Source organism: Frondihabitans australicus (genome assembly GCF_003634555.1).
Lineage (GTDB): Bacteria > Actinomycetota > Actinomycetes > Actinomycetales > Microbacteriaceae > Frondihabitans > Frondihabitans australicus.
In genome coordinates, this window is the sequence record NZ_RBKS01000001.1 from 2,209,319 (window position 1) to 2,266,733 (window position 57,415).

At 70.7% G+C, this 57,415-nt stretch carries 51 protein-coding genes and 1 tRNA gene (2 of these 52 cut by a window edge); 15 read left to right on the top strand and 37 right to left on the bottom strand.

The window, feature by feature from the left end; translation table 11 throughout:
- The 6 genes from C8E83_RS10355 to iolC form a co-directional block, all read right to left on the bottom strand.
- Positions 1-871 carry the 5' portion of a sugar phosphate isomerase/epimerase family protein gene (locus C8E83_RS10355; RefSeq protein ID WP_121369822.1) on the bottom strand. Its footprint begins 59 nt before the window's first position, so the window shows 871 of its 930 coding nt (coding positions 1-871); its start codon is at positions 869-871; its stop codon lies beyond the left edge, outside the window.
- A gap of 68 nt (positions 872-939) precedes the next feature.
- Entirely contained in the window at positions 940-2,844 is a 1,905-nt protein-coding gene (gene iolD, locus C8E83_RS10360) for a 3D-(3,5/4)-trihydroxycyclohexane-1,2-dione acylhydrolase (decyclizing) (RefSeq protein WP_121371853.1), read from the bottom strand.
- A 5-nt stretch (positions 2,845-2,849) separates the two neighbouring features.
- On the bottom strand, positions 2,850-3,770 hold the full coding sequence (gene iolB, locus C8E83_RS10365) for a 5-deoxy-glucuronate isomerase (protein WP_121369823.1): 921 nt from the start codon (positions 3,768-3,770) through the stop codon (positions 2,850-2,852).
- A complete protein-coding gene (locus C8E83_RS10370; RefSeq protein WP_121369824.1) occupies positions 3,767-5,296 on the bottom strand; it encodes a CoA-acylating methylmalonate-semialdehyde dehydrogenase in 1,530 nt (509 codons plus the stop codon). Before C8E83_RS10370 ends, iolB begins: the two co-directional genes overlap by 4 nt.
- Before the next feature lie 31 nt (positions 5,297-5,327).
- On the bottom strand, positions 5,328-6,245 hold the full coding sequence (locus C8E83_RS10375) for a class I fructose-bisphosphate aldolase (RefSeq protein WP_121369825.1): 918 nt from the start codon (positions 6,243-6,245) through the stop codon (positions 5,328-5,330).
- Positions 6,238-7,230: a 5-dehydro-2-deoxygluconokinase gene (iolC, locus tag C8E83_RS10380; RefSeq protein ID WP_121369826.1), complete on the bottom strand. Its 993-nt coding sequence runs from the start codon at positions 7,228-7,230 to the stop codon at positions 6,238-6,240. Before iolC ends, C8E83_RS10375 begins: the two co-directional genes overlap by 8 nt.
- Before the next feature lie 200 nt (positions 7,231-7,430).
- Here iolC and C8E83_RS10385 point away from each other — a divergent pair, with 200 nt between their 5' ends.
- The gene (locus C8E83_RS10385; protein WP_121369827.1) at positions 7,431-8,651 is read left to right on the top strand and encodes a DNA recombination protein RmuC; all 1,221 of its coding nucleotides are present in this window, start codon (positions 7,431-7,433) and stop codon (positions 8,649-8,651) included.
- A 75-nt stretch (positions 8,652-8,726) separates the two neighbouring features.
- Here C8E83_RS10385 and glpX read toward each other — a convergent pair whose 3' ends face one another.
- The gene (gene glpX, locus C8E83_RS10390) at positions 8,727-9,722 is read right to left on the bottom strand and encodes a class II fructose-bisphosphatase (protein ID WP_121369828.1); all 996 of its coding nucleotides are present in this window, start codon (positions 9,720-9,722) and stop codon (positions 8,727-8,729) included.
- A 176-nt stretch (positions 9,723-9,898) separates the two neighbouring features.
- On the opposite strand from glpX, the gene fbaA reads away from it, so the two are divergent.
- On the top strand, positions 9,899-10,927 hold the full coding sequence (gene fbaA, locus C8E83_RS10395) for a class II fructose-bisphosphate aldolase (protein ID WP_121369829.1): 1,029 nt from the start codon (positions 9,899-9,901) through the stop codon (positions 10,925-10,927).
- A gap of 105 nt (positions 10,928-11,032) precedes the next feature.
- Here fbaA and C8E83_RS10400 read toward each other — a convergent pair whose 3' ends face one another.
- Positions 11,033-11,728 carry a DUF6264 family protein gene (locus C8E83_RS10400; protein ID WP_121369830.1) on the bottom strand — a complete coding sequence of 232 codons (696 nt, stop codon included), beginning with the start codon at positions 11,726-11,728 and terminating at the stop codon, positions 11,033-11,035.
- A complete protein-coding gene (locus C8E83_RS10405; RefSeq protein ID WP_211331685.1) occupies positions 11,725-12,738 on the bottom strand; it encodes a 4-hydroxy-3-methylbut-2-enyl diphosphate reductase in 1,014 nt (337 codons plus the stop codon). The genes C8E83_RS10400 and C8E83_RS10405 overlap by 4 nt, the downstream gene beginning before the upstream one ends.
- 108 nt (positions 12,739-12,846) lie before the next feature.
- Here C8E83_RS10405 and xseA point away from each other — a divergent pair, with 108 nt between their 5' ends.
- The 5 genes from xseA (at position 12,847) to C8E83_RS10430 (ending at position 17,188) form a co-directional block, all read left to right on the top strand.
- Positions 12,847-14,178 (top strand): exodeoxyribonuclease VII large subunit, encoded by a 1,332-nt coding sequence (gene xseA, locus C8E83_RS10410; RefSeq protein WP_121369831.1) that lies wholly within the window; start codon positions 12,847-12,849, stop codon positions 14,176-14,178.
- Between the two features lie 9 nt (positions 14,179-14,187).
- A complete protein-coding gene (locus C8E83_RS10415) occupies positions 14,188-14,418 on the top strand; it encodes an exodeoxyribonuclease VII small subunit (protein ID WP_121369832.1) in 231 nt (76 codons plus the stop codon).
- Positions 14,415-15,074: a DUF4245 domain-containing protein gene (locus tag C8E83_RS10420; protein WP_121369833.1), complete on the top strand. Its 660-nt coding sequence runs from the start codon at positions 14,415-14,417 to the stop codon at positions 15,072-15,074. The genes C8E83_RS10415 and C8E83_RS10420 overlap by 4 nt, the downstream gene beginning before the upstream one ends.
- Positions 15,071-15,712 (top strand): carbonic anhydrase, encoded by a 642-nt coding sequence (locus C8E83_RS10425; protein WP_121369834.1) that lies wholly within the window; start codon positions 15,071-15,073, stop codon positions 15,710-15,712. Before C8E83_RS10420 ends, C8E83_RS10425 begins: the two co-directional genes overlap by 4 nt.
- Before the next feature lie 69 nt (positions 15,713-15,781).
- Positions 15,782-17,188: a class II fumarate hydratase gene (locus C8E83_RS10430; RefSeq protein ID WP_281270805.1), complete on the top strand. Its 1,407-nt coding sequence runs from the start codon at positions 15,782-15,784 to the stop codon at positions 17,186-17,188.
- Positions 17,189-17,301: 113 nt separating this feature from the next.
- Here C8E83_RS10430 and C8E83_RS10435 read toward each other — a convergent pair whose 3' ends face one another.
- The 10 genes from C8E83_RS10435 to C8E83_RS10480 all read right to left on the bottom strand — a co-directional run bounded on the left by C8E83_RS10435 (position 17,302) and on the right by C8E83_RS10480 (position 28,429).
- Positions 17,302-17,877, bottom strand: coding sequence for a prepilin peptidase (locus tag C8E83_RS10435; protein WP_121369835.1), 576 nt, complete (start codon positions 17,875-17,877; stop codon positions 17,302-17,304).
- Between the two features lie 88 nt (positions 17,878-17,965).
- Positions 17,966-19,336 (bottom strand): RNA 5'-3' helicase PhoH2, encoded by a 1,371-nt coding sequence (phoH2, locus tag C8E83_RS10440; RefSeq protein WP_121369836.1) that lies wholly within the window; start codon positions 19,334-19,336, stop codon positions 17,966-17,968.
- A 219-nt stretch (positions 19,337-19,555) separates the two neighbouring features.
- Positions 19,556-20,683, bottom strand: a complete 1,128-nt coding sequence (locus tag C8E83_RS10445) for an aminotransferase class V-fold PLP-dependent enzyme (protein ID WP_121369837.1) — start codon at positions 20,681-20,683, stop codon at positions 19,556-19,558.
- A 72-nt stretch (positions 20,684-20,755) separates the two neighbouring features.
- A complete protein-coding gene (locus C8E83_RS10450) occupies positions 20,756-21,598 on the bottom strand; it encodes an isoprenyl transferase (RefSeq protein WP_121371856.1) in 843 nt (280 codons plus the stop codon).
- Positions 21,599-21,686: 88 nt separating this feature from the next.
- Complete coding sequence (locus tag C8E83_RS10455) at positions 21,687-22,415, bottom strand: ThuA domain-containing protein (protein ID WP_121371857.1); 729 nt, start codon at positions 22,413-22,415, stop codon at positions 21,687-21,689.
- 2 nt (positions 22,416-22,417) lie between these two features.
- Positions 22,418-23,590: a Gfo/Idh/MocA family protein gene (locus tag C8E83_RS10460; RefSeq protein WP_121369838.1), complete on the bottom strand. Its 1,173-nt coding sequence runs from the start codon at positions 23,588-23,590 to the stop codon at positions 22,418-22,420.
- Between the two features lie 37 nt (positions 23,591-23,627).
- The gene (locus tag C8E83_RS10465; protein WP_245981588.1) at positions 23,628-25,310 is read right to left on the bottom strand and encodes a glycoside hydrolase family 13 protein; all 1,683 of its coding nucleotides are present in this window, start codon (positions 25,308-25,310) and stop codon (positions 23,628-23,630) included.
- Positions 25,307-26,236, bottom strand: coding sequence for a carbohydrate ABC transporter permease (locus C8E83_RS10470; RefSeq protein ID WP_121369840.1), 930 nt, complete (start codon positions 26,234-26,236; stop codon positions 25,307-25,309). The genes C8E83_RS10465 and C8E83_RS10470 overlap by 4 nt, the downstream gene beginning before the upstream one ends.
- Entirely contained in the window at positions 26,236-27,123 is an 888-nt protein-coding gene (locus C8E83_RS10475; RefSeq protein ID WP_121369841.1) for a carbohydrate ABC transporter permease, read from the bottom strand. The genes C8E83_RS10470 and C8E83_RS10475 overlap by 1 nt, the downstream gene beginning before the upstream one ends.
- Before the next feature lie 13 nt (positions 27,124-27,136).
- Positions 27,137-28,429: an ABC transporter substrate-binding protein gene (locus C8E83_RS10480; protein ID WP_121369842.1), complete on the bottom strand. Its 1,293-nt coding sequence runs from the start codon at positions 28,427-28,429 to the stop codon at positions 27,137-27,139.
- A gap of 134 nt (positions 28,430-28,563) precedes the next feature.
- On the opposite strand from C8E83_RS10480, the gene C8E83_RS10485 reads away from it, so the two are divergent.
- Complete coding sequence (locus C8E83_RS10485) at positions 28,564-29,769, top strand: ROK family protein (protein WP_245981589.1); 1,206 nt, start codon at positions 28,564-28,566, stop codon at positions 29,767-29,769.
- Here C8E83_RS10485 and C8E83_RS10490 read toward each other — a convergent pair.
- Together C8E83_RS10490 and mca are read right to left on the bottom strand one after the other, a co-directional pair.
- Entirely contained in the window at positions 29,756-30,067 is a 312-nt protein-coding gene (locus tag C8E83_RS10490; RefSeq protein ID WP_121369843.1) for a hypothetical protein, read from the bottom strand. The two genes, C8E83_RS10485 and C8E83_RS10490, sit on opposite strands and share 14 nt — an antisense overlap.
- On the bottom strand, positions 30,064-30,939 hold the full coding sequence (gene mca / locus C8E83_RS10495) for a mycothiol conjugate amidase Mca (protein WP_211331686.1): 876 nt from the start codon (positions 30,937-30,939) through the stop codon (positions 30,064-30,066). Before mca ends, C8E83_RS10490 begins: the two co-directional genes overlap by 4 nt.
- A 72-nt stretch (positions 30,940-31,011) precedes the next feature.
- On the opposite strand from mca, the gene C8E83_RS10500 reads away from it, so the two are divergent.
- Both C8E83_RS10500 and greA read left to right on the top strand, forming a co-directional pair.
- The gene (locus C8E83_RS10500) at positions 31,012-31,467 is read left to right on the top strand and encodes a DUF4307 domain-containing protein (protein ID WP_121369844.1); all 456 of its coding nucleotides are present in this window, start codon (positions 31,012-31,014) and stop codon (positions 31,465-31,467) included.
- A 67-nt stretch (positions 31,468-31,534) separates the two neighbouring features.
- A complete protein-coding gene (gene greA / locus C8E83_RS10505; protein WP_121369845.1) occupies positions 31,535-32,026 on the top strand; it encodes a transcription elongation factor GreA in 492 nt (163 codons plus the stop codon).
- Between the two features lie 3 nt (positions 32,027-32,029).
- Here greA and ilvA read toward each other — a convergent pair whose 3' ends face one another.
- Positions 32,030-33,268, bottom strand: a complete 1,239-nt coding sequence (ilvA, locus tag C8E83_RS10510; protein ID WP_121369846.1) for a threonine ammonia-lyase — start codon at positions 33,266-33,268, stop codon at positions 32,030-32,032.
- Positions 33,261-34,406 (bottom strand): AI-2E family transporter, encoded by a 1,146-nt coding sequence (locus tag C8E83_RS10515; protein WP_245981591.1) that lies wholly within the window; start codon positions 34,404-34,406, stop codon positions 33,261-33,263. Before C8E83_RS10515 ends, ilvA begins: the two co-directional genes overlap by 8 nt.
- A gap of 85 nt (positions 34,407-34,491) precedes the next feature.
- Between C8E83_RS10515 and C8E83_RS10520 the strand changes: the two genes are divergently transcribed.
- Positions 34,492-35,691 carry a winged helix-turn-helix domain-containing protein gene (locus C8E83_RS10520; RefSeq protein WP_425454763.1) on the top strand — a complete coding sequence of 400 codons (1,200 nt, stop codon included), beginning with the start codon at positions 34,492-34,494 and terminating at the stop codon, positions 35,689-35,691.
- A 21-nt stretch (positions 35,692-35,712) separates the two neighbouring features.
- Here the strand turns inward: C8E83_RS10520 and C8E83_RS10525 are convergent, their stop codons facing one another.
- Together C8E83_RS10525 and C8E83_RS10530 are read right to left on the bottom strand one after the other, a co-directional pair.
- Entirely contained in the window at positions 35,713-36,621 is a 909-nt protein-coding gene (locus tag C8E83_RS10525; protein WP_121369848.1) for a M48 family metalloprotease, read from the bottom strand.
- A 45-nt stretch (positions 36,622-36,666) separates the two neighbouring features.
- Positions 36,667-37,248: a LemA family protein gene (locus C8E83_RS10530; RefSeq protein ID WP_121369849.1), complete on the bottom strand. Its 582-nt coding sequence runs from the start codon at positions 37,246-37,248 to the stop codon at positions 36,667-36,669.
- Positions 37,249-37,425: 177 nt separating this feature from the next.
- Between C8E83_RS10530 and C8E83_RS19515 the strand changes: the two genes are divergently transcribed.
- Positions 37,426-39,765: a hypothetical protein gene (locus C8E83_RS19515; protein WP_170159910.1), complete on the top strand. Its 2,340-nt coding sequence runs from the start codon at positions 37,426-37,428 to the stop codon at positions 39,763-39,765.
- 34 nt (positions 39,766-39,799) lie between these two features.
- Here the strand turns inward: C8E83_RS19515 and C8E83_RS10540 are convergent, their stop codons facing one another.
- Positions 39,800-40,387, bottom strand: a complete 588-nt coding sequence (locus C8E83_RS10540) for a hypothetical protein (RefSeq protein WP_147430147.1) — start codon at positions 40,385-40,387, stop codon at positions 39,800-39,802.
- A 136-nt stretch (positions 40,388-40,523) separates the two neighbouring features.
- Here C8E83_RS10540 and C8E83_RS10545 point away from each other — a divergent pair, with 136 nt between their 5' ends.
- A complete protein-coding gene (locus tag C8E83_RS10545; protein WP_121369852.1) occupies positions 40,524-41,246 on the top strand; it encodes a response regulator transcription factor in 723 nt (240 codons plus the stop codon).
- Positions 41,243-42,676: a sensor histidine kinase gene (locus tag C8E83_RS10550; protein WP_121369853.1), complete on the top strand. Its 1,434-nt coding sequence runs from the start codon at positions 41,243-41,245 to the stop codon at positions 42,674-42,676. Before C8E83_RS10545 ends, C8E83_RS10550 begins: the two co-directional genes overlap by 4 nt.
- Before the next feature lie 22 nt (positions 42,677-42,698).
- Here C8E83_RS10550 and C8E83_RS10555 read toward each other — a convergent pair whose 3' ends face one another.
- From C8E83_RS10555 to C8E83_RS10595, 9 genes are all read right to left on the bottom strand, one after another.
- A complete protein-coding gene (locus tag C8E83_RS10555) occupies positions 42,699-43,712 on the bottom strand; it encodes an SMI1/KNR4 family protein (RefSeq protein WP_121369854.1) in 1,014 nt (337 codons plus the stop codon).
- A gap of 60 nt (positions 43,713-43,772) precedes the next feature.
- Positions 43,773-43,846 (bottom strand) — tRNA-Leu (locus C8E83_RS10560).
- Between the two features lie 119 nt (positions 43,847-43,965).
- Entirely contained in the window at positions 43,966-45,510 is a 1,545-nt protein-coding gene (locus tag C8E83_RS10565; RefSeq protein ID WP_121369855.1) for an NAD(P)/FAD-dependent oxidoreductase, read from the bottom strand.
- 39 nt (positions 45,511-45,549) lie between these two features.
- Positions 45,550-46,815: a S8 family peptidase gene (locus tag C8E83_RS10570; RefSeq protein ID WP_121369856.1), complete on the bottom strand. Its 1,266-nt coding sequence runs from the start codon at positions 46,813-46,815 to the stop codon at positions 45,550-45,552.
- Positions 46,816-46,819: 4 nt separating this feature from the next.
- Complete coding sequence (locus C8E83_RS10575; RefSeq protein ID WP_121369857.1) at positions 46,820-47,341, bottom strand: DUF501 domain-containing protein; 522 nt, start codon at positions 47,339-47,341, stop codon at positions 46,820-46,822.
- A gap of 31 nt (positions 47,342-47,372) precedes the next feature.
- On the bottom strand, positions 47,373-47,951 hold the full coding sequence (locus C8E83_RS10580; protein ID WP_121369858.1) for an FtsB family cell division protein: 579 nt from the start codon (positions 47,949-47,951) through the stop codon (positions 47,373-47,375).
- 85 nt (positions 47,952-48,036) lie between these two features.
- Positions 48,037-49,317, bottom strand: coding sequence for a phosphopyruvate hydratase (gene eno / locus C8E83_RS10585; protein ID WP_121369859.1), 1,281 nt, complete (start codon positions 49,315-49,317; stop codon positions 48,037-48,039).
- 124 nt (positions 49,318-49,441) lie between these two features.
- Positions 49,442-50,677, bottom strand: a complete 1,236-nt coding sequence (gene hisS / locus C8E83_RS10590; protein ID WP_121369860.1) for a histidine--tRNA ligase — start codon at positions 50,675-50,677, stop codon at positions 49,442-49,444.
- Positions 50,678-51,184: 507 nt separating this feature from the next.
- Positions 51,185-51,907, bottom strand: coding sequence for a MazG nucleotide pyrophosphohydrolase domain-containing protein (locus tag C8E83_RS10595; protein ID WP_121369861.1), 723 nt, complete (start codon positions 51,905-51,907; stop codon positions 51,185-51,187).
- A 110-nt stretch (positions 51,908-52,017) separates the two neighbouring features.
- Here C8E83_RS10595 and nhaA point away from each other — a divergent pair, with 110 nt between their 5' ends.
- Complete coding sequence (gene nhaA, locus C8E83_RS10600) at positions 52,018-53,199, top strand: Na+/H+ antiporter NhaA (protein WP_121369862.1); 1,182 nt, start codon at positions 52,018-52,020, stop codon at positions 53,197-53,199.
- An 18-nt stretch (positions 53,200-53,217) separates the two neighbouring features.
- Here the strand turns inward: nhaA and mfd are convergent, their stop codons facing one another.
- Positions 53,218-56,865, bottom strand: coding sequence for a transcription-repair coupling factor (gene mfd / locus C8E83_RS10605; protein WP_121369863.1), 3,648 nt, complete (start codon positions 56,863-56,865; stop codon positions 53,218-53,220).
- Positions 56,866-56,908: 43 nt separating this feature from the next.
- A protein-coding gene (gene pth, locus C8E83_RS10610; protein ID WP_121369864.1) for an aminoacyl-tRNA hydrolase crosses the window boundary here: on the bottom strand, positions 56,909-57,415 show its 3' portion. The gene runs 78 nt beyond the window's last position; the window shows 507 of its 585 coding nt (coding positions 79-585); the start codon falls outside the window, past its right edge; the stop codon is at positions 56,909-56,911.

Sequence of the window (57,415 nt, forward strand, 5' to 3'; positions counted from 1 at the left end):
TGCCGAGCGGGAGGTCGATCGAGGCGACCGGGAACATGTCCTGCTCGACGATGCCGAAGATCTCGGGGTCGATCTTCGCGACCGCCTCGATGATCGGGGCGAGCTCGGGCACGCCCTGGGGCGGCTCGACCATGACGCCCATGGCGACGGCCTCGCCGAAGGGGATGTCGTTCTTCAGCACGGTGAAGCGGAGGTCGGAGTCGACCTGCTTGAGGTGCAGGTAGCCGATGCGCTCGGGGTACGCCTCGACGAGGCGCACGTTGTCGCCGCCGTAGTAGGCGAAGTGGCCGGTGTCGAGGCAGAGGTTCGTGAACTGCGGGTCGGTGACCTCCAGGAACCGCTCGGTCTCCTGGTAGGTGCCGACGTGGCTGTCCGCGTGGGTGTGGAACTCCTGCTTCACGCCGAACTCCTCGAGCAGCGCCTTCCCGAGCTTGTCGTGGCCTTTGCCGAGCTTGTCCCAGAGTTCGGGCGTGAGGGTGCGCGCCTCGAGGACCTCGTTGGTCGCGTCGCTGCGCCACAGGTCGGGGATCACGACGAGGTGCTCGGCGCCGAGCTTCGAGGCGAGGCCGGCGACGTCGAGCGCTTGGTCCCACGCCCGCTTCCACTGGTCGTCTCCCTTGTGCAGGCCGGTGAAGACGGTGCCCGCCGAGAGCTTGAGGTTCCGCTTGCCGAGCTCGTCCTCCAGCTGGTGCGGGTCGGTCGGCAGGTAGCCGAACGGCCCGAGCTCGAGCCACTCGTACCCGGCCTTCTCGACCTCGTCGAGGAAGCGGTCCCACGGGATCTGGCTGGGGTGCTCCGGGAACCAGACGCCCCAGGAGTCGGGGGCGGTGCCGATGCGGAGCTTGGTCTGGACGTCGGTCGTCGTGGTCATGACTTCGGTGGCTTCTTTCGAACGAGAGGAACGAGAGGTGGGGGGTGATGGGCGCAGGATCGGGAGGTCTACCCGAGGAGGGGCCTCTGCTTCGCACGCTCGCCGACGTACTGCTCGTACGCCGCCTGCGTGCTCGGCAGCGTCGAGACCTCGGCCACGGGGACGTCCCACCAGCCGGCGCCGTCGGGCGCGTAGAGCAGGGGGTCGGAGTGGATGTGGATCAGGGTCGCCGCATCCGACGCCTTGGCCGTGGCGATCGCCGTCGACAGGTCGTCGATCGCGCTGGGCGACTCGGCGATCTCGATGACGTCGATTCCGTAGCTGCGGGCGTTCGCCGCGAGGTCGACGGGGAGGATCTCGGTGCCCTGGAAGTCGAGTCGCTCGGGATCCTGCTTCCGGTAGAGGGTGCCGAAGCGCTCGGATCCGACGGTCTCGGACAGGTGGCCGATCGACGCGTACCCCTGGTTCTGGATGAGGATCACGATGATCTTGATGCCCTCGGCCACCGCGGTGACGAGCTCGGTGTGGAGCATGAGGTACGAGCCGTCGCCGACCATGACGATGACGTCGCGGTCGGGGGCGCCGCGCTTCACGCCGAGGCCGCCGGCGATCTCGTAGCCCATCGTCGAGAAGGCGTACTCGACGTGGTAGCCGAGCGGGTCGCGCACCCGCCAGAGCTTGTGGAGGTCGCCGGGGAGGGATCCTGCGGCCTGCACCACCACGTCGGTCGGGTCGGAGGCCTTCTGGGTCGCGCCGATGATCTCGGTCTGGCCGGGGCGCGACAGGCCGGACGGCGCGAACGACTCGTCGACGAGGGCGTCCCACGTGGCCTTCTCGGCGGCGATGCGCGACGCGTAGTCGGCGTCGACCGTGTAGCCGTCGAGAGCCCCCGCGAGGGCCTCGAGGGTCTCTCGCGCGTCGGCGACGATCGGCAGCTGAGAGCCGTGCTTGTAGGCGTCGAACGACTGGACGTTGATGTTGACGAACTGAACGCCCGAATCCTGGAACGCCGTGCGCGACGCGGTGGTGAAGTCGCTGTATCGGGTGCCGACGCCGATGACGACGTCGGCCGTCTCGGCCAGGCGGTTGCTGGCGAGCGTGCCGGTCGCGCCGATGCCGCCGAGGTACTGCGGGTGGTCCCAGGCGAGCGAGCCGCCGCCGGCCTGCGAGGTGCCGACGGGGATCCCGGTCTGCTCGACCAGGGCCTTCAGGGCATCCTCGGCGCCGGAGTAGATGACGCCGCCGCCGGCGACGATCAGCGGGCGCTTCGCGGTCCGGATCGCCTCGACGGCGCGGGCCAGCGGGCCCTTCTCGGGCAGCGGGCGCCGGATGTGCCACTCGCGCGGCTGCAGGAACTCGACCGGCACGTCGAGCTGCTCGGCCTGGACGTCCTCCGGCAGCGCGATGGTCACGGCTCCGGTCTCGGCCGGGTCGGTGAGCACCCTCATCGCCGCGAGCGCGATCGAGAACAGCTGCTCGGGGCGCTCCACCCGGTCGAAGAACACCGAGACCGGCCGGAACGCGTCGCTCACCTGAATCGAGGTGTCGCGGGGGTTCTCGATCTGCTGCAGCACCGGGTCGGTGGTGCGCGTCGCGAAGGTGTCGGAGGGCAGCAGGAGCGCGGGAAGCCGGTTCGTGGTGGCCAGCGCCGCGCCGGTCAGCATGTTCGCCGCCCCCGGCCCGACAGACGCCGCCGAGGCGAACGTCGCGCGGCGGCGGTGCATGCGGGCGTAGCCGACGGACTGGTGCACCATGGCCTGCTCGTTGCGTGCCTGGTGGTAGGGCATGAGGCCGGGCCGGGTCTCGTGGTACTCCTTGAGCGCCTGGCCGACTCCGGCGACGTTGCCGTGGCCGAAGATGCCGTAGGTGCCGGGGATCGTCCGCTCGCGGATGTCGCCGTCGACCGTCCACTGGTTGGCCAGGAACTCGATGAGGGCCTGGCCGACGGTCAGGCGCCGTGTGTTCGTCGTCATCGACGTCATTCGCTTTCTGTTGTCGCTGCTGGTGCGGCCGCCGCGGTGTACGGGAGCCGGGGGTCAGGAGCCTGGGTCGCCCAGACCTCGCGGATCCAGCCGTGGGCGGGGTCGTCGGTGATGTTCCACACCCGCTCGGGGTCGGGCCCGGCCATCACGTTGAGGTAATAGAGGTCGTAGCCGGGAGCGGCGACCGCCGGACCGTGGTAGCCGTAGGGCACGAGGGCGATGTCGCCGGTGCGCACGATGCCGCTGATGTCGATCTCGCCGGCGGGCGACGAGTACGTGGCGAACATGCCGAACGGCTCGGCCGCCTCCGGCGCGTCGACGCCGCGCGAGACGTCCGACTCGAAGTAGTAGATCTCCTCGAGTCGCGACTCGACGCCGGGCTTCGCCTCGTCGTGCTTGTGGGCGGGGTACGACGACCAGTTCTCGGCCGGCGTGATGACCTCGCAGACGATGAGCTTCTGCGCGTGGAGGCCGGCCGGGGTGCCGTAGTTGTGCACCTGGCGGGTCGATCGGCCGGCACCGCGGATCTCGACCGGGATGTCGGCCTTCCGCAGCACCTCGACGGCAAGCGACTCGGTCGCCGGGGCCTCGGCGACCGCGACGCGGCCGGAGCCGGTCAGGGTCGCCGTCGCCGAGATGCCGAGGTACGCGACGTCGGGCGGGCCGTCGAAGACGCTCCCGCGGCCGGCGAGGTCGATTTCGCCCCCACCGTCGGCATCGGTCCACGAGATGTGGACGTCGCCGGTGAGCGGGACGACCATGCGCTCGACGCCGGCCTGCTCGAGGAGGAGGCCGTCGCCGGTCGACAGGTCGCCGATCCTGAGGCCCGTGTGCTGCCAGCCGTCGAGCGAGGCGTCGACGACCGACTCCCACCCGCCTGCCGTCAACTCACCGCGGGCGAAGAACCACTGGCTCATGCCTGGGGGAATCCGAGGTTGATGCCGCCGTGCGACGGGTCGGACCACCGCTGGGTGATCGCCTTCTCGCGGGTGAAGAAGTGGAACCCCTGCGTGCCGTACGCCTTCGAGTCGCCGAAGATCGAGTCCTTGAACCCGCCGAACGAGTAGTAGGCGACCGGCACGGGGATCGGCACGTTGATGCCGATCATGCCGACCTCGATCTCGTTCTGGAACCGGCGCGCGGCCCCGCCGTCGTTCGTGAAGATCGCCGTGCCGTTGCCGAACGCTCCCGAGTTGATCAGCTCGACGCCGTCCTCGAAGGTCTCGACGCGGACCACGCTGAGCACCGGGCCGAAGATCTCCTCCGTGTACACCCGGCTCGACGTCGGCACCCGGTCGATCAGGGTCGGGCCCAGCCAGAAACCGTCCGCCGCGCCGTCGACCTCGATGCCGCGACCGTCGACGACGACGTCGGCGCCGTCTTCGATCGCGACGTCGATGTACGAGGCGACCTTGTCACGGTGCACCTTCGTCACCAGGGGGCCCATGTCGCAGGATCGACGACCGTCGCCGACCTTCAACGTCTTCATCCGCTCGGTGATCAACGGGATGACCCGGTCGGCCACGTCGCCCACGGCGACCAGGACGCTGATCGCCATGCACCGCTCACCGGCCGACCCGAACCCCGCGTTGATGGCCGAGTCGGCGACGAGGTCGAGGTCGGCGTCGGGGAGGACGAGCATGTGGTTCTTCGCGCCGCCCAGGGCCTGGACGCGCTTGCCGTTCTTCGCCGCGGTCTCGTAGATGTACTTCGCGATCGGCGTCGAGCCGACGAACGAGATCGCCTGCACGTCCGGGCTGTTCAGCAGCCCGTCGACGGCGAGCTTGTCGCCCTGCAGCACCGTGAACACGCCGTCGGGAAGACCCGCCTCCTGGAACAGCTCGGCGAGGAACAGCGACGCCGAAGGGTCCTTCTCGGACGGCTTCAACACGACCGTGTTGCCGACCGCGATCGCGACCGGGAAGAACCACATCGGCACCATCACCGGGAAGTTGAACGGGCTGATCACACCCACCACACCCAGCGGCGACTTCGTCGAGAACACGTCGACGCCGGTCGACACCTGCTGGCTGAACTCACCCTTGATCAGGTGCGGGAACCCCGTCGCGAGCTCCAGCACCTCCAGGCCCCGCTGGATCTCGCCCAGCGCATCCGACAGCACCTTGCCGTGCTCCGACGTCACGATCTCCGCCAGCTCGCCCTTGCGCTCGTTCACCAGCTCACGGAACCGGAACATGATCTGCTGACGCTTCGTGATCGACAGATCACGCCACGCGGGAAACGCGGCCTTCGCCGACGCGATCGCGCGATCGATCTCCTCCTGGCTGGCGAGCGCGACATTCTTCGTCGCCACCCCCAGAGCCGGGTCGAACACCGGGGCCGTGCTGCCCGAGGTGCCGGCGACGAGGGCGCCGTCGATCCAGTGGCCGAGGGTCGGCACGTCGGCGGCGGTCTCAGCGGTCGTGGGGGCAGTGGTGGTCATGCGATCTTCTTCTCTCTGTCGAGCTCGGGAGCTAAGCGTTCTGGGTGGTGGCGGCGACGTCGGCGTGCACGAGGGCGGCGGCGGTGTCGACCGCGGAGACGACGTCGTCGTCGGGCGGGTAGAGCAGGGTGCGGCCGACGGTCAGGCCGCGGACGCCGGGCTGGGCGAGGGCGTCGGCCCACCTGCCGTACGTCTCGTCGGGCCCGTCGGTCGGGTCGCCGCCGAGCAGCAGCGTCGGGAGCGTGGTCGCGGCCATGACGCGCTCCATGTCGTCGACGACGGGGAGCTTCAGCCAGCTGTAGGCGGTCGATTCGCCGAGGCCGGAGGCGATGGCGACGGACTTGATGACGGCTTCGGTCGAGAGGTCGTTCACGATCCTGCCGTCGACCCAGTTCGACACGAACGGCTCGAGCATGATGGGCAGCTTCAGCGCGGCGGACTCGCTCACGGCGCGCGCCGTGGCCTCGATCGTCTCGGCGGTGCCGGCGTCTTCGAGGTTGATGCGCACGAGGAGCTTCGCGAAGTCGAGACCTGAGTCGACGATGCCGCGGGCCGAGTAGGCGGTGAAGCGATCGTCCATCTCGAACGAGGCGCCCTGGAGTCCGCCTCGGTTCATCGAGCCGACGACTACCTTGCCGTCGAGGGCGCCCAGCAGCGCCAGGTCTTCGAGGACATCGGGGGTGCCGAGCACGCCGTCGACACCGGGCCGCTCGAGGGCGGCGACCAGGCGGCGCAGGAGCTCGCCCCTGTCGCTCATGGCCAGAGCATCCCCGCGAACCCCGAGTGCACCCCGGGCGGTGTGGTCGGCCGCGACGATGAAGAGCTTCCCGTCGCCCTCGAGGAGCGGGCGACGGACGCGGCTCGCCAGGGCGGCGCGGATGGCCTCGGGATCGGTCGCGCGGATCTCGCGGAGGCGAGCGATGTCGATGTCGGTGAGGCGATCAGACATGAAGGGCCTCCTCCAGGACGGCCTCGACCTCGGCGGTCGTCGGCATGGCGGTCGAGCACTCGAACCGGGTGGCGACGATGCCGCCGGCGGCGTTGGCGAAGCGGAGGACGCGGTCGAGCGACCAGCCCTCGAGAAGCCCGTGGCAGAGGGCGCCGCCGAAGCCGTCGCCGGAGCCGAGCCCGTTGATCACGTCGACCAGGTGCGCGGGCACCTCGATCGACTCGTCCGCCGTCTTCGCGAGCACGCCCTTCGGGCCCTGCTTCACGATCGCCAGCTCGACGCCGCGTTCGAGCAGAGCGTCGGCGGCGCGATGCGGGTCGGTCTCGCCGACGGCGATCTCGCACTCCTCGCGGTTGCCCACAGCGACCGTCACGTGCTCCAGGGCACGCGCGACCTCGCGGCTGGCGACCTCCGGCGACGCCCAGAACATCGGACGGTAGTCGAGGTCCAGGATCGTGAGCGGTCGCCTCCCCCGCGCCTCGTACGCGATGTGGTGCGCCTGCCGGCTCGGCTCCTCGGAGAGGCCGGTCACGGTCGTCCAGAAGATGCCGGCCCGCTCGATCGCCGCGAGGTCGAGGGACTTCGCCGTGATCATGAGGTCGGGGGCCTTGGGGGCGCGGTAGAAGTACAGCGGGAAGTCGTCGGGCGGGAAGATCTCGCAGAACGTCACCGGGGTGTTGAGGCCCGGCACCGTGTCGATGAAGCGGGTCGAGACGCCGAGCCGGTCGAGCTCCTGGACGACGTAGCGGCCGAACGGGTCGGCGCCGGTCCGTGTGACGACGGCGGTCTCGCGGCCGTGACGCGACGCGGCGATGGCGACGTTGGTCGCGCTGCCGCCCACGGACTTCGAGAACGACTCGACCTGCTCGAGCGGGAGGCCGGACTGCTGCGGGTAGATGTCGACGCCCACGCGGCCCATGGTGATGACGTCGAAGCCGTCGCGGGCGGAAGTCTCCGCAGAGTCGATGATCGGTGACTGAGTCATACCTCGGTGTACAACTTTCTGGCTCGGGGTCGAACTGGGCTGATGTCACGAGCGTACACGCATCATGGCTTAATGTCAGGACAAAGTTTGCGACGAGTCCCGCGAGCGGCCTTCCCGGCCTTCTTCTCGGCCCGGATCGGGGTCGCCCGGCCCGCCGCCGAGCTCCCGGCGATGTCGGTGGCCCCTGTCACACTGCCACCATGTCACCGGTCCTCGCACTGTTCCTCGGGCTTCTCGCAGGGCTCGTCCTGGGCGCCGTCGTCGGCCTCGCTCTGGGTCGAGCGCGCGCCGCCGCAGCGACCTCCACGGCCGCGGCGCTCGACGACCGGCTCCGGGCCGAGCAGGCCGCGCACGAGCGGCAGATCGAGCTGCACGAGCAGCGGGTCGACGAGCTGCGCGATCGGCTGATGGCCGATGCCGAGGCCAGGGCCGCTCGCGAGGGCGGCGAGGGCCAGATCCTGCGAGCCCTCAGCCCGGTCGCTGAGAGCCTGCGCGCCGTGCAGCTCAAGGTGTCCGAGCTCGAGCAGCAGCGCCACCGGCAGCACGGCGAGATCTCCGAGCAGCTCCGCAGCGCCGCAGACTCCGAGGAGCGCCTGCGGTCGACCGCGGAGTCGCTCGCGGCGGCGCTCAAGTCGAACAGCACCCGCGGAGTGTGGGGCGAGACCCAGCTCCGCAACGTCGTCGAGGCGGCAGGCCTCCTCGAACGGGTCGACTTCGACCTGCAGACCTCGATCTCGAACGACACCGGGGCGCGCCGCCCCGACATGGTCGTGCACCTGCCCGGCGGCAAGAACATCGCCGTCGACGCGAAGGTGCCGTTCACCGCCTACCTCGAGGCGTCGGCGATCGCCGTCACGGCGACCGGGGCGGACGGCGCACGGCGCGAGGCCCTCCTCCGCGAGCACGTCAAGGCGGTCCGCTCGCACGTCGACGCCCTCGCCGGCAAGAGCTACTGGGCCGGGCTCGACTCGTCGCCCGAGCTGACGATCGCCTTCATCCCGAGCGAGTCTCTCGTGTCGTCGGCACTCGAGGCCGACCCGGCCCTGCTCGACTACGCCTTCCAGCGCCGAGTGGCCCTCGCGTCACCGGTGACCCTGTGGTCGGTGCTCAAGACGGTCGCGTTCAGCTGGCAGCAGGACGTCGTGACGCAGGAGGCAAAACAGCTCTTCGACCTCAGCCGAGAGCTCTACGGCCGCATCTCGACGCTCGCCGGCCACGTCGACAAGCTCGGCCGGTCGCTGCGCTCGTCGGTGGCCGACTACAACCGGTTCGTCGGCTCGCTCGAGCGCCAGGTGCTGCCGTCGGCCCGGCGGCTCAGCATGCTCGACGAGGCGACGGTGCTGGCCGCTCCCGCCGCGCTCGACGACGTGCCGCGCGACCTCGCGGCCGTCGAGCTGACGTCGCAGCTCGACGGCGCCTAGCCCGGTTCCCCTCCCAAAAACGACTCTGCACACGCGATATGGCGTGTGCAGAGTCGTTTTTGGGAGGGGAAGGGGTCAGTCCTCGCCGTACCACTTCGACTCGAGGTGGTCGGCGATCACGCGACGCTGGGTGCCCGAGTGCGAGCGCAGGATCAGCGACTCCGTCCGGATCATCCCGTTGCTGCGCTGCACCCCCGCGACGAGCGCCCCGTCCGTCACGCCCGTCGCCACGAAGTACGTGTTGTCGCCCGTGACCAGGTCGTCCTGGTCGAGGATCCGGTCGAGGTCGTGGCCCGCATCGAGGGCCTTCTGCCGCTCCTCGTCGTCCTTCGGCTTGAGCCGACCCTGGATCACACCTCCGAGGGCCTTCACGGCGCACGCCGTGATGATGCCCTCGGGGGTGCCGCCGACGCCGACGCACATGTCGATCCGGCTGTCGGGGCGGGCGGCGTTGATGCCACCGGCCACGTCACCGTCCAGGAGCAGACGAGTGCCTGCTCCTGCCGCCCGGATGTCGGCGATCAGCTGCTTGTGGCGAGGGCGGTCGAGCACGGCGATCTGCATCTCTTCGACCGGGATGTTCTTCGCGGCCGCGAGGGCTCGGATGTTCTCGCCGATCGGCTTGGCGAGGTCGATGACGCCCTTCCCCTCGCGCCCGGTGACGATCTTGTCCATGTAGAAGACCGCGCTCGGGTCGTACATGGTGCCGCGATCCGACACCGCGATCACGCTCACCGCGTTCATGCGACCCGTGGCCGTGAGAGACGTGCCGTCGATCGGGTCGACGGCGATGTCGAACGACGCACCGTTGCCGGTACCGACGTGCTCGCCGTTGAAGAGCATCGGCGCTGCGTCTTTCTCGCCCTCGCCGATCACCACGACGCCGTCGAAGTCGACCGTGCCGAGGAACTTCCGCATCGCATCGACCGCCGCCCCGTCGGCCAGGTTCTTCTCACCGCGGCCGATCCACGGAGCTGCCCGGATCGCCGCGGCCTCCGTCGCCCGCACCAACTCCATCCCCAGGTTGCGATCGGGATGCGAGAACAGGGTGCCGGTATCGGTGGAAGTCATATTCCGAACTTTACTAGGCCTGTGTGTCGGGGTGATTGCGCGGCGGTGACCCGCCGGAGGCCGCCGCGTTCCGCAGCTCCTGCGACCGTCGTCAGGCGCTCCGGCGAGGGTCTCCGAGGCCTAGAGTTGGAGTGTCTGGGCTTCTCACGCCCAGGGCCGTCTACGAAGGAGAAGCCATGCCCGTCGCCACCCCCGAGCAGTACGCCGAGATGCTCGACCGAGCCAAGAGCCAGGGCTTCGCCTACCCGGCGATCAACGTCTCGTCGTCGCAGACCATCAACGCGGTGCTGCAGGGCCTCACCGAGGCCGGGTCCGACGGAATCATCCAGGTCACCACCGGCGGCGCCGACTACTTCGCCGGCCAGTCCGTCAAGAACCGCGCCTCGGGCGCGATCGCGTTCGCGAAGTTCGCCACCGAGGTCGCCAAGAACTACCCCGTCACGGTCGCGCTCCACACCGACCACTGCCCGAAAGACGCCCTCGACGGGTTCGTGCTGCCGCTCATCGCCGCCTCCGAGGAAGAGGTGAAGGCGGGCCGCAACCCGATCTTCCAGTCGCACATGTGGGACGGCTCGGCCGTGCCCCTCGACGAGAACATCTCGATCGCGGAAGACATGCTCAAGCGCACCCGCGCCATCAACGCGATCCTCGAGGTCGAGATCGGCGTCGTCGGCGGCGAGGAGGACGGCGTTCAGCACGAGGGCACGAACGACGCCCTGTACACGACCGTGGGCGACGTGACCCGCGTGGTCGAGGCGCTCGGCCTCGGCGAGAAGGGCCGCTACATCGCCGCTCTCACCTTCGGCAACGTGCACGGGGTCTACAAGCCCGGCAACGTGAAGCTCCGCCCCGAACTGCTCGGCGAGATCCAGGCCGGCATCGCCGAGAAGTTCGGCACCGCCGTCAAGCCGCTCGACCTCGTCTTCCACGGCGGCTCGGGCTCGTCGGCCGCCGAGATCTCCGAGGCCGTGTCGAACGGCGTCGTGAAGATGAACATCGACACCGACACCCAGTACGCGTTCTCGCGCTCGATCACCGACACCGTGCTGAAGAACTACGACGGCTTCCTCAAGGTCGACGGCGAGGTCGGCAACAAGAAGGTCTACGACCCGCGCTCCTGGGGCAAGATCGCCGAGTCGGCCATGGCCGCCCGCGTGGTCGAGGCCACGAAGGAGCTCGGCTCGCACGGTCACTCGCAGGGCTGAGCCCAGCCCGGCCGAGGTCGGAGGGCCGGGCAGCCGTTTCGGTGCCCGGGTCGACGGCCGCGGCGCCCGTGTCACGTGCCTCGGCGGCGGGGTCAGGCGCCCGGCTCAGCCGCCGGTGATGGCCCGGGCGACCGCGGGGTCGGTGAGCAGCACCGCTGTCACCGCGATCGCCGTGGCGAAGCGGAACGCCAGCCCCACGATCAGCAGCGGCGCCCACGCGTTGAGCCCGCGGGTCAGCCGGCGGATCGACCAGATCGCGACGACGAGGAAGACCGCCATCCCGCCGATCGCCGCGACGTAGCCGACGACGCTCAGCCCGTCGCTGTTCGTGAAGTGCGTGACGGGGTAGCCGAGAGAGGTGAACAGCGACAGCTGCGACGCCGCGAACGTCTTCACCGACAGCACCGCCGAGACGACCATGTAGAGGCCGAGACCGAGAAGCATGAACGTCGCCGGGCGATTGAACGGCCGATAGCGGTACGGCGCGGGCGGCGCGCCGGGCACCGGTCGGCCCGTGGGCGGCGGGGCGTCGAACCGCGGCTGCTCGCCCGACCTCGGCTGCTGGCCCGACCTCGTCTGCTGATCTGGGCGGCGGAGGTCGGTCGTCACGGGCGACGCGGGCACGGCGAATTCGGCGCCGGGCAGTGACTCGGGCGCAGGATCAGCCGGCGGCCGCACGGGGCTGACCCATCCGGGCGGCGCGTACTCGCCGTACCCCGGTGCCGGGGTCCCCTCGACGCGGTCGGGCACCCGCTCGCCCCACCGGGGTGCGTCGTGCTTCTGCCGCTCGGCGTCGGTCATCGGGTGCGGCCTCCGAGCGCCCGGGAGTCCGTTGCTCCTGCGGAGTCCTTCCGGAGCTCTTTGGGCAGGGAGAACATGAGGTCTTCCTCGGCAGTGACCACTTCGCCGACGTCGCCGTAGCCGGCGTCGGCGAGCTCGGCGAGGACCTCCTGCACGAGCACCTCGGGCACCGACGCGCCGGAGGTGACGCCGACCGTGGCGACGCCGTCGAGCCACTCCTGCCGGATCTCGGACGAGTAGTCGACCCGGTACGCGGCCTTCGCGCCGTACTCGAGGGCCACCTCGACGAGACGGACGCTGTTGGACGAGTTGGCGCTGCCCACCACGATGACGAGGTCGGCGTCGGCTGCGACCTTCTTGATGGCGACCTGGCGGTTCTGCGTGGCGTAGCAGATGTCGTCCGACGGAGGGTTCTGGATGTTCGGGAACCGCTCGCGGAGCTTCTGGACCGTCTGCATCGTCTCGTCGACGCTCAGCGTGGTCTGCGACAGCCAGACGAGGTTGTCGGGGTCGTCGACGACGAGCGAGTCGACCTCGTCGGGGCTCTGCACGAGCGTCGTGCGCTCGGGGGCGTGACCCATGGTGCCCTCGACCTCCTCGTGGCCGGCGTGGCCGATGAGGATGATGTGCTGGTCCTGTTTGGCGAAGCGGAGCGCCTCGCGGTGCACCTTCGTGACCAGCGGACAGGTCGCGTCGATCGACTTCAGGCCGCGGTCGGCGGCGCCCTGCACCACCGACGGCGCGACGCCGTGGGCGCTGAAGACGACGTGCGACCCCTCGGGCACCTCGTCGACCTCGTCGACGAAGACGGCGCCCTTCTGCTCGAGCGTGGAGACGACGTGGACGTTGTGGACGATCTGCTTGCGCACGTAGACGGGAGACCCGTAGTGCTCGAGAGCCTTCTCGACGGCGATGACGGCGCGATCGACACCCGCGCAGTAGCCACGGGGAGCCGCCAGCAGCACGCGTTTGGCGCCGCTGACGGGGGTATCCTTTAGCCTGTTTCGCACCGCGGGAACACGCGGCGTCGGGAGATCGATGGCGAGAGCGCCATTGGTAATTCGGCTCACACGGCAATAGTAGGCGAGCCGTCTGCACGCCCACCCTGGAGGTCCTGCTTGACGATCGTCACGCCGCCGCCCACCGCCGAGAGCCCGTGGCCGGTCGGCCTCTTCGCCGGCAAGATCCGTGACTGGATCGACCGCCTGGGCACGGCCTGGGTCGAGGGCGAGATCACGCAGTGGAACGTCGCGGGCGGCAACGTCTACGGCAAGCTCAAAGACCTCGAGATCGACGCGACCGTCTCGTTCTCGGTGTGGTCGAGTGTTCGGGGCAGGATCCCTGCCGACCTCAAACAGGGCGACCGTGTCATCGCGGCCATGAAGCCGAACTTCTGGGTCAAGGGCGGCTCGCTCACGATGCAGGTCTTCGACATGCGCCACGTGGGCCTCGGCGACCTCCTCGAACGACTCGAGCGCCTGCGCCAGACGCTCACGGCCGAGGGCCTGTTCGCGCCCGAGCGGAAGCGCCCGCTGCCCTTCCTCCCGCAGCGCATCGGCCTCATCACCGGGAAGGACAGCGACGCCGAGAAGGACGTCCTCCGCAACGCGCAGCTGCGCTGGCCGTCGGTCCAGTTCTGCGTGGTCCACGCCGCCGTCCAGGGCGAACGGATGGTCGCCGAGGTGACGGCGGCCCTGCTCGAGCTCGACGCCGACCCCGAGGTCGACGTCATCATCGTCGCCCGCGGCGGCGGCGACTTCCAGAACCTGCTCGGCTTCAGCGACGAGGGCCTGATCCGCGCGGCCGCTGCGGCCACCACCCCGATCGTCAGCGCCATCGGCCACGAGAACGACCGCCCACTGCTCGACGACGTCGCCGACCTCCGCGCCTCCACGCCCACCGATGCCGCCAAGCGCGTCGTCCCCGACGTCGGGGAAGAGCTGCTGCGGGTGCAGCAGGCGCGCGCCCGCATGTCACAGCGACTCACGAACCTGATCGGCGTCGAGATCGACCGGCTGGGGCAGTTCCGCTCGCGCCCGGTGCTCGCGAACCCGCAGACCCTGATCGACGTCCGCGCCGACGAACTGGTGCGCTGGGTCGCCCGCAGCGAGGAGCTCCTGCAGCGGGCGATCGAGCGCGGCACCACGAGACTCGCCGAGCTAACCGGGCGACTGCGCGCGCTCTCCCCCGAGTCGACCCTGCGGCGCGGGTACTCGATCGCTCAGCTGCCGTCGGGGGCGATCCTGCGCGACGGGGCCGAGGCTCCTGCGGGCACCGACCTGGTGCTCACCCTCGCGACCGGTGCCCTCGGGGCGACCAGCACGGGTCCGTTGACCGGCGGCAGCGCCTCGTCGACCGACGGCTCGGCCTCACTGACAGACGGCTCGGCCTCACTGACAGACGGCTCGGAGACGAGCGACCCCGCCCCCACCTCGACCCCCGCTCGTTAGGATTGCACCGTGGCCCAGAACCCCGCCTCCGACCTCGTCGACGTCTCGTCGCTCTCGTATGAGCAGGCGCGCGACGAGCTCGTCAGCGTCGTCACCGAGCTCGAGCAGGGCTCGTCGACGCTCGAGCGGTCGCTCGCACTGTGGGAGCGCGGCGAAGCCCTCGCGGCGCGCTGCGAGGAGTGGCTTCTCGGCGCGAAAGAGCGCCTCGAGAAGGCTCGACGGGCACAGGCCGACGCATGACGACCCCCGCTCCCAAGCTCGGTCCGCAGAAGCAGCCCCGCGTCGTCGCCGAGCTCGGCCGGCCAGAGACGCCGGAGGAGACCGCCTACCGCAAGGCCCAGTCGTCGCGCGCGCACCGGATGAACCAGACCACGAAGAATCTCGTGCTCTCGCTCATCGCGTCGGTCGCGCTGCTCGTCGTGATCGTCCTGATCGTGCCGCGGCCGACGTCGTCCGACGTGAAAGACGTGGACTACCGGCAGATCGCCTCGCAGGCGCAGCAGCAGGTCTCGGTGCCGCTCGCCTCGCCGAAGCTGCCCTCGTCGTGGAAGGCCAACGACGCCGAGATCAAGCCGGCCGGAGCAGACGGGGTCCAGAGCTGGTACATCGGCCTCATCACCCCCGACACGCAGTTCATCGGGCTGACGCAGGGCATCAACGCCAACGACACCTGGGTCGCCGACCAGCTCGACGAGACCGCGCAGACGACCGTGGCGACCGTCGACGGCGTCGCCTGGGACGTCTACGACCGCCGCAGCCAGTCGAGCACCGGGAACTTCGCGTACGCGATGGTCGCCACGATCGGCACGAGCACCGTGGTGCTGTCCGGCACCGCATCGACACCGCAGTTCGACCTCGTCGCGAGGCAGGTCGTCACCGAGCTGGAGACGAAGTGAGCGAACACGAGAGCGCGGGCCTCAGCCCCCGCGACGCCTGGGCCACCCTCGCCGAGGGCAACGAGCGCTTCATCGCGGGCGAGCCCGCGCACCCCCACCAGGGCGTCGACCGCCGCGACGAGCTGACCGGCGGCCAGCAGCCCATCGCAGCGATCCTCGGCTGCTCCGACTCTCGAGTGACGCCCGAGATCGTCTTCGACACCGGCCTCGGCGACGTCTTCGTGACGCGCAACGCCGGGCAGGTCGTGAGCGACAGCGTCCTCGGCACTCTCGAGTACGCCGTCGGCGTCCTCGGCGTCCCCGTGATCGTCGTCCTCGGCCACTCGAGCTGCGGCGCGGTCGCCGCGGCCATCGGCCAGGCCGGTCCGGAGCCCGCGGAGCTCTCGTTCCACCTGCAGGGTCTCATCGCGCAGATCGTGCCCGACGTGGCGAAGGCCCGCGGCGGCTCGGCCGAGGGCGGTGCGCCGGATCCTGCGACCGTGGGCCACACGCACGTCGAGTCGTCGGTGGGAGCCCTGCTCGAGAAGTCGATCGTCATCAGCGATGCAGTCGCCGGCGGTACCGTGGCCGTGATCGGGGCGACCTACGACCTCGCCACCGGCCGCGTCGATCCGCACACGGTGGTCGGAACCCTCTGACCCCGCACCTCTGACCACACCCGCGCCCGGCACCCGCTCGGCGCGAATCCACGAAAGGACCACAGCGACGTGACCACGACCGAGTCCGAGACGGACTACCGCATCGAGCACGACACCATGGGCGAGGTGCGGGTGCCGCGCACCGCCCTGTACGGCGCGCAGACGCAGCGCGCCGTCGAGAACTTCCCGATCTCGGGCGCGGGCCTCGAGGCCGCGCAGATCGTCGCCCTGGCCCGCATCAAGAAGGCGGCCGCTCTCGTCAACGGCGAGATCGGCGTGATCGACCCGGCTCTGGCCTCGGCGATCGCGCAGGCCGCCGACGAGCTCATCGCCGGTCAGCACCACGACCAGTTCCCGGTCGACGTCTACCAGACCGGCTCGGGCACCTCGTCGAACATGAACATCAACGAGGTGCTCGCGACCCTGGCGTCAGGCATCGCCGGCACCGCTGTGCACCCGAACGACCACGTCAACGCGTCGCAGTCGTCGAACGACGTCTTCCCGACCTCGGTGCACGTCGCCGTCACGGGCGCGCTGCTGCACGACCTCGTCCCCGCCCTCGACCACCTCGCGGTCGCGTTCGAGAAGAAGGCGGAGGAGTGGAAGGGCGTCGTCAAGTCCGGCCGCACCCACCTGATGGACGCAACGCCCGTCACGCTCGGCCAGGAGTTCGGCGGCTACGCCCGCCAGATCCGGCTCGGCATCGAGCGGGTCACCGCGACGCTCCCCCGCGTCGCCGAGGTGCCCCTCGGCGGCACGGCCGTCGGCACGGGCATCAACACGCCCGCCGGGTTCCCGCAGCGTGTCATCGCGGCGCTGGCCGCCGACTCCGGCCTGCCGATCACCGAGGCGCTCGACCACTTCGAGGCGCAGGGCGCACGCGACGGTCTCGTCGAAGCATCGGGCGCGCTCCGCGTCATCGCGGTGAGCCTCACCAAGATCAACAACGACCTGCGGTGGATGGGCTCGGGGCCCAACACCGGCCTCGGCGAGCTTCACATCCCCGACCTCCAGCCTGGGTCCTCGATCATGCCGGGCAAGGTGAACCCGGTGATCCCCGAGGCGACCCTCATGGTGTCGGCCCGCGTGATCGGCAACGACGCCACCATCGCCTGGGCCGGAGCATCCGGGGCCTTCGAGCTGAACGTCGCCATCCCGGTGATGGGCACCGCGCTGCTCGAGTCGATCCGTCTGCTCGCCAACTCGACCCGCGCCCTGGCCGACAAGACCGTCGACGGGCTCATCGCCAACGTCGAGCGCGCCCTGGCCCTCGCCGAGTCGTCGCCGTCGATCGTCACGCCGCTCAACCGGATCATCGGCTACGAGGCCGCGGCGAAGATCGCCAAGCACTCCGTCGCGCAGAAGATGACCGTCCGTGAGGCGGTCATCGACCTCGGCTACGTGGAGCGCGGCGAGATCACCGAAGAGCAGCTCGACAAGTCGCTCGACGTGCTCAGCATGACGCACCCGGGCTGAGCCCCGCCCGCCCCGTCCGACGTCCGCGAGCAGCCGCGGCAGTTCACGCGAAAAGTGGCGATGCGTCGCCACTCCTCGCGTGATTCGGCACTCCACTCCCCTCGTCGGGGCTCTCACGACGCCGCCGCGGTGACGGCCAGCGCCGTCCAGTAGCCGACGAGCAGGCACGGGCCGAAGGGGATCGTCGGCGCGCGGCCCCCGCCCGGACCCTCGCGCCGGCGCACCCGCCGAGCGCGGCGTAGGCCCGGCACGGCGGCCACGACGCCGGCGCCCGAGGCGACGCACGCGAGCAGCCACAGCGCCGGCGGCGACACGAGCCACAGCGACCCCACGAGCGACGCGGCGAGCTTCACATCGCCGAGGCCGAGGGCGCCCGCCCGAGCAACGAGCCAGCCGACGGCGGCTGTGGCCGTGGCCGCTGCGAGAGCCGACCCGGCATCCTGCGCCCGGATGCCGTCAGCGCCGGGTGCGATCAGCCCGCCCGCACAGGTCGCCACGGTGAGACCCAGCGCCGGCAGCGTCAGCACGTTCGGCAGCCGACGCCGGGCCAGATCGGACCGCACGAGCAGCGGTGACGCGAACGCCAGCCAGAGCACCGTCGGCAGCACGAGCGGGGGCGCGCTCGCGCAGGCCGCGAAGCCGACGGCGGCGAGCAGCAGGATCACGAGAGTGTCGACGAGACCGATCATGCGCCGACGCTAGAGGGCCCGGCGCCCCACGGAATCCGGCGAAGCGGGATCTGTGGAGAGCCGGGCCCTGTGGAGAACCGGGCGAGCGCTAGGCGAGCTCGTTCGACTCCAGCAGCTCGGTCACGAGGGCTGCGATCGCCGACCGCTCGGACCGCGTCAGCGTGACGTGGGCGAACAGCGGGTGCCCCTTGAGCGTCTCGATGACACTTGCGACGCCGTCGTGGCGGCCGACGCGGAGGTTGTCGCGCTGCGCGACGTCGTGAGTGAGCACGACCCGCGAGTTCTGGCCGATGCGTGAGAGCACGGTGAGCAGCACGTTGCGCTCGAGCGACTGCGCCTCGTCGACGATCACGAACGCGTCGTGCAGCGACCGGCCGCGGATGTGCGTGAGCGGCAGCACCTCGAGGAGGCCGCGCTCGACGACCTCGTCGAGGACGTTCTGCGAGACGATCGCGCCGAGCGTGTCGAAGACCGCCTGCGCCCACGGGTTCATCTTCTCGCCGGCGTCGCCGGGCAGGTAGCCCAGCTCTTGCCCGCCGACCGCGTAGAGCGGGCGGAACACCATGATCTTCTTGTGCTGCTGCTTCTCGAGCACAGCCTCGAGGCCGGCGCAGAGCGCGAGGGCCGACTTGCCGGTGCCCGCGCGACCGCCGAGCGAGACGATGCCGACCTCGGGGTCGAGCAGGAGGTCGATGGCGAGCCGCTGCTCGGCGGAGCGGCCGTGCAGGCCGAAGACGTCGCGGTCGCCGCGGACGAGCCGCACGTGGCCGCGGGAGACGACGCGCCCGAGGGCCGAGCCGCGGTCGGAGTGCATGACGAGCCCGGTGTTGACGGGCTGCTCGGCGGCGCGGGTCGAGATGTGCTCGTCGTCGTACAGCTTGGCCATCTGCTCGGACGAGATCTCGACCTCGGCGAGGCCGGTGTAGCCGGAGTCGACGACCTGCTCGGCCCGGTACTCCTCGGCCGCAAGGCCGATCGAGGCGGCCTTGACGCGCAGCGGGAGGTCTTTCGAGACGACGACCACGTCGAGCCCGTCGCCGGAGAGGTTCGATGCCACCGCGAGAATCCGCGAGTCGTTGTCGTCGAGGCGGAGGCCCGAGGGCAGCACCGACATGTTGGAGTGGTTCAGCTCGACCCGCAGCGACCCGCCCTTGCCGACCGGCACGGGGAAGTCGAGGCGCTCGTGCTCGATGCGCAGGTCGTCGAGGAGGCGCAGTGCGTGCCTGGCGAAATAGCCCAGCTCGGGGTCGTGCCGCTTCTTCTCGAGTTCGCCGATGACGACGACCGGGATCACGACCGCCTGCTCCGCGAAGCGGAACATGGCCTGGGGGTCGGAGAGCAGCACCGAGGTGTCGAGAACGTAGGTGCGGACCTTGGTCGACGCCCCGCTCTCACCCCCGCTCGCGCCCTGAGTTTCGGAACTTGCGGTGATGTCGAAAGCGGTCACGACCCACTCCATCTCCGAGGCGCCGTAGCGCTCGGTACCTTCCCGCAAGACGGCCGTGGAGCTGTCGCGAAACGAACTTACGTGGCCGTCTCGACCGGGTGCTCTACCCGATGGCTCGAAGCTACGTGACACCACCGACAATGCTCAAATCGACACGCCCGCGAAAAGTTACGGCCAGATGAACCCGAGTCACACGAGCATCAGGGCGCAGGATCCGAGACCCGCACGACCTCAGTAGCTCAGACTCGACCCGTACGACGTGAGGGCCCCGCGCAGCGCCTCGAAGGTGGCCTCGCCCGTCGACACGTGCGCGCTGAGACGCACGAGACCGCCGCGCACCGTGGCCGTGACGCCGTGGTTGATGAGCTCGGCGGTGAGGGGCGTGAGCTGCTCGGGCGACGGCTCCAGCACGACGATGCCGGCGCGGTGGCTCTCGTCGCGCGACGAGACGACGGGGAGCGCGAACTCGTCGGCGATGTCGATGAGCCGCGACACCTTCTCGGCGATCGACTGCTGGACGGCGGCGACTCCGACCTCGGCGACGGCTTCGAGGGCCGTCGCGAAGCGCGCCTGCGCGATCGGGTCGGCCCGGGTCACCTGGAACGCCGCGGCGCCCTGAAGCGGCGGCGGAACCTCCTCGTACGACCCGCCGAGGGGCACGATGGTGCCGCTGGTGCCGGAGACGAGGGGGACGAGGTCGGTCGCGGCGCGCTCGGAGAGCCCGAGGAAGCCTGTGCCCCATCCTGCGCGGACCCACTTCTGGCCGCCGGAGACGACCACGTCGGCCACCTCGTAGGGAGCGTCGACGACGCCGAAGCCCTGGATGGCGTCGACAACCAGCATGCGGTCGCCGATGACGTCGCGGATGCCCTCGAGGTCGGCGAGGTAGCCGGTGCGGTAGTCGACGAGGCTGACAGCCACCGCCGTCGTCGCAGGAGTGAGGTTGTCGCGGATCACCGCGGGCGTCACGACGCCCTGCGGCGCCTGCAGCGTGATGTGGTCGAGCGTGTGCAGGGCCTGGGCGGCACGCTGCGCGGCGATCGGGATGCTCGGGTACTCGCGGGCCGAGTACAGCACCTGGCCGCTCAGGCCGAACAGCGCGTGCATGAGGCCGGTGGAGGCGTTCGGCTGGAAGACGATGCGGTCGGTCGGGAGGCCGGTGACGCGCCGGACGGCCTCGCGCACGCGGATGTCCTGCTCGTCGAAGACGGCCGCGGCGCCGTAGCGGGCGCGGACGAGGATCTCGCCGAGGGCGGACTCCTCGTGGAGCACGGCGCGGCTCATGGGGCCGTAGGCCGCGAAGTCGAGGTACCCGGGGTCTTCGTCGAAGGCCTCGGCGAACTCGTCGATGGTGGTCACGTGGTGGTGCTCCCTGTACGGTGGGCGAACCTCACTACCGTATACGCGCTTCGAGCCGCCGACGAACCGGGCCTACCCGCCGAAGCGACGGTGACGATTCGCGAAGTCCCTCACGGCCCGCAGGAAGTCCACTTCGCGCAGGTCGGGGTAGTACGCCTCGACGAAGTAGAACTCGCTGTGCGCGCTCTGCCAGAGCATGAAGTCGCTGAGCCGCTGCTCGCCCGAGGTGCGGATCACGAGGTCGGGATCGGGCTGCCCTCCGGTGTACAGGTGATCGGCGATCATCTCGGGCGTGAGGACGTCGGCGAGGTCGTCGATGGTGCCGCCTCCTGCGCCGTGCTGCCGGACGATGCTGCGGAGCGCGTCGACGATCTCGCGACGGCCGCCGTAGCCGACGGCGAGGTTCACGTGCAGGCCGGTGTGGCCCGCGGTCTTGGCCTGGGCCTCGGCGAGCGCCGTGACGAGCCTCGGCGGCAGGTTGTCGGTGGAGCCGACGTGCTGCACGCGCCAGTCCTGCGAGAGCGACAACTCGTCGGCGAGGTCGGCGATGATCTCGACGAGGGCCTTGACCTCCTCGTCCTCGCGGTTCGTGAGGTTGTCGGCCGAGAGCAGGTAGAGCGTGACCACCCGGATGCCGAGGTCGTCGCACCAGGAGAGGAACTCCGGGATCTTCTCCGCGCCGGCGCGATGCCCGTGCGCGGCGGTCTCGAGCATCCGCTGCTTGGCCCAGCGGCGGTTGCCGTCGACGATCATGGCGACGTGGTGCGGGAGCTCTTTGCCGGCGAGACCGCGGCGGATGCGCGACTGGTAGAGCCGGTAGACGAAGCCGCGACCGGGTTTCGGCGTCCCCTCCGAGCGGAGGGCGGCTGAGGTGTCGTCGCCCTGCTCAGCCGATCCGTCGAGCCCTGTGGTCACGAAGCTACGGTAGCCCACCCCGCCTGACACTCCGTCGGCCGGGAGGACGAGACGGGGTGCCCGGGTCGTCCTGCCGGCCGACCCGGCCTCACCGCTCGAACCACCCCCGCGGGTGCATGTCGGCCGTCAGCTGCCGCCGCTCACCGCGCGGCGCGGCCCACTCGGCCGCGTTCGCGAGCACCTGGCGGATGTCCGGGTGGTGGTACACCGGGTACTCCTGGTCGCCGGGCGAGAAGTAGAACACCCGGCCGAGGCCCCGCCGGTAGGCGACTCCCGACCGGAACACCTCGCCGCCGGCGAACGTCGAGAGGAACACCGACTCGTCGGGCGTCGGGATGTCGAAGTACTCGCCGTACATCTCCTGTCGCTCGATGACGATCGGGTGCGGCACTCCGCGGGCGATCGGATGCTCGGGCGCGATCGTCCACACCAGCTCGCGCTCGCCGTCGTTCCGCCAGGCGAGCGAGCACGTCGTGCCCATGAGCCGCGTGAACACCTTCGAGTAGTGCCCCGAGTGCAGCACGACGAGCCCCATGCCCGCCTGCACGTGCCGGACGACACGCAGGGCGGCGTCGTCGGCGACCTGGTCGTGGGCGACGTGGCCCCACCAGAAGAGGACGTCGGTGGCCGCGAGGGCCTCTTCGGTGAGGCCGTGCGCCGGATCCTGCAGGGTCGCGGTGGTCACGTCGGCGGCGTCGCCGAGGCGCTCGCGCAGCCCCTCGGCGACGGCCGCGTGGATGCCGTGCGGGTAGTTCTCGAGCACGACCTCGTCGCCTCGGCTCTCGTGGACGTTCTCGTTCCAGACCAGGATCCGCACGGTCACTCCCCCGCCCCGTCGAGCTCGACCTCGTGGCCCGTCGCCGCCGACTCGTAGCAGGCGTCGACGATGCGGCTGCGATGCAGCGCGTACTCGCCGTAGTGCCCGACATGGCGCGGCGCGGCGGCTCCCTCACCCGCCCGGATCGACCGGAGGAACCCGTCGATGACGCTGCGGTGGTGCCCGGCCGGCACGTGCACGCGCGGGTGCGACACCGTGGGCGCCCCGGCGACGTCGGAGTAGAGCGTGAGGGTGTCGTCGGTCGCGTAGTCGTCGACGTGCAGGCGAACGCCGCCGGTCGAGCCGAGGAGCTCCACCTCGATGTCCTCGTGCGCCTTCGAGTACGAGGCCCAGGCCGCCTCGAGGTGGAGGCTCGCGCCGGTGTCGAAGCGGATGAGGGCGCTGGCGAAGTCCTCGACGTCGAACTCGTGGGTGCCGTCGCTCGCCGCGCGGGCCTTCGAGCCTCCGCCGCGACCGGCACGACCGAGGGCGCTCGCGGCGACCGCCGAGACGGTGACCGCGCGGGGCTCGCCCATGAGGTGCAGGGCAATATCGAGCACGTGCGACCCCAGGTCGATGAGCGGCCCGCCGCCCGCGGTGCGACGGCTGGTGAACCAGGAGCCGAGACCCGGGATCCCCGAGCGCCGCAGCCAGCTGGCACGGGCGTGGTAGATCTCGCCGATCGGGTCGTCGGCGAGATACGAGGCGAGGTAGGCGACGTCGGCGCGACGCCGGTGGTTGTACGCGACCTCGAGCACCCGATCGTTCGCGACGGCCGCGGCGACCATCTCGGCGGCGAGGTCGCCCGTGGTGGCGACGGGCTTCTCGCAGAAGACGTGCTTGCCCGACTCCAGCGCCGCCATCGCGATGGGGTGGTGCAGCGCATTCGGCACGCCGATCGAGACGATGTCGAGGTCGTCGCGCGCGACGAGGTCCTCCCAGTCGGCGTAGAGGTCGTCGACGCCGCGCGAGGTGCCGAGCTCCTGCAGCCGGTCGGGCTCCTGCCCGGCGAGCGCCACGACTCGCGCGCCGTCGAGGCTCTGGAACGCGTCGAGGTGCGTGCTCCCGGCGAAGCCGAGCCCGATCACCCCCACGCGCAGCTCGGGCGGCGCGGAGGCCGTGCCTCCGGCTGTGGCGGTGGTCGCAGGATCAGCAGCGGGCGTCGTCGTCGACATGGGGTCCTTTCGTGTGTTCTGTGGTCGAGCTGAGGGGTCAGCGGCGCACCCAGGCGGTCGCCGCGCCCGGCAGCCGGCGTCCGTCGACGGGCGTGCTCGCGACGATCACCTCGCCGTCGGGCAGGTCGTAGGCGTCGTCGCCGAACACGGTCACCGAGACCCAGCCGCCGGGGCGCTCGAAGGCGAGGACGTCGTCGCGCCCGGTCTCGAGCCAGGTCAGGCCGGCGGCGGCGTCGGCGCGCTCGACGAGCTCGTGTCGCGTGGCGAGGGCACGACGGTAGAGGTGGAGGGTCGAGTCGGGGTCGCCCTCCTCGGCCTCGACCGACGACTCGGCGAACCACGCCGGCTGAGGTAGGTGGGCCGGCCCGGAGCCGAAGCCGAACGACGGCCCGCTCGTGGCCCAGGGCAGCGGCACGCGGCAGCCGTCGCGACCCACGTCGACGCCGGGGTTGCGGAAGAACGCGGGGTCCTGCCGCTCGTCGGCGGGGATGTCGGCGACCTCGTGCAGGCCGAGCTCCTCACCCTGGTAGAGGTAGGCGGAACCGGGGAGCGCGAGCTCGAGCAGGGTGGCCGCGCGGGCGCGGCGCAGCCCGAGCGCGCGGTCCAGCACGGGCTCGTCTCCGCCCGAGCGCAGCCAGGCGGCGCCTTGCTCGCGCAGATCGCCGCCCGAGGGCAGACCGTACCGAGTGGCGTGGCGGACGACGTCGTGGTTGGAGAACACCCAGGTCGACGACGAGCCCGACTGAGCAGCCAGCGCGAGGTTGAACTCGATGACACTGCGGAACTGCGCCGCGTCGAACGAGGCCTCGAGGAGGTCGAAGTTGAACGCCTGGCCGAGGCCCTCTGCGCTGGCGTAGCGGGCCCGCCGATCGGCGGCGACCCAGGCCTCGGCGACCGCCGTGCGGGCCGGCGTGTACTCGTCGAAGACCTGCCGCCACTCGGCGTAGATGTCGTGGACGTCGTCGCGGTCCCAGAGCGGGTGCGTGCCGTCCTTGGGCATCGCGGCGAGCTCCGCCTCGGTCGGCAGCGTCTGGGGCAGGCTCTTGGCGAGGCCGTGCGCGACGTCGACCCGGAATCCTGCGACGCCACGGTCGGCCCAGAACCGCAGGGTGCGCAGGAAGTCGTCGCGCACCTCGCGGTTCGACCAGTTGAGGTCGGGCTGCTCGCGGGCGAAGTGGTGGAAGTACCACTGGCCGTCGCCGACCGGCTCCCAGGCCGGGCCGCCGAAGGCGCTGGTCCAGTCGGCCGGCGGCAGTTCGCCGTTCGCGCCCAGCCCGTCGCGGAAGATGTAGCGCTCGCGCGCGGCCGAGCCGCGCGGGCTCGCGAGGGCCTTGCGGAACCACTCGTGCCGGTCGGAGGTGTGGTTCGGCACGATGTCGACGATGCAGCGGATGCTCGCGGCCTCGAGCGCGGCGACCATGCGGTCGAAGTCGGCCAGCGTGCCGAGCCTCGGGTCGACGTCGCGGAAGTCGTCGACGTCGTAGCCGCCGTCGGCGAGCGCCGACGGGTAGAACGGGCTCAGCCACACGGCGTCGACGCCCAGCGCCTCGAGGTACGGCACTCGCGACGTGATGCCGGGCAGGTCGCCGATGCCGTCGCCGTTCGAGTCGGCGAACGACCTCGGGTAGATCTGGTACACGGCGGCGTCGCGCCACCACTCGCGCGCCTCGAGGGGCGCCGAGTCGAGGGTGACGGTGGACGGGGTGGTGCTGGTGGTCACTTGATTGCTCCCTGGGTGACGCCCGCCATGACCCATCGCTGGGTCACGAGGTAGACGATGATGGCCGGTGCCATCGCCATGAGGTACGAGGCGAAGGCGACGTTGTAGTTGTTGCTGAACTGGGTCTGGAAGATCTGCTGCAGGACCGGCAGGGTCTGCAGCGCCGGGTTCGAGGTGATGAGCGACGGCATCATGAAGTCGTTCCACGATGCCAGGAACGCGAAGATCCCGACCGTCGCGCTCATGGGTGCGAGCAGCGGGAAGACGAGCTGCCAGAACACCTGCCCGGTCGTCGCGCCGTCGAGGCGGGCGCTCTCCTCGAGTTCGTCCGGGATCGAGCGGAGGAACGCCGTGAACAGCAGCACGCTGAACCCGAGCTGGAACATGATGTGGAGCAGCGCGACGCCGATCGGGTTGTCGAGGTGCACGAGACCGGTCAGCTTCACCTGCGGCAGCGCCACGACCGGGAACGGCAGGAAGAGCGCCGCGAGCAGGTAGTAGAACGACCAGCGGAAAAGCCGCTTCTTCCAGTTCCGCGAGATGGCGAACGCCGCCATCGAGCTGAGCAGGATCGTGCCGGCCACCGTGACGCCCGCGACCCCCACCGAGATGGCGAAGCTGCGCGGGAAGTCGGTGAGGGTCCAGGCCTGCACGAAGCCCGAGACGCTGAACGGGGCGGGGAGCGTGAAGGCGTTCCCGTCGACGGACTGCGCGGTGGACTTGAACGCCATGGTCAGCGTCACGTAGAGCGGCACGAGCACGGTGAGCGAGCACACGGCGAGGACGATCGTGAGGATCGCGCCGGAGCCGAGGCGACGGCTCCTGCCCGAGGCTCCCCGCGACGACCGGGTGCGGACCGCGTCGGCGTCGGCCGTGCGGATGCTGCCGGTGCGGGTGGTGGTGCTGAGGGGGATCTGGGTGGACATCAGGCGTCCTTCCGGCGCGTGGCGCGCAGCTGGAGGAGTGCGATCACGATCGCGATGAGGAAGAAGATGGTCGCGTTCGCCATCTGGTACGAGTAGTCGCCGTTCGAGAACCCGTTGAAGATCGACATGGCGATGCTCGTCGTCGACGTGCCGGGGCCGCCGTTGGTGAGGCCCACGATGATGTCGTAGGCGTTGAGGAAGTTCTTGAAGCCGATGATGACGTTGATGAGGATGTAGCCCGCCGTCAGAGGCACCGTGATCGACACGAGCTGCCGGAACGACGAGGCGCCGTCCAGGGCGGCGGCCTCGTACACGTCGCCGGGGATCGCCAGGACGCCCGCGATGTACACGAGCACGGCCGACGGGATCGCCTGCCAGGCCGTGACGATGACGATCCCGACCCAGGCGAGGTTCGGGTTGGCCAGGATGCTCGTCGACAGCGGCCCGATCCCCAGCGCCGACGCGACGGCCGGCACCGAGTTCGAGAACAGGAAATTGAACACGTAGGCGATCACGATGCCCGAGACCACCATCGGCAGCACGAAGGCGGCTCGCAGGGCCACCTTCGCCCGGATCCTGGCGGTGAGGCCGATCGCCAGGAGGAACGCCAGCAGGTTGACGACCACGACGGTCACCAGGGCGAACCCGATGGTGAAGCCGTAGGCGCCGCGGATCGTCGGGTCGCCGAAGAGCGACAGGTAGTTCACGATGCCGGTGATGCTGTAGGAGCCGAAGCCCACCGAGTTCGTGAAGCTGTAGAAGACGCCCATGACGGCAGGCAGGGCTATGGCCAGCGTGAAGAGCACGAGGCCGGGCAGGAGGAACGCGTAGAACGTGCGGTCGACGCCGCGCGAGCGGCGGGTGCGGGGTCGTTCGAGGGTGGTCATGACGATGGCCCTTCTAGGAGCGGCGGAGCGCGAGGCGCGACCAGTCGCCGTCGAGCTGCGTGAGCACGGGGCGGGCGGCGGAACCGAGGGCGATCGACTGCGCGTAGTTCGCGACCGGGATCTCGGAGGGGATGAGCTGGGAGACGCCGAGATAGAACGCGGCGTCGTCGTAGTACTTCTGCATGCCGACGAGAGCGGGGTTCTTCGTCGGCGGGGCGTCCTTCGTCGTGCCGAATGTGTTGTTGTCCGCGTTGTATTTGTCTTGGATCTCGGGTCGCATGAGGAAGCGCAGGAAGGTGCGGGCCGCCTCCTGCTTCTTCGACACCTCGGGGATCCACAGGGCGAGGTCGACGTTGACCCGGATCTTGAGGTCGTGCGGGTCGTTCGTCATCGGCAGCGGGAAGCTGCCGATCCGCATCTTCGCGTTCGTCTTCGCGATCTCGTTGAGCGCCCACGGACCCTGCAGGTACATGGCGCCCTTGCCCTGCGAGAAGCCGAGGTTTCCGTCGCCGTAGGCGCGACTGGAGGCGTCCTTGTTCGAGTACTTCGTGAGCTCGACCATCTTGGCCATCGGGCCCTCGAGGTCCTTCTCGAACGACGTCGCCGAGCCGGATCCGACCGACGCGCCCTCGGCGTCGAGCCGACGGAACAGCCCGGGCACGTCGACCATGCCGCCGATGGAGTAGTCGAACATGCCCTGGGCGATGGTCCAGGTGTCCTTGTAGGTGTTGTAGAACGGCGAGACGCCGGCGGCCTCGAAGGTCTTGCAGGCGGCGATGAGGTCGTCCCAGGTCGTGGGCACCTCGACGCCGTGCTTCTCGAACAGGTCGACGCTGAAGAGCACCGAGGCTCCCGCGACCGCATACGGGATCGCGCTGGTGCGCCCCGGGAAGCTCGCCGTCTGGTTCATGAGCGGCGTGAGGTCGGGGTTGATGCGCTTGGCCTCGGCCATGTCGGAGAGGTCGCTGAGGGCGCCCCGCTCGACGAACTCGACCACCGAGAAGTTGTAGTTCCAGCAGCCGAGGTCGGGCGGGTTGTTCCGCACGAAGTCGGCCGACATGTTCGACGTCGAGTCGCGGACCACCCGGACGGCGGACTGCTCGGCGTGGAACTTCGCGATGAGCGTGTCGAAGTAGGTGAGCACCTCGGGCTTCGAGACGTAGAAGCTGATGGTGGTGGGGCCGGAAGCCGAGCCCGAGGCGCCGGCGCAGCCGGCGAGCGCGAGCGAGGCGCCGACGCCCGTGGCGCCCAGGAGGAAGGAGCGCCGACTCAGCGCCGGGCTCGCGGGTGGTCTTGTCGGATGCACGTCGATGTCTCCCTTGACAGTCGGACTGTGTCAGCCGCGTCCCTGATCGATCCACGGCCCGGCATAAATCTAGTCATTAAATTTAGTTCTCGCATCAATTGTCTCGGAAAATATGTCGCCGGTAGAATCGCGACATGCCCGAGCACCGAACCGTCACGCCTGCGGGCGGTCTGCGCCGGGCCAATGCCGAGACGGTGCTGCGCTACGCGCTCGGCGTCGACGTCTTCAGCGCCAGCGATGCGATCGACGCCACCGGGCTCACCCGCTCGACCGTGATCGGCCTCTGCGACGAGCTCGCGTCACTCGGCTGGCTGACCGAGGCGGGGCAGGATCGCGGCACCCCGCTCGGCAAGGGCCGCCCCGCCCGCCTCTTCGCCCTCGACGCCCGGCGAGGCGTCGTCGCGGGCATCGATGCGGGCCAGCACAACGTCACCGTGGCCGTCGCCGACCTGCGCGGGCGCACCCTCGCCCGCACTCACCGGACCTTCGACGGCGACGGACTCGACCCCGAGCACCGCGTCGCGATGACCGACGCCGCCCTCGCCGACGCCCTCGCCGAGGCCGGCACCGGCAGCGACGCGGTGCTCACCACCGTCGTCGGGATCCCCGCGCCCACCGACGAGACCGGGCACTCCCCCGCCGGGCACGCCGGCTACTGGTCGCGGATGAACCCCGAGCTCGGAACGGCGCTGTCGGGCCACGGCCGCGTCGTCGTCGAGAACGACGCGAACCTCGCCGCCGTCGCCGAGAGCACCATCGGCCGAGGTCGGGGCACCGCGTCGTTCGCGGCCCTCCTCGCCGGCGAGCGCTTCGGCGCCGGACTCATGGTCGACGGCTCGCTGCTGCACGGGCGCCACGGCGGAGCGGGCGAGATGCGCATGCTCGAGTTCGTCGAGGGGGTGGGCGACGCCTCCGGCCTCGCGGCTCTCGCCCGGGCGTGGGGTGAGGAAGCTCGGGAGGCGGGGCTGCCTCGCGGGTCGGCCCTCGCCCGGCGGCCCGAGCGGGCTGTGACGGCCGAGGAAGTGTTCGAGGCGGCGGCGGGCGGCGATCCTGCGGCCCTGGACATCTGCTCGCGGCTGGGCGACCGGCTCGCGCGCGTCTGCCTCGTGCTCTCGAGCCTTCTCGACGTCGAGCGCGTCGTTGTGGTCGGGGCCATCGCGTCGGCGGCGGGGCCTGTGATCGACCGCGCGCGCGAGGCTCTCGGGTCGTACTACCCGCCCGTGCCCGAGATCGTGCCGTCGGAGCTCGGGGCCGACGCGGTGGTCGTCGGCGGCATCCGTCGCGGCCTCGAGCTGGTGCGGGCGAACCCGCTCGACTTCCGGCTGGCTACGGCGACGTAGGGCCGTGGTGGCCGCCGTCGCGGAGCTCGTCGTCGAGCCCTTCGGCGGCACGCTTGGCCTCGGCGCGCTCGACGGCGATCTGCTCGCGGATCTCGGCGCGGTACCTGGTGCGACGGATGCGGCGCACCATGTCGATGATGAGGAAGAGCGTCGCGACGCCGACGAAGAAGATCGCGAGGAAGCCGATCCAGCCCGGCGTGACCTCGCTGTCGGGGACCTTCTGCACTGGCTCTTGCGAGGGCCCGGTCTCGGCCAGCCAGAGCGTGGCGGTGGTCGCCAGGCTCAGGAGCGCGCTCACTCGCCCTCCTCGGAGACCACGCCGGCGAACAGGTCGGTCTCGGGCAGGTGCGTCTCGACCTTGGAGTCGATCAGCTGGAAGTCCTCCGTCGGCCAGACGCGCCGCTGCAGCTCGAGCGGGAAGCGGAAGAAGAAGCCGGTCGGGTCGACCTGCGACGCGTGGGCGCGCAGGGCGTCGTCGCGGATCTCGAACGAGTCGGCCACGTCGATGTGCGTGGTCGACAGGTCGGGGCGGTCGTCGCCCCACCGCTCGAACATCTCGTCGAGCTGGGCGAGGATCGGGGAGTCGGGCGTCTCTTCCTTGATCGCGTCGTAGATGGCGTGCATCTTCGTGTTGTTCATGATGCGGTCGTAGTAGAGCTTCGAGATCTGCCACGCGGGGCCCGCGTCGGGGTAGCGGTCGGGATCGGCGGCGGCCTCGTACGCGGCGACGGAGACCTCGTGCGTGCGGATGTGGTCGGGGTGCGGGTAGCCGCCGTTCTCGTCGTAGGTCACGAGCACGTGCGGCTTGAAGCGGCGGATGATCCGCACCAGCGGCTCGGCCGAGATCTCGAGCGGGATCGTCGAGAACGAGTTGACGGCGACGGACTCGCCCTCCTCGGGCAGGCCGGAGTCGGAGTAGCCGAGCCAGGCGTGGTCGACGCCCATGATCGCCTGCGCGCGGGCCATCTCGAGCACCCGGAGACCGGCCATGTCGCGGACCGCGTGCGCCCTCGCCTCGAGGTGCTCGTTGAGGATCGACCCCTGCTCGCCGCCCGTGGCGCTCACGACCAGCACCTCGGCGCCCTGCTTGCGGTAGTGCGCGTAGGTCGCCGAGCCCTTGCTGGACTCGTCGTCGGGGTGGGCGTGCACGGCCAGGAGGCGCAGGGGCAAGGGGTGACCTCGGATTTCTGTCAGGGTCAGCGTTGCTAACCTGTAGACCAGGATAAACGGACGGAGTTCGCGGTGGCGCCCACCCCCTCGGCATCGAGCGGCACGCGCGATCGACGCGACCCCACGGGCGAGTTCGCCACCGAGCTCGACCGCCGCTACGGGCGCTCTCGCTCGTTCCGGCTCCGGCGCCGGTGGATCGCCGTCATCGTCGGCGTCGCGTTCGCCGCGGTCTTCGGCGCCTGGGTCGTCTGGGCCGGCTTCGACGGCACGAGCGCCTCGGTCGACACCGACGACGCCGGCTACACGATCCTCAGCGACCACCAGGCGACCGTGAACAGCCAGGTCTCCGTCGCCCCCGGCACGAAGGTCGACTGCGCCGTCGAGGTGCTGAACTCGGGCTTCGACGTCGTCGGCTGGAAGATCGTCCACCTGCCCGCGCAGACCCAGCAGACCACCGTGTACAAGACGTCCATCACGACGATGAACCGCGGTGTCACGGGCTTGATCGACAAGTGCTGGCTGCCGTAAACTCGCCTGATTCACCATCGAGACCGGCCCCTCGGCCGGTCTCCTTTTTTCGGTGCTAGGAGAAGCTATGAGCAACACGGAATCCACCACCTGGCTGAGCCAGGAGGCCCACGACCGACTCGTCGCCGAGCTCGAGACCCTCGAGACCACCGGCCGTGACGACATCGTGGCCCGCATCGCCGCCGCCCGCGAAGAGGGCGACCTCAAGGAGAACGGCGGCTACCACGCCGCCCGCGACGAGCAGGCGAAGATCGAGGCCAGGATCCGACAGCTGACGCAGCTCCTCAAGACCGCCACCATCTCGGAGGGCGAGGCCGACACCGGCATCGTCGGCCCCGGCATGCTCATCACGGCGACGATCGCCGGCGACGAGTCGACCTTCGTGCTCGGCAGCCGCGAGATCATCGCCCCCGGCAGCGACCTCACCGTCTACAGCCCGTCCAGCCCGCTCGGCGAGGCCATCAGCGGCAAGTCCGCCGGCACCACCACGTCGTACACCGCACCCAACGGCAAGGAGATCTCGGTCTCCATCACCGCCGTCGCCCCGTACAACGAGTAGGGGTCACTCGACCCTTACGGGCTTGAAGCCGTTCTCGACGAGGCGCTCCATGACCTGCTCGGCGTGCTCGGGGCCGCGCGTCTCGATGCTGAGCTCGAGCTCGACCTCGCTGATCTGAAGCCCCCGGCCGTGCCGGGTGTGCAGCACCTCGACCACGTTGGCGTTCGCCTCCGAGACGATCTCGGAGACACGCGCCAGCTGGCCGGGGCGGTCGGGCAGGCCGACGCGGAAGTGCAGGTAGCGGTCGGAGGCCGCAAGACCGCGGCTGATGACGCGCTCCATCATGAGCGGGTCGATGTTGCCGCCCGAGAGCACGACGACCGTGGTGCCGAGCGGCTCGACCTGCTCGGTCATGATCGCGGCCACGCCGACCGCTCCGGCCGGCTCGACGACCTGCTTCGCGCGCTCGAGCAGCGTCAGGATCGCGCGGGCGGTGTCGTCGTCCGACACCGTCACGACCTCGTCGACGACGTCCTTCACGATCTCGAAGTTGAGCACGCCCGGCTTCGCGACGGCGATGCCGTCGGCGATCGTCGGGGTGGGAACGACGGCCGTCGCGGCCCCGAGCTTCATCGACACGGCGTAGGGCGCCGAGTTCGCCGCCTGCACTCCGATGATCCTGATGCCTCGGCCCTGACGCTCGCGCACCTGCGTGACGGCGCTCGCGACGCCCGCGATGAGTCCGCCGCCGCCGATCGCCATCACGATCGTGTCGACGTCGGGCACCTGGTCGAGGATCTCGAGCCCGAGCGTGCCCTGGCCGGCGATGACGTCGGCATGGTCGTACGGCGGGATGAACACCGCTCCGGTCGAGTCGGAGAACTCCTTCGCGGCCCGCAGGGCGTCTTCGACGGAGTGGCCGCTCAGCACGACGTCGGCGCCGTAGTCGCGGGTCGCCTGCAGCTTCGGCAGGGCGACGCCGACGGGCATGAAGATCGTGGCCTTGAGCCCGAGCTCGCGGGCGGCGAGCGCGACCCCCTGAGCGTGGTTGCCGGCGGAGGCCGCGACGACGCCGTGCGACTTCTCCTCCTCGCTCAGCACCGACAGGCGGTTGAACGCGCCGCGGACCTTGTACGAGCCGGTGCGCTGCAGGTTCTCGCACTTGAGGTAGACGGGCGCGCCGAGCACGCGCGAGAGGTAGGTCGAGCTCTCCATCGGCGTCACGTGCGCGACCTTCGAGACGCGCTCGCGGGCTGCGAGGAAGTCGTCGAGGGTGGGGCCGGCGAGGGTGCGGTCAGTCATCGGCGGGGTCCTTCGGGGAGAGGGTCTCGGGTGCGGGCGCGAGATCGGCGGGTGGGGTGTCGCCGGGCTCCTGCGACCGGGCCTTCCAGCGGCCGGCCGCGATCGAGTGCACCATCGTGTTGACCGTGGCGACGAGCGGCACGGCGAAGAGGGCGCCCGCAATGCCTGCCAGAAGCGCGCCGCCGGCCACCGCGAAGACCACCGCGAGCGGATGGACCTTGACGGCGTTGCCCATGACGAGCGGCTGCAGCACCTGGCTCTCGAGCAGGTGGATGAACAGCACGCCGGCGAGCATGATCAGTGCGATCACGGGCCCGTTGTACACGAGCGCCACGAAGACCGCGATGATGCCGGTGACGATCGAGCCCACGACCGGGATGAACGAGCCGAGGAACACGGCGACCGCGATCGGCACGGCCAGAGGGATGCGGGCGATCGCGGCGATGAGGCCGATGCCGACCGAGTTCACCAGCGCGACGAAGATCTGCACCTTGACGAAGCTGGTGAGGGTGATCCAGCCGGCGTGACCGGCGTCGTCGATCGCGGCGCGAGCCCGCTTCGGGAAGAGCCGGACGGTCCAGCGCCAGACCGCGGCGCCGTCGATGAGCAGGATGATCGTGCCGAACACGGTCAGCAGGAGCCCGGTGAAGAAGTGCTCGAAGCCCGAGCCGATGCTCTTCGCGCCCGCGAGCAGTCCGTTCGTGTCGGTCTGGACGGCCGAGACCGCCGTGTGGAACTCGCCGTTGAGCTGCTTCGGCGTCAGGTGGAACGGGCCGGAGATGAGGAAACCGCGCACGTCGAGGTAGGCGTGGAAGGTGCGGTGCCGGAGCTCGGGAAGTTCGTCGAGGATCTGCGTGACGACGAGGAACCCGAGGCCGGCCAGGACCACCAGGACCACCAGGATCGGGACCACGGTCGCCAGCCACCGCGGCCACCCGTGCCGCCGCAGGAAGGCGGCGCCGGGGACGAGCAGCGCCGACAGCAGGATCGCGATCATCAGCGGGATGACGATGAACTCGAGCTCGGAGACCACGAAGAGGAAGAGCGCGATCACGCCGGCGATGGCGAGGATGCGCCAGGCCCAGGCACCGGCGATCTGCATGCCCGCGGGCAGAGCACGATCGGTGGGGCGCTGCATTCGGCCAGTCTAGGGCTGTGCGCCGTGACCCACGGGCCCCCGATCGCGGCAGACGATGACGGTGGCCTCCGCTAGCGTCGGTCGGGTGGTCAAGTCCGTCGTCTCTCCCGCCCAGGCACGCCGAATCGCCCTCGCCGCGCAGGGGTTCGGCGGTGTGCCGCCCACGGTCGTCGGCACCCGCCAGCTCAACCTCGCCATCGACCGGCTGGGGATCGTCCAGATCGACTCGGTGAACGTGTTCGAGCGCAGCCACTACCTGCCGCTCTACGCCCGGCTCGGTGCGTACGACCGCACGCTCCTCGACCGCCTCACCTTCGCCGCGAAGGGCCGCTACACCGAGTACTGGGCGCACGAGGCGGCCTTCCTGCCGGTGGCGGCCTGGCCGCTCTGGCGCTGGAAGATGCGCGAGTACCGCGACGGCTACGATCGCGACGACTCGTCGTGGGCGGCGGCGAACCAGCCGATGCTGCAGTGGCTCCTGGACGAGCTCCGCACGTCCGGGCCGCTGCCGGCGAGCGCCATCGAGCACGATTCCAACGTGCGGCGCGGGCCCTGGTGGGGCTGGAGCGACGTCAAACGCGGCCTGGAGGTGCTGTTCCGCACCGGCGACGTCGTGAGCGCCGGCCGCACGCGCTTCGAACGCACCTACGCGCTGCCCGAGCAGGTGCTGCCGGGAGAGATCCTCGACGCCGAGGTCTCGAAGGCCGACGCGCATCGCGCACTGGTCGAGCACGCCACCCGGGCGCACGGCATCGGCACGGTGTCGGACATCGCCGACTACTTCCGACTCAAGGTGGCCGACACGACCACGGCCCTGCGCGAGCTCGACGACGAGGGCGTGGTGCAGCGGGTCGAGGTGCCGGGCTGGAAGCGGCCGACCTTCGTCCACCGCGACGCCCGGCTGCCGCGCCGCATCGAGGCCGACGCGCTCCTGTCGCCGTTCGACCCGGTCGTGTGGGAGCGCCCGCGGGCGGAGCGCCTGTTCGGGTTCCACTACCGGATCGAGATCTACACGCCGCAGCCCAAGCGCGTGTTCGGCTACTACGTCCTGCCCGTGCTGCAGGACGACGCCCTCGTCGGGCGCGTCGACCTCAAGAGCGATCGTCAGAGCGGCGTGCTGCGCGTGCAGGCGGCGTGGCACGAGGCGGGGCAGACGGTGGAGGTGGAGCGTCTCGCCGGGCTCCTGCGCCGGACCGCCCAGTGGCAGGGGCTCGGCGACGTCGAGGTCACGGGGCGCGGCGATCTCGCGCCCGCGCTCGCGTCAGCCCTGCGAGCGGGCGGCTAGGCCGGCCCGGCCAGGGGCCAGCTAGAACTGGGCGGCGTTCTTACGGAGGCGGGCGATTCGATCCGCGAGCGGCGGGTGCGTCGAGAAGATGCGCGCCATGACACCGGGCCGCATCGGGTCGCTGATCCACAGGTGCGACATCGACGAGTTCTGATCGCGCATCGGGCGACCGTACGCGCCGAGCTTCTCGAGCGCCGAGGCGAGCCCCTCGGGGTAGCGGGTGGTGAGGGCGCCGGTCGCGTCGGCGAGGTACTCGCGCTGACGCGAGACCGCGGCCTGGACGCCCGCGGCGGCGAGCGGCGCGACGATCATCGCGGCGAGCCCGACGATGATCATGACCGGGTTGCCGCCTCCGCCGCCGTTCTCGTTGTCGCGGCGGTTGCCGCCGCCGAACATCGCGCCGAAGAACGACATGCGCAGCATGATGTCCGCCAGGAACCCGACGGCGACGACGAGGCCGAAGACGATCGTCGAGACGCGGATGTCGTAGTTCTTGACGTGCCCCATCTCGTGCGCCATGACGCCCTGAAGCTCGGTGTCGTCCATGATCGCCAGGAGTCCCGTGGTCGCGGCGACGACCGCGTGCTGCGGGTCGCGGCCGGTCGCGAAGGCGTTCGGAGCCGGGTCCTCGACGACGTACACCTCGGGCATCGGCAGCCCCATCGTGATCGAGAGGTTCTCGACGGTCCGGTAGAGGCGCGGCTCGGTGTGGGCGTCGACGCGGATCCCGTGGCTCATCGCGATCGCCTGCCGCGACGCGAAGAAGTACTGCACGAGGGCGTACAGGGCGGCGATCACCAGCACGGTGAAGCCGATCGACGGGTTGCCCCAGATCGCGCTGGCGGCGAAGCCGAGCGCGCCGATGATCACCAGGAAGACCAGGATGATCAGCCAGGTGTTGATCTTGTTGCGCGAGACGGCGGAGTACACGGCGAGCGTCCTTGCGTTCGTCAGAGAGTGGTGAGGTGCCCCGGGCTAGAACTGCACGCGCGGCGGCTCGGCGATCGCCGACGGCTCGGCGACCTCGAAGAAATCGCGGTTCGTGAAGCCGAGGCGCTTGGCGAACACCGTGTTCGGGAACACCTGCGTCTTCGTGTTGAACTCGCGCACGCCCCCGTTGTAGAACCGGCGGGCGCCCTGAATCTTGTCTTCGGTGTCGACGAGCTCGGACTGCAGCTGCAGGAAGTTCTGCGACGCCTGGAGCTGCGGGTAGGCCTCGGCGACGGCGAAGATGCTCTTCAGCGACTGCTGGAGGTGCGTCTCGGCGACGGCCGCCTCGGCCGGGGTCGTGGCGCTGAGCGTCTCGGCGCGGGCCTTCGTGACGCTCTCGAAAACGCCGGACTCGTGGCTCGCGTAGCCCTTCACCGACGAGATGATGTTCGGGATCAGATCGCCGCGGCGCTTGAGCTGCACGGTGATGTCGCTCCATGCCTCGTCGACGCGCACCTTGAGCGTCACGAGCGAGTTGTACGTCGCCCAGAAGTAGATGCCGACGATGATTGCGAGCACCACGACGATGCCGACTGCGATGAGAATGCCTACGAGGGCGGAATCCATGGCGAAAAGCTCCTTGTTGATCCGGATCGACTATAGAGGCGGCACCTTGGAACCTACGGAGCGGCTGGGCATTCTCTGAGGTAATTCTCGCCACGCCGTGTTCTTCACAATTCAGTATCTGTTTGCCGGATCAGCCGCACGGCGGATTGACTTGTACCCCGCGACTTGGCTGAATGGGTGACAGTGCTCACCGACACGACCCTCAGCTCCACCGGCTCCGCGGCTACCGGCGGCGGAGTGCTTCGGGGTGCGCACCGGGCCGATGCGCGCGGGCACTCGTCACGAGCGACGGGTCGCAGGATCCTGCTCGCCGCCGTCTCGATCTCCGCTCTGACGCTCGCCGCCCTCGGGGCCCTCGCCGGAGGGCCCTCAGCCTCGGCTGCGACGTCGACCCCGACGCCCGCTCCCCCGACGTCGAGCTTCGCCCCCGCGACGGCGCCGACCATCTCGGTCGCCGACTCGGACTCGTCGAACGGCACGGCCCAGGGCACCGGAGTGGCCGGCGACCAGCTGCGCGTGCTCGACCCGGCACACCCGTCGCAGTCGCTCTGCACGGCGACGGTCGACGCGGGCGGCTCGTGGTCGTGCCCGGTCACGCTCACAAGCGGGGCCGGCCAGGCGCTCACCGTGCGCGACCTGACGCAGCCGACGCTGCCCGACGTGACCTCCAGGGCGTTCGACGTGCTCACCGAGCCCGTGGTCTCGTCGCCGTCGGGCGTCGCCGTCGGTGCCACGGTCTCGGGCACCGGCTTCGCGGGCGCGACCGTCACGGCGTCCCTGACCGGCACCGGGCAGACCTCCGGCACGACCTTCAGCGTCACCGCAGCGGTCTCGTCGTCGGGCTCGTGGTCGACGGTCCTCCCCGCGTCGGGCGTCCCGTCGGGCACCTACAGCGTGTCCGCCGTCCAGCGGTCGGCCTCCGTGCCGTCGATCCCGGTCTCGTCGCAGTCGAACACGGTCGACATCGTCATCGACCGGACCGCCCCGGCGGCACCGGTGCTGCTGCGGCCCGCCGCGGGCTCGACCGTCACCACGCAGCCGTTCAGCTTCGTCGGCACGGGCGAGCCGGGTGCCACGGTCACCACGTACATCGACAGCAATCCCGTCTGCTCGGCCGCCGTGTCGGCCGCAGGATCCTGGAGCTGCTCGACCCGGGGCCTCCTCATCCCCGCCGGGTCGCGCGTGGTCCAGGCCGCACAGCGTGACGCGGCCGGCAACTACGGCCCGGCCAGCCCGAGCACGAAGGTCGCCTTCGCCGCCCAGCCGACCTCGACCCCGTCGGCGCCCTCGTCCGGCCAGCCGAGCGCCCCGTCGACCGGCGGCCAGACCGGTGCCGGTGGCGACGGCTCCAGCGGCTCGGGCGTTCCTGCTCCGGGAGGCACCACGGGCGGTCACAGCGGCGGCAGCGGCGGGTCGACATCGGGCGGCGCGCCGAGCGCGTCCGGTGGAGGCTCGAGCGGCTCGTCGGGATCGTCCGGCGGCTCCGGGTCCGCATCGGCGTCCGGCGCGGACTCGTCGGCGCTCGACGCGGCCGCGTCGTGGACCGCGCCGACCGGGTTCGGCCACGACCTTCCCACCCTGGCGCAGAGCGTGTCGAGCTGGGTCTGGATCTGGGCGCTCGTCGTCGGCATCGTCTTCGTGCTGCTCGTCATCGTGCCGCTGCGTCTCGCGGGCTCCGCCCTCGGCGGTCGCCTCGCGGTGCGCGCGCGACGATTCACCGGCCGCAACCGTGCCGTCTCCGAGCGCGACGAGTCGCCGCTCCTGCCTCCCGCCGCGGCGATCGCGGCCACGATCGGCGTGGGCGCCGTGCTCGTCGCGCTGGCCTTCGGCGTCGACGACCAGCTGCGCTACGTCCGCCTCGTCCTGGCGATCGGGCTCGGGCTGGCGCTCGTCAACGGGCTGGGCGCCGTGCTGCCGACGTGGGTGGTCGGGCGGCGGCTCGGGCGGCGGCTTCGGCTGGGGGCGAGTCCCCGGCTCCTGCTCGTCGCCGCCCTGGCCTGCCTCGCGGTGAGGATCTTCGACCTCGACCCGCCGCTCGTGCTGGGGGTGCTCGTGGCTGCGACCCTCGTCGACGACGACGGTGCGACCCTCGACGAGACCGGCGACATCCGACACGGCGGTCTGCTCGCGACCGTGCAGCTGTCGGCGATCGCGCTCGTGTCGTTCGTCGCGTGGGTCGTGCACGGATTCATCCCGGCCGCATCGGCGTCGTTCGCGGTCGAGGTGACCCGCGAGGCGCTCGCCACCACCTGCCTGGCCGGCCTCGGCTCGCTCGTGGTGCTGCTCGTGCCCCTCGCCCACCTGCCCGGCCGCGCGCTGCTGTCGTGGTCGAGGCCGACTCTCGTCGGGCTCGCCGTCGTGGGCGCGGCCCTCGCCGCGGTCGTCTACGCGGGCGCGCCGACCGAGGCGTTCCCGCTGCTGCCGATCGTCGTCGCGGCTCTCGTCTTCGCGGTGGTCGCCGTGAGCGCGTGGACCTGGGTGAGGTTCGTCGAGCCCGCGCTCGACGACGCCCCCTGACCCACGCGCCCGCGGCGTCCGCCTCGCGGGGGTCTCAGACCATCGCGCCGAGCGACGGCGCCGCCGACGAGGCCGCCTGCTTCGCCGCCATCGCCTGCAGCTCCTTCGCGTACGCCTCCACGGCCGAGCCGTAGCCGCCGGCGAGCGCCTTCGCGTCGATCTTCTTCAGCTCGACGATCTTCTCGGCGCGGCTGTCCCCCTTGAGGGACTTCAGGTCGGCCTTGAGCGACGCCGGCGCGGCCTTCCACGCCGCTTCGGCCTTCGTCGCGATCTCCTTGATCTCGGAGCCGTAGCCGCCGTCGAGCGCCTTGGTCTCGATCGCGGCCACGGCGCTGCGACGATCGGCCCCCTTCTTGCCCTTGAGCGCCGTGAGGTCGGCCTTCAGCGCCGACGGCAGGGTGCCGACGAGGCGGCGCAGGCCGGCCGGGCGCAGGGCGCGGAACGGCATGACGAGCCGGGTCGACGAGTGGGTCGACGATCCGGCCTGCGACGACGAGGCGGACGGCGACGGCGTGGGGGTCGCCGCGTTCGCGGCCGCGGCGCCGAAGACGCCGGCTCCGGCCACCAGGGCGCAGGTGGTGCCGGCGACGACGGCGAGACGGGTCAGTCGGGTGGTGTGCATGGGTCCTCCTTGGTCGGGCGCCGATGCTCTCGGCGCGTCGATCATCGTGACGACGCCGACTCCTCGACAGGTTCGGCGGATGTTCGGGTCGTGTAAATCCGTGAGGCGAGGCAGCAGGATCCGGTTGAATGTCGTCATGAGCGACAGCCGCGGCCTCGTCGTCGTGGTCGAGGACGAACCGGCGATCGCCGACATCGAGCGCCTGTACCTGACCGACGCCGGGTTCACGGTGCACGTCGCCCGCGACGGCCGCACGGGGCTCGACGCGATCCGCCGCTACCGTCCGGTGGCCGCGATCGTCGACATCGGCCTGCCGGTGCTCGACGGAGTCGAGCTGTGCCGCGCTCTCCGGGCGGACGACGACTGGACCCCGATCGTGTTCGTCACGGCGCGCGACAGCGAGGTCGACCGGATCCTGGGCCTCGAGCTCGGCGCCGACGACTACGTGACCAAGCCGTTCTCGGCGCGCGAGCTGGCGTCTCGGGTGAAGGGCCTCGTGCGGCGCAGCACCCTCGGCTCCCGCACGGGCGCTCTCACGATCGGGCCGCTCACGCTCGATCCGCGGGCCCGACGCGTGACGAACGCCGGCGAGCCGGTCGAGCTCACCGCGACCGAGTTCGACCTGCTCGCGTACCTCATGGCGAGCCCAGGGCAGGTCTTCGCCCGGAGCCAGCTGCTCTCGGCCGTCTGGGGCGTCGCCGACTACCGCGGCACGCGCACGGTCGACGTGCACGTGGCGCAGCTGCGGGCGAAGCTCGGCGAGGGGTGCGGGCTGCGGACGATCCGCGGGGTGGGCTACGCGCTGGACGAGGGCGCTGCCGATCCTGCGCCCGGACCCGACGCCGGGCAGGCCTCGTGAGGCGCACGTCGCTCGCCTCGCGCATCGTGCTCGCCACCGTGAGCGTGGCGCTGCTCGCGGCCCTGGCGACGGCGGTCGTGGCGTTCCAGCTCGTCCGGCAGATCGGCGTGGCCCAGGCGCGCGACGTGCTGCGGTCGACGATCCAGGTGGTGGCGTCGACGCCCGCCGCCGAGCGCGCCACCGTCGTGCGGAACCTCGACCGCGAGCACCCGCACGGCGTCACCCTGCTGCTGGTGCGGCCCGACGGCAGCACCGTGCCGACCACCGGCGGCGCCACCCCCGTGCCGTCGTCGGCGATCACACGCGTGGTGAACACGGGCACGGTCTCCGAACGCGTCCAGGTCGGCGGTCACACCCTCCTCGTCGAGGGCCGCACGATCTCGCGGAGCCAGGCGGTCATCGCGAGCCAGGACTTCTCGCTCGTGCAGGCGGCGAACCGGCGGCTGCTGGTGCGGTTCGCGATCGCCGTCGCGCTGGGGGTGGCGGTCGCCGTGGGCGTCGGGATCCTGGTGGCTCGCCTCGTCTCGCGGCCTCTGAGACGCGCCGCCGCCTCCGCGCGAGAGCTGGCCGGCGGCCGTCGCGGCGTCGTCGCCGCCCGCCGAGCGGCAGGAGACGACGAGACCAGGATCGCCGAGGTGGCCGACATAGAGCAGGCCCTCGCCTCGCTCGACGCGGCTCTCGCCCTCTCGGAGGGTCGACAGCACGAGTTCCTCCTGTCGGTGTCGCACGAGATCCGCACGCCGCTCACGGCCATCCGCGGCTACGCCGACGCGCTCGCCGACGGGCTGGTCTCGCCCTCGTCGCTGCCCGACGTCGGGCGCACCCTCGTCGCCGAGACCGCGCGGCTCGAGGCGTTCACGAGCGACCTGCTCGAACTGGCGAGGCTCGAGGCCGACGACTTCGCGATCCGGCCCGAGCCGCTCGACCTCGTCGCCGTCGCCGTGTCGTCGCAGAAGGCCTGGCGTGCTCGCGCCGACGGACTCGGAGTCGCCGTGACCGTCCACGCCCCGGGGCCCGTCCCGATCGTGACCGACCCGATGCGCGTTCGGCAGCTGCTCGACGGCCTCCTCGAGAACGCGCTGCGGGCGAGCCCCGAGGGGTCGACGATCACGGTGACCGTGACTGGTCCCGGTTCGCTGTCGGCGGGTGCTTCGGGGGCGCTGGAGCACGCGGCACGCCGCGCGACCATCGCCGTGCGCGACGAGGGCTCCGGCCTCACCCCCGCCGACAGTCGCGACGCCTTCGAGCGCGGGGTGCTCCGCGACCGCTACCGTTCCACGCGCGCCGTGGGGACGGGGCTCGGCCTGTCGATCGCCGCGCGGCTGGTGCGGCGTCTCGGAGGGTCGATCGAGGCGGCGCCGGGTGACGGTGGTGGGGCGGTGTTCCGCGTGCTCCTGCCGCCCGCGGCTCCTGCCGGCACGATCGAGTAGGTCGGCGGTCGCCGTGAGCGCGTCAGTCGGCGAGCGGCCGGACAGCCGTCATGGTCGCGGGCACCGCCGCCGGCCACCGTGCGCCGACCAGCCCCGCCAGGGCGCCCGTCGAACCGTCGCGGCCGACGGACGAGTCCGCGGAGGCGGAGTCGCCGGCTCCTGCGTCGAGAGTCACGTCGAGCTCCATCTCGCCGCGCCCGCGCTCGAGGATCGGCGTGCCGTGGGGTTGAGCGACATCGAGGCGGCCCGTGCCGTCGTCCACGACCATCATGAGCCGGAGCTCCTGGCCGCCGACCGCGACGGCGCGCGCCCTGATCGTGCCGGACACCGGTGCGGACTTCGACAGCTCGATCAGCTCGGCGATCGTGTGTGTCGCTCCCCGGGGCTGGCCGTCGACGCGGCTCAGACCGACCGACGCGAGCCACGCCTCGGGCCACGCCGTCTCGGGCGCATCGGAGTACATCGCGCCGACGGTGTCGACCCCGAACACGTACCGGTCGGGAGTCCGCGCCAGCAGATACGGGGTCATGACCCGCGAGTCGAGACCCTGCTCGAACAGCGCTCCATCGCGTTCCGTTTCGCTGAGCGACTCATCTAGCGCGGCGGCGTTGAGGGCCGCGACGGCTGCCTCAAGCGAGTGTGCGAGACGGAAGATCCCGGTGTCGTGCGTCGGCGAGGACCAGAGCGAGTCGTCGCCGGAGTGGCCCGGCACTTCGAGCGTGACGATTCCGTAGACGTGGTCGTCGAACACCGGGAGCCAGACCGGCGGGTGCTCCAGCTGGTCGATGCAGAACTCGCGCCACTCGAGCAGCGCGTCGACGGGGCGCATCCACCAGCCGCCGAAGACCGTCGAGCTGCCGCCGTCGCGCCAGCGATACAGGGTCTCGACCTGCTCGGTCAGGCGAAGAGGCGCGATGGCCTCGCGTAGGCGGCCCACACCGGTGTCGTCGAGTCCGGGATTCATTCCCTGCAGGAGTTCGGGACGGTTCTCATGCAGCCACAGCTCGTAGGCCGTCAGCTCGCTCGACAGGCTCATGCCGCCAGTCTGGCGTCCGATTGCCGCGCGTCACAGCCCTCCTTCGGGTGCCCGCCGAAGTACCCCCGCAGGGGTTCGAACCCTGACTGTGGCGATTTTAAGTCGCCTGCCTCTTCCAGTTGGGCTACGGGGGCGTGCCCTCCAGGGTATCGGGCCCGGCTGATCCCCCTCCCCGTCGCCGCTCGGGCGACAAAAAGCGACACCTGCGACGCGCGGGGGCGTCGCAGGTGTCGCTTTTTGTCGCTGGAGGAGGCTACTCGGCAGCGGGAGCCGGCTCGGCGGCGGGCTTCTTCGCGGCGGGCTTGCGCGGCGCACGCTTCGGAGCGGCCTTCTCGGCGGCGACCGGCTCGGCGGCCTTCTCGCCGTCGGCGGGGTTCGCGTACGCCGGGCCGGGCTCGCCGGCGGCCTTCCCGATCTCGGGCGCGGTGGCGGGCCTCTCGTCGGCGGCGGTCGGCGCGACCGGCTCGGCGGGAGCCGGGGGCTTGGGGCGCGACGCGAACTCCTCGAACGCGGCACGGGGCTGCGTCACGTTGTCGAGCGAGGCGATGTCGCGACCCAGGACGGCGTTGTTGGCCCAGCCGGAGACGACGCGGATCTTGCGCTCCCACGACGGCATGGCGAGGCCGTGGTAGCCGCGGTGCGCGGCCCAGGCCGGGAAGCCCTTGAGCGCGAACTTGCCGCTCTGGAACACGCCGATGCCGAGACCCAGACCGGCCACCGCACCGAGGTTGTCGTGGCGGTAGTCCTGCGTGTTCTCGCCGCGGAGCACGGCCGTGATGTTCTTCGCGAGCTGCTTGCCCATGCGGACCGCGTGCTGCGCGTTCGGCACGCAGAAGCCGCCGACGCCGGCGCCGGTGAGGTCGGGCGTGGCCGCGACGTCGCCGCAGGCCCAGGCGTCGGGGACGACGGTGCCCTCTTCGGTGACGATGCGGAGGTCGGGCTGCACGGTGATGCGGCCGCGGGCCTCGAGCGGGAAGTCGGTGTTGCGCACCACGGGGTTCGCCATGACGCCGGCGGTCCAGATGATGAGGTCGGACTCGAACGACTCACCGGTCGACAGCTCGATCTTGCCGCCGACGGCCGACTGCAGCTGGGTGTCGAGGTGCACGATCGCCTGGCGCTCGGCGAGATTCTTGAGCACCCAGTGGCTGGTCTCGAGGGCGACCTCGGGCATGATCCTGCCCATCGCCTCGACCAGGTGGAACGAGGTGTCGTCGATCGTGAGGCCGGGGTAGTTCTTCAGGAGGTCGGTCGCGAAGCTGCGGAGCTCGGCGAAGATCTCGATGCCCGCGAACCCGCCGCCGACCACGACGACCGTGAGGAGACGGTCGCGCTCGGGACCGGCCTCGAGGTTCGCCGCCTTCTGGAAGTTCGTGAGGAGCTTGTCGCGGATCGCCTGCGCCTCTTCGATCGTCTTGAGGCCGATGGCCTCGTCGGCGACGCCCGGGATCGGGAACGTGCGCGAGACCGCGCCGGCGGTCATGACGATCTGGTCGTACTCCATCTCCCAGGCCTCGCCGACCTCGGGGGTGATCGTCGCCGTCTTGGAGGCGTGGTCGACCTTCGTCACCTTCGCCGTGACGACGTTGGTGCGCTTGAGGTGGCGACGGAGCGCGACGACCGCGTGACGGGGCTCGATCGAACCGGCGGCGACCTCGGGGAGGAACGGCTGGTACGTCATGTACGGCAGCGGGTCGACGACGGTGACGTCGGCCTCGCCCTTGCGCAGCCACTTCTCGAGCTTCCAGGCGGTGTAGAAACCGGCGTAGCCGCCGCCGACGATCAGGATTTTGGGCAAGGCGAAAGACTCCTCGATTGGGAATGGACTGTGAACAGGCTAGCGCCCTGAGCGCAGCCTTCTGAAATGCCGTGCGGCCCCGATGACGACGGCGGCGAAACTGATTCCGAAGACAGCGTAGACCGCAACCGGGATACCTACCGACCGAAGGGATTCGACTGTCGGGAAGCCCCCAGCGTCGACGTCCCTATTGGCGACGGCCGTCGTCGGGGTCGCCGTGACCGGCAGCGACGGCTGCGGCTTGGCGGTCGGCAGCGGTGTCGCGGCGGCCCGGCGGTGCAGGCGGACCCAGTCGGACAGGCTGCCGAGCGGGTTCGAGGTCACGTGCGCGACGTTCGCCGTGACCGCTCTCTCGGCGTTCACCAGTCCGTGGCCGTAGATGGGCCCCGGGCTCGGCGACCCCTTCGGCGTCGCGGTCGAGATGATGCGCTGGATCACGTCGTCGGCCGAGATGCCCGGGTGCGAGGCGTAGACGAGGGCCGCGATGCCCGAGACGATCGGCGCCGCCCCGCTCGTCCCCTGCCAGAGCAGGTACTGGCCGCCCGGGCCCACCCCGACCAGCCCCTCGCTCGGTGCGGCGACACCGATGGTGATCCCCTGGCTCGACGCGTCGTAGCTCGCGTCGCCGTTCTGGTCGACGCCGGCCACCGCGAGAACCCCCGGCATCGTGGCAGGAGCCCCGACCTCGTCGGTGCCGGAGCCCCGGTTCCCGGCCGCGGCGACGACCACCACACCGTGCGCGTCGGCGTACTCGAACGCCCTGTCCCAGCTCACCGGCCAGTCGAGCGTGTTGCGGGTCAGCGACATGTTGATCACCTTGGCGCCGTGGTTCACGGCCCAGACGACCGCCTCGGCGATCTGCTCGTCCGGGTCGTGGGCGCTCGCGCCGAACCCGACCGAGATCGACAGAATGCTCGCCTGCGGAGCCACGCCGATCACGCCGCTGTCGGTGCCGGTCCCGCGACCGGCGAGCATCGACGCGACCAGCGTGCCGTGCGACGAGTCGCCGCTGTCGTCGATGGGCGTCTGCCCGTTCGACGAGCCCTGCCCGGAGAAGTCCGTGCCGCCCGTGACGGCCCCCTGCAGTTCGCTCACGCTGCCGTCGACCCCGGTGTCGATGACGGCGACCGTGACGCCCTTGCCCTTCGTCGTGTTCCAGGCCTGCTCGATGCCGTAGTCCTGCAGCCAGTACTCGCGGCTGCGGATGTCGTCGGCCCGGGCCGGCTGCGCGGTGAGCACCCCGCCCGAGAGGAGCACGATCGCCACGGCGGCGACGAAGCCGGCGAGGGCGAGCGGGCGACGCACCGGCTTACGCCTCGTCAGCGTCGTAGTCGATGCACGAGCAGGTCGCAGGATCCCACGCGGCACGTTCCAGCGCCAGGTCGCCGAACGGGTTCACCACGGGCCCTGCGGCGAGCGCGTGACCCGCCAGGGCGTGCAGGCACTTCACCCTCTCGGGCATCCCGCCCGCCGTCACATGGTCGATCTCGGCGACGTGCTCGATGCTCTCGCGGTCGGCGAGGTACGCCTCGTGTGCTTCCAGGTAGTGCGCGCGAAGGGACTCGTCGGCGGCGAGCATCTCGGTGAACTCGGCCATGACGCCGTTCGCCTCGAGCGTCGAGATCGCGGCCGTGGCCGCCGGGTGGCACAGGTAGTAGAGCGTCGGGAACGGCGTGCCGTCGGCGAGGCGCGGCTTCGTCGACACGACGGTGGGATTGCCGCAGACGCAGCGCGCGGCGATGCCGATCACGTCTCGGGCCGGACGGCCGAGCTGCAGCGACACGATGCGGATGTCGCGCTCGGTGACGGGGGCGAAGGGCGGCGTGCTCATGAGTGGTCCACGATACCCGACGGCGCGGGGGCTACTTCGTGCCGGTGCTGCTCTCGGAGCCCGAGATGTCGGGCGAGACGAGCTTCGTCGCGGGCTCGTTCGTGAGCCCGGCGTCGAGCACCGACGAGGTCATCGCCTGCACCCAGTCGACCTTCGGAGTCTGGATCTTGTCGCTGATCTGCGTGCCGGACGTCGTGGTGGTCGTCGTTCCCGAGGATTTCGACGGGTTCATGACGAGGTAGCTGTACTCGCCCGGGTAGACGTACAGCAGCCTGTCGCGGGCCTGCGCCTCGATGTAGGCGGGGTCGTTCCAGCGAGCGACGTCGCCCTTGAGGCTCTGCACGTCGCTCTTCTGCTTCTGCACGGACTGCTCGAGCGAGGCGACCTGCTGCTGCTGCTGGATCAGGGTGCGCAGGCTCGGGGCGAGCACGACGATGAACAGGATGATGATCACGAGCATGAGCAGGCTGAAGCCCGAGAACCGGGAGGCGCGCAGCCAGCCGCCGGCCGCGGACTCCATGGCCGGCAGGCTCACGGGGATGCGGCGGTTCTTCGACGCGCCGCCCTTCGAGGCGGGCTCGTGCGTGTGGCGCTCGCCTGCTGTGCTCATGCCTCGACGATAGGCGACGGCCCGCCCCGCATCGTGCGGGACGGGCCGTCGGAGGCTGAGAAAAGCCTCAGCCTGTGCTCTGGGACTAGCCCTTGAAGCGCGGGAAGGCGCTGCGGCCGGCGTAGACCGCGGCGTCGCCGAGCTCTTCTTCGATGCGGAGAAGCTGGTTGTACTTCGCGACGCGCTCGGAGCGGGCCGGGGCGCCGGTCTTGATCTGACCGCCGTCGGTGGCGACTGCGAGGTCGGAGATCGTGGTGTCTTCGGTCTCGCCCGACCGGTGCGACATGACCGTCTTGTAGCCGGAGCGCTGCGCGAGCGCGACCGCGTCGAGGGTCTCGGTCAGCGTGCCGATCTGGTTCACCTTGACGAGGAGCGCGTTGGCGGCGCCGTTCTCGATGCCCTTGGCGAGGCGCACCGGGTTCGTGACGAACAGGTCGTCGCCGACGATCTGGGTCTTCGAGCCGATGAGCTCGGTGATGTGCGCCCAGCCCTCCCAGTCGTCCTCGTCGAGGGGGTCCTCGATGGTCACGAGCGGGTACGAGGCCACGAGGTCCTCGTAGTACGCGCCCATCTCCTCGGCCGACTTCGTGCCGCCCTCGAAGGCGTACGAGCCGTCCTTGAAGAACTCGCTGGAGGCGACGTCGAGACCGAGTGCGATGTCCTTGCCGGGCGTGAAGCCGGCCTTGGTGATCGCGGCGACGAGGAGGTCGAGCGCGGCGCGGTTCGACGACAGGTTCGGGGCGAAGCCGCCCTCGTCGCCGAGGCCGGTCGAGAGGCCCTGGCTCTTCAGCTCGCTCTTGAGCACGTGGTAGGTCTCGGTGCCCCAGCGGAGCGCCTCGGAGAACGACTCGGCGCCGATCGGCAGGATCATGAACTCCTGGATGTCGACGTTGCTGTCGGCGTGCGAGCCGCCGTTGATCACGTTCATCATCGGGACGGGCAGCGTGTGCGCGTTCGGGCCGCCGACGTAGCGGAACAGCGGGAGGTCGGCCGAGTCGGCCGCGGCGCGGGCGACGGCGAGCGAGACGCCGAGGATGGCGTTCGCGCCGAGGCGCTTCTTGTTCTCGGTGCCGTCGAGGTCGATCATCGCCTGGTCGATGACGCGCTGGTCGGTGGCGTCGAGGCCCTCGATCTCGGGGCCGATCTCGTCGATCACCGCGGTGACGGCCTTGAGGACGCCCTTGCCCTGGTAGCGCTCCTTGTCGCCGTCGCGCAGCTCGTAGGCCTCGAACGCACCGGTCGACGCGCCCGAGGGCACGGCTGCGCGAGCGACGGTGCCGTCGTCGAGCAGGACTTCGACCTCGACCGTGGGGTTGCCCCGCGAGTCGAGGATTTCGCGGGCGCCTACGGCGTCGATTGCTGCCACGGATTACTCCTTAGATCGTCTGTCTGTGAGGGCTTCCGCCCAGGCGCAATCCTAGTCACGCCGGGTGGCCGGCCCTCGGTTCTCCACAGGCGAAGCAGGGCGCAGGATCCGACAGCCTCCCGGCTCAGCCGATCTCGCGGATCTCCAGCTCTTCCGCCGACACCCCGGCCTCACGCACCGCGGCGAACTCCGTGTACCCGGCGGCCCCCAGCGACGCGAGCTGGTTCGAGAAGTTCTTCGCCCGCCGCTCCAGCCGGACCCGGCGGCCGCGGGCGACGAGCTCGCCCTGCAGCCGGACCAGGTCGACCGGGTCCAGTGAACGGTCGTAGACGAGCGCCAGGCCGCCGGCGTCGCCCGTGTCGAGCGTGACGAGGTCGACGAGCCGCTCGAACCCGAGCGAGAACCCCGCGGCCGGGACGTCCTGCCCGAGGAAGCGGCCGATCATGCCGTCGTAGCGGCCGCCGCCGCCGAGCGAGTAGCCGAAGTCGGGGTGGGCGACCTCGAAGATCGTGCCGGTGTAGTAGCCCATGCCGCGCACGAGCGTCGGGTCGAACTCGATCTCGGCGCCGGGGATGGCGTCGCGGAGCGCGACGAGGTCGGCGAACGCCTCGGTGTCGAGCCAGTCCGGTGCGGCCCGGCCGATCGACCAGTCGGCGTGGGCGAGCTCTCCGAGCTGCTCCGCGAGACCCTCACGCGGCACGTCGATCTCGGCGAGCTCGGCGACGACCCCGTCGACGCCGATCTTGTCGAGCTTGTCGATGATCACGAGCGCCGGGTCGAACCGGTCGATGGGCACCTGCCAGTGCGCCAGGAGCGCGAGCAGGATCCGGCGGTCGTTGATCCTGATCGTCGCCCGCTCGATCCCCAGCCGCTCGAGCACCGCCGACGTCGCCGTCAGAAGCTCGATCTCGGCCAGGGCGCCCGGCTCGCCGATGATGTCGATGTCGCACTGGACGAACTGCCGGTAGCGGCCCTTCTGCGGCCGCTCGGCACGCCACACGGGCGCGATCTGGATGGAGCGGAAGACGGTCGGCAGCTCGCCCCGGTGGCTTGCGTAGAAACGGGCGAGAGGAACGGTCAGGTCGAACCTGAGCCCGAGGTCGGCGAGGTCGAGCGGCGCATCGGCGGCCCGCAGGTCGTCGACGGTGAGCGCCCGCTTCATGATCGCGAACGCGAGCTTCTCGTTGTCACCGCCGAGGCCCGCGTGGAGCCGCGAGCTGTCCTCGACGACGGGGGTCTCGATCTCGTCGAAGCCGTAGGAGCGGTAGGTCGACCGGATGGCGTCGAGCACGAGGTCGCGGCGGCGCTTGTCGGCGGGGAGGAAGTCGCGCATGCCGCGGGACGGATTCACGGGAGGCATGGTCGCCAGTCTTCCAGAAGTCGTCGTGCCGACCGCGCTCGTGACGCGTCGTCGTCTTCGGTCGGCTTGCACGGATGTAACATGTCAGGTATTGTTGGTGCCACCCGCCACGACGTGGCGAGGTGCCCGAGGGGCGACGTGTGCTGTGTCCGGCGCCTCTCGATCGAGCTCCTCGTCATCCGACCGGCGGCGCGTGAATCGGGTTGCGCGCGCCGCTAGCCGAGCAGTCCGTCCCTTCCCTGCGGTGACGGGCAGGCTCGGCACGATGCCCCGCGCGAGAGCGCGGGGCATCACTCGTCTGCGCGAGGCATCACTCGTCAGCGGGCGCAGCGCGCATCGTCAGCTCTCCGCGTCCGGCCCCCGGACGCTCCGTGAGCCGTCATCAAACGTTCCTCATGAAACACTGAGAATTCCGCCGTGACATTTCACAAGCGTGTATCGTTGACGTTGTCGCGCCGCAAGGCGCGGCCGGGGCCGGCTGATCACCGGGCCCGGGCGGGGTCCCCTCTATTCGGGTTGTGGGGTGCCCCGCCGTTCCCGACTCTCAGCCGCACGAAGATCGCTCTCGCGCTCGCGCACCGCGGCGCGGAGGGCTCGCTCCGCGTCGAAGCCCCGCGCTGTCGCGGCCTCGACCGACGTGAGGAGGGCGCGGCCCCAGGCGAGCTCGGTGTCGGCGTGCGACAGGTCGGCGGGCGGGTGTCCGCCTGCTCCTGCGACCGGATCGTCGCCGTCGGCCGCCGGGGCCTGCGCCCTGGTCTGCCGCGCCAGCAGCTTCTGCGCCCGCGCGAGGGCCGGCATGCCCAGCGGCACGCCGTCGTACGCGCTCTCGCGCGACGCCTTCTCTCGCGCTTTCGCCGCCGACCACAGGCGGATGATGTCGTCGACGTCCGCCGCGGAGTCGTCTCCGAACACGTGCGGATGGCGCCTGCGCACCTTCTCGTCGACCTCGGCGATCACGTCGGCCAGGTCGAAGCCGGCACCGGCGCGCTCGGCGACGCCCGACTGCAGCACGACCTGGTAGAGCACGTCGCCGAGCTCCTCGCGGAGATCAGCCTGGCTGCCCGACTCGATGGCCTCGACGAGCTCGAATGCCTCCTCGACCAGGTAGGTGACCAGCGACTCCTTCGTCTGCGCCCGGTTCCACTCGCAGCCGGGCGGGTCCAGGAGCCGGTCGACGCTCGTGGTGAGCCCGGCGAGGGCGTCACGCGTGCGATCGTCGTTCGAGGTCATCGGGTGTCGGCCTCCTGCCGCGTCGTCTGTCGGTGGTCCCACGATAGAGTGGCCTCGGTGAGTCGGGAAGTCTGGTCGACACTTCCTCGTCGACCTCTCGATTGGACGCCATGGGCATCTTCCGTTCCGAGCGGGCCTCAGCAGCCCTCCTCCTCGCCGCCGCGATCCTGGGCCTCGTGCTCGCCAACCTCCCGACCGGGCACGCGCTCGAGGCCGTCAAGCACCATCATCTCGACCTGCCCGCGATCGGGCTGAACCTCTCGGTCGGGCACTGGGTCTCCGACGGACTCCTGGCTCTCTTCTTCTTCGTCGTGGCCGTCGAACTGAAGCACGAGCTCGTCAAGGGCGAGCTGAACAGCGTGAAGAAGGCGATCGTGCCCGGCATCGCCGCGATCGGCGGCGTCATCGCGCCCGCCGTCGTCTACGCGATCGTGACCGCCGGCACTCGCTACACGGGCGGCTGGCCGATCCCCACGGCGACCGACATCGCCTTCGCGCTCGGTATCCTCGCGGTCTTCGGGTCGCACCTCCCGGGCCGGATCCGGGTGTTCCTCCTCGCGCTGGCGGTGCTCGACGACCTCGTGGCGATCCTGATCATCGCGATCTTCTTCACGCACGGCTCGAACCTCGCCTTCCTCGGGCTCGGCATCCTGGCCGTCGCCGCCGTCTTCGCCGCCGGCCGCCTGCTCGGCCGCTGGTCGGGTCTCGCCGGAGCAGCGGCTGTCGCCCTCGTGGTCGTGCTCGCCGTCGTCTGCTGGTACTTCGTCTACCGGTCGGGCGTGCACGCGACGATCGCCGCGGTCGCGGTCGGGCTCGTGCTGCCGCTCAAACCCGCCGACCGGGCCATCCACGCGCTGCAGCCGTTCGTCAACGGCGTGGTCCTGCCGATCTTCGCCTTCGCGGCGGCGTCGATCGCGGTGCCGTCCGTCGGCATCGGCCAGCTGAGCCCCGTGTTCTGGGCCATCGTCATCGCACTGCCGGTCGGCAAGCTGATCGGCATCACGATCGCCGGGGGCATCGCCTCGCGCATCTTCCGCGACCCCGACCCGGCACGCCGCGGGCAGACCCTGCGTCTCGGCGAGCTCGTCACCGTGGCCATGCTGGGCGGCATCGGCTTCACCGTGTCGCTGCTGATGAACGAGCTGGCGTTCAAGAAGAGTGCGGAGATCGTCGATGAGGGCACGCTCGCCGTGCTCCTGGGCTCCGCGGTCTCGATCGTCGTGAGCGCGGTGCTCGTCAGCATGCTCAAGCGGTCGCACGCCCGCCGCAGCGCGGTGCCGCTCCCCCGCTGAGCGGCCGCCCGCCGATCGCTACGCCGCGTCGGGCGCCGGCGACGCCGTCGCCGGCGCGGCCCCGTAGACGGCGACGAGCAGCTGCTCCACCCAGGCGATGAGCTCGGAGTCGGGCAGGGGCTCCCCGTTCGGCCGCGGCATCGGCACCGTGACAGATTTCGTCTGGGCGAAGTAGCGGGCACCGGGGAACAGCCGCTGGAGCCTCAGCTGGACGCTGTCGGCGAGCTCCTGCGCCGCGACCCGGAGGTTCGTGCCCATGGCGACGACCTCGCTCAGGCCGGTCTTCTGAGCCATGCGCCGGAGGCGGGAGACCTCGATGAGCGCCAGCACGGGCGCGGGCGGCTCGCCGTAGCGGTCGGTGAGCTCGTCGAGCACCGAGTCGATCTGGCCGTCGCTCGACGTCGGCGACGACGCGGTCGAGAGCTTCTGGTACGCCTCGAGCCGGAGGCGCTCGGATTCGACGTACTCCTCGGGGATGTGCGCGTCGACGGGAAGCTCGAGCCGCAGCTCGGTCTGCCCCTCGGCAACGTCGCCGCGGAAAGCGTTGACGGCCTCGCCGATCATCCGCAGGTAGAGGTCGAAGCCGACTCCGGCGATGTGGCCGGACTGCTCGCCGCCCAGGAGGTTGCCTGCGCCGCGGATCTCGAGGTCTTTCAGGGCGACCTGCATGCCGGCCCCCAGCTCGTTGTTCGCCGCGATGGTCTCCAGGCGATCCTGCGCCGTCTCGGAGAGCGGCTTGTCGGCGTCGTAGAGGAAGTACGCGTAGCCGCGCTCGCGCCCTCGCCCGACGCGACCGCGCAGCTGGTGCAGCTGCGAGAGGCCGTACCGGTCGGCGCGGTCGATGATGAGGGTGTTCGCGTTGGCGATGTCGAGGCCGGTCTCGATGATCGTCGTCGAGACCAGGACGTCGAACTTGCGCTCCCAGAAGTCCACCATCACCTGCTCGAGCTGCGACTCGGCCATCTGCCCGTGCGCCACGGCGACGCGCGCCTCGGGCACGAGCTCGGCGAGCTGCGCGGCCATGCGATTGATCGACGACACCCGGTTGTGCACGAAGAACACCTGGCCCTCGCGCAGGAGCTCGCGTCGGATCGCGGCGGCGATCTGCCTCTCGCTGTTCGGGCCGACGAAGGTGAGGATCGGATGCCGGTCTTCGGGCGGGGTGGCGAGGGTCGACATCTCGCGGATGCCCGTGACCGCCATCTCGAGCGTGCGCGGGATCGGCGTCGCGCTCATGGCGAGGATGTCGACGTTGGTCTTGAGCTTCTTGAGCTGGTCTTTGTGCTCGACACCGAACCGCTGCTCCTCGTCGATGATGACGAGCCCGAGGTCTTTGAACGTCATGCCGTCGGTGAGGATCCGGTGGGTGCCGATCACGATGTCGACGGTGCCGTCGGCGATTCCCGCGATGGTCTCCTTCGACTCCTTCGCCGTCTGGAACCGGCTGAGGGCCCGCAGGTGCACGGGGAACCCGGCGAAGCGCTCGGCGAAGGTCTCCATGTGCTGCCGGACCAGCAGGGTGGTCGGGACGAGCATGGCGACCTGCTTGCCGTCCTGGACGGCCTTGAACGCGGCGCGGATCGCGACCTCGGTCTTGCCGTAGCCGACGTCGCCCGAGATCAGACGGTCCATCGGGATCGGCCGCTCCATGTCGGCCTTGATCTCGTCGATCGTGGTGAGCTGGTCGGGCGTCTCGGCGAACGGGAAGGCCTCTTCGAGCTCGCGCTGCCAGGGCGTGTCGGGGCCGAACGCGTGGCCCTTGGACGCCATCCGCGCCGAGTAGAGCTTGACCAGCTCGACGGCGATGTCGCGGACGGCCTTCCGGGCCTTGCCCTTCGCCTGCGACCAGTCGCTTCCGCCCATCTTCGACAGCTTGGGCGCCTCGCCGCCGACGTAGCGGCTGAGCAGGTCGAGCTGGTCGGTCGGCACGTAGAGGCGGTCGCCGGCCTGACCGCGCTTCGAGGGCGCGTACTCGAGCACGAGGTACTCGCGGCTGTGCTTGACCGGGTTGCGGCCGCCCGTCGACACCTCGCGGCTGGTCAGCTCGAGGAACCGCCCGATGCCGTGGGTCGAGTGGACGACGATGTCGCCGGTCTTGAGCTGCAGCGGGTCGACCACGTTCTTCCGGCGCGAGGCGAGCTTCTTCACCTGCCGCGACTCGTACCCGGCGGCACGACCGAAGAAGTCGGTCTCGCTGAGCACCGCGACCTTGACCGCCGGCACCTCGAACCCGGCCTCGATGCCGCCGGCGACGAGGTGGACGACACCCGGCTCGAGCTCGTCGGGCAGCGCGTCCTCGAGGCGGGCGGCGACGCCGGCCTCGCTCAGCACGTCGCGGGCGCGCTCGACGAGCCCCGCGCCGCGGGCGGTGACGACGATGCTCCAGCCGTCGGCCGCGAGCTGAGTCACGTGGGCGACGGCCCCCTCGGCATTGCCCGAGTAGCTCGGCACGGTCTCGGCGTCGACCCGCACGTAGTCGCCGGCGGCGTCGACGCGGTCGGCGTCGGTCATCGACTCGGCCTCGGCCGCGGCGAGCCCCGAGTCGAAGGTGCTCATGGTCCACCACGTGCGATCGCCGGCGCGCTCACGGAGGTCGCGCGGCGTGAGGAAGTCACCCGAGTCGAGGTCGATCGGAGCCTGCGCTCCGGCCGTCGCCGCGCTCCACGCCGCCTCGAGGAACTCGCGGTTCGTCTCGGCCAGGCTCTGCGCGCGCGACACCACCCTCTCGGGCGAGAGCACGGCGATGGCGCAGGATGCCGGGAGGTAGCTCGTCACGGGCACCAGCCGGTGCACGAGCGCCGGCGCCAGAGACTCCATGCCCTCGACCGGGATGCCCTCGCCGATCTTCTCGAGCATCTGCGAGAGGTTCGGGAACTCGTGCTGCATCTCGCGCGCCCGCTGCCGGACGCTCTCGGTGAGCAGCATCTCGCGGCTCGGCGGCAGCTCGACGGTGTCGACCGCGGCGTCGAGGCTGCGCTGGTCGGCGACCGAGAAGAGTCGGATCCCGTCGACCTCGTCGCCGAAGAAGTCGACGCGCACGGGGTGCTCGTTGGTGGGCGGGAACACGTCGAGGATCCCGCCGCGCACGGCGAACTCGCCGCGGCGGGTGACCATGTCGACGCGTGCGTAGGCGAGGTCGACGAGGCTCGACGCGATCGACCCGAGGTCGTAGCCGCGGTGGCCGGTGGTGAGCACGACGGGGTCGATGTCGGCGAGGTTGTCGCTGATCGGCTGGAGGGCCGCCCGGACGCCGGCCACGACGACGAGGTGGCGCTCCTGCGCGCTGGTCGCAGGATCCGACGTGGCGCGTGACCACGCCGCGAGCCTCCGCAGCGCGTGGATCCGCTTGCCGACCGTCTCGGCGCTCGGGCTGAGGCGCTCGTGCGGCAGGGTCTCCCATGCGGGGAACTCGACGATCTCGGCGTCGGGGAGATAGCTCGCCAGAGCGGTGCGGACCGACTCGGACTCGCGGCCGGTGGCGGTGATGACCAGGGCCGCCTGCGGGGCGCCGTCGGCGTCGACAGAGCGACGCTCGAGGAGGGACGCCAGCAGGGGGACGCGGAGTCCGTCGACGAGCGAAAAGTCACTCGAGCGTTCCGCCTGCAGAAGGGCCGCGTCGAACGTGGAGGCGCGCGAAAGCGCAGGAAGCAAGCCCTGGAGTATCACTCGCACAAGTGTACGGGCCGCCTCTGACAGGCGGTCGCGGGCCTCAGCCGGCGGTATGGAACTTGAGCTGCGCGGCGGTGAGCCCGTCGGTCGCGATCATCTCGACCGCGTCGGCCGCCTCGTCGAGGAGGTTGGGGAGCGTCTTGCGCTCGGTCGACGAGAAGTCCTGCAGCACGAAGTCGGCGGCGTTCTGCCGCCCGGGCGGCCGACCGATGCCGACGCGCACGCGCGTGAAGTCGTTCGAGCCGGTCGCGGCGATGATGTCGCGCAGACCGTTGTGGCCCCCGTGGCCGCCGCCCCGCTTGATCTTCAGGGTGTCGAACGGGATGTCGAGCTCGTCGTGCACGACGATGATCCGCGACACGTCGAGATCGTAGTAGCGCAGCAGGGCCGCGACGGGCGGACCGGAGACGTTCATGAACGTCGTCGGCTTCGCCAGGACGAAGCGGGGGCCGCCGGGGAAGCTGCGCCCCTCGGCGACCGTCGCCTGCGTCTTGTGCGTCTTGAAGCCCGACTGCATCCGGTCGGCGAGCAGGGCGAGGACCATCTG

What these genes read in the sequence shown, in the direction of transcription:
- iolD (WP_121371853.1), bottom strand. Translation starts at nt 2,844, where the DNA reads ATGACGACGAACACACGGCGCCTGACCGTCGGCCAGGCCCTCATCGAG.
- iolB (WP_121369823.1), bottom strand. Translation starts at nt 3,770, where the DNA reads ATGAGCCAGTGGTTCTTCGCCCGCGGTGAGTTGACGGCAGGCGGGTGG.
- C8E83_RS10370 (WP_121369824.1), bottom strand. Translation starts at nt 5,296, where the DNA reads ATGACCACCACTGCCCCCACGACCGCTGAGACCGCCGCCGACGTGCCG.
- C8E83_RS10375 (WP_121369825.1), bottom strand. Translation starts at nt 6,245, where the DNA reads ATGTCTGATCGCCTCACCGACATCGACATCGCTCGCCTCCGCGAGATC.
- iolC (WP_121369826.1), bottom strand. Translation starts at nt 7,230, where the DNA reads ATGACTCAGTCACCGATCATCGACTCTGCGGAGACTTCCGCCCGCGAC.
- C8E83_RS10385 (WP_121369827.1), top strand. Translation starts at nt 7,431, where the DNA reads ATGTCACCGGTCCTCGCACTGTTCCTCGGGCTTCTCGCAGGGCTCGTC.
- glpX (WP_121369828.1), bottom strand. Translation starts at nt 9,722, where the DNA reads ATGACTTCCACCGATACCGGCACCCTGTTCTCGCATCCCGATCGCAAC.
- fbaA (WP_121369829.1), top strand. Translation starts at nt 9,899, where the DNA reads ATGCCCGTCGCCACCCCCGAGCAGTACGCCGAGATGCTCGACCGAGCC.
- C8E83_RS10400 (WP_121369830.1), bottom strand. Translation starts at nt 11,728, where the DNA reads ATGACCGACGCCGAGCGGCAGAAGCACGACGCACCCCGGTGGGGCGAG.
- C8E83_RS10420 (WP_121369833.1), top strand. Translation starts at nt 14,415, where the DNA reads ATGACGACCCCCGCTCCCAAGCTCGGTCCGCAGAAGCAGCCCCGCGTC.
- C8E83_RS10435 (WP_121369835.1), bottom strand. Translation starts at nt 17,877, where the DNA reads ATGATCGGTCTCGTCGACACTCTCGTGATCCTGCTGCTCGCCGCCGTC.
- phoH2 (WP_121369836.1), bottom strand. Translation starts at nt 19,336, where the DNA reads ATGGAGTGGGTCGTGACCGCTTTCGACATCACCGCAAGTTCCGAAACT.
- C8E83_RS10460 (WP_121369838.1), bottom strand. Translation starts at nt 23,590, where the DNA reads ATGTCGACGACGACGCCCGCTGCTGATCCTGCGACCACCGCCACAGCC.
- C8E83_RS10470 (WP_121369840.1), bottom strand. Translation starts at nt 26,236, where the DNA reads ATGTCCACCCAGATCCCCCTCAGCACCACCACCCGCACCGGCAGCATC.
- C8E83_RS10475 (WP_121369841.1), bottom strand. Translation starts at nt 27,123, where the DNA reads ATGACCACCCTCGAACGACCCCGCACCCGCCGCTCGCGCGGCGTCGAC.
- C8E83_RS10485 (WP_245981589.1), top strand. Translation starts at nt 28,564, where the DNA reads ATGCCCGAGCACCGAACCGTCACGCCTGCGGGCGGTCTGCGCCGGGCC.
- greA (WP_121369845.1), top strand. Translation starts at nt 31,535, where the DNA reads ATGAGCAACACGGAATCCACCACCTGGCTGAGCCAGGAGGCCCACGAC.
- ilvA (WP_121369846.1), bottom strand. Translation starts at nt 33,268, where the DNA reads ATGACTGACCGCACCCTCGCCGGCCCCACCCTCGACGACTTCCTCGCA.
- C8E83_RS10515 (WP_245981591.1), bottom strand. Translation starts at nt 34,406, where the DNA reads ATGCAGCGCCCCACCGATCGTGCTCTGCCCGCGGGCATGCAGATCGCC.
- C8E83_RS10530 (WP_121369849.1), bottom strand. Translation starts at nt 37,248, where the DNA reads ATGGATTCCGCCCTCGTAGGCATTCTCATCGCAGTCGGCATCGTCGTG.
- C8E83_RS10540 (WP_147430147.1), bottom strand. Translation starts at nt 40,387, where the DNA reads ATGCACACCACCCGACTGACCCGTCTCGCCGTCGTCGCCGGCACCACC.
- C8E83_RS10545 (WP_121369852.1), top strand. Translation starts at nt 40,524, where the DNA reads ATGAGCGACAGCCGCGGCCTCGTCGTCGTGGTCGAGGACGAACCGGCG.
- C8E83_RS10555 (WP_121369854.1), bottom strand. Translation starts at nt 43,712, where the DNA reads ATGAGCCTGTCGAGCGAGCTGACGGCCTACGAGCTGTGGCTGCATGAG.
- C8E83_RS10575 (WP_121369857.1), bottom strand. Translation starts at nt 47,341, where the DNA reads ATGAGCACGCCGCCCTTCGCCCCCGTCACCGAGCGCGACATCCGCATC.
- C8E83_RS10580 (WP_121369858.1), bottom strand. Translation starts at nt 47,951, where the DNA reads ATGAGCACAGCAGGCGAGCGCCACACGCACGAGCCCGCCTCGAAGGGC.
- hisS (WP_121369860.1), bottom strand. Translation starts at nt 50,677, where the DNA reads ATGCCTCCCGTGAATCCGTCCCGCGGCATGCGCGACTTCCTCCCCGCC.
- C8E83_RS10595 (WP_121369861.1), bottom strand. Translation starts at nt 51,907, where the DNA reads ATGACCTCGAACGACGATCGCACGCGTGACGCCCTCGCCGGGCTCACC.
- nhaA (WP_121369862.1), top strand. Translation starts at nt 52,018, where the DNA reads ATGGGCATCTTCCGTTCCGAGCGGGCCTCAGCAGCCCTCCTCCTCGCC.